This window comes from Thermotoga sp. RQ7 (assembly GCF_000832145.1).
Classification (GTDB): domain Bacteria; phylum Thermotogota; class Thermotogae; order Thermotogales; family Thermotogaceae; genus Thermotoga; species Thermotoga neapolitana.
In genome coordinates, this window is the sequence record NZ_CP007633.1 from 1,544,656 (window position 1) to 1,602,326 (window position 57,671).

Consider the following 57,671-nt stretch of genomic DNA (forward strand, 5'->3'; position numbering starts at 1 on the left):
GACCAGGTGAAGAGGGGAAAACCAGATCCAGAAATCTATCTGGTCACCCTGGAAAAGCTGAACGTGGATCCGAAAGAGGTGATCGTTTTTGAAGACTCAAAGAGCGGTGTAGAGGCCGCTCTCGGAGCGGGAATAGAGAAAGTCTACGGAGTGGTTCACTCTCTGAACGATGCTCAGGCGCTTCTTGAAGCGGGTGCGATACAACTGGTGAAACCGGAAGATATCCTGAGGGTTCTCAGAGAGGTTCTCTGAACCTGTTCGTTATGGGCATCCTCCAGTCCTTCCCGAAGGCCCTGGTTGAGATCTTCGTTCCGATGGCGGCCTGCTTTCTTTTGTACTCGTTCTTTCGTACCATCTCGGTCACTTCCACCACCATCTTCTTGTCGAATCCCTTGAGGGCGATCTCTTCAGGATCCAACCCCTCTTCTATGTAAAGTTTCAGTATCTCGTCAAGGATTTCGTAAGGTGGAAGTTTCTCCTGATCCGTCTGTCCTGGCCTGAGTTCGGCGGAAGGGGGCTTCACGAAGACGTTCTCCGGGATTATTTCCCTTCCCTTCCACTCGTTGTACCATCGCCCTATCCTGTACACGTCCGTCTTGTAAACGTCCTTTATGACTGCAAAACCGCCTGCCATATCTCCGTAGAGTGTGGCGTACCCTGTTGCCATCTCACTCTTGTTTCCTGTGGTGAGAACGAGCCAGCCGAACTTGTTCGAGAGTGCCATCAGGTAGTTTCCTCTTATTCTTGCCTGGATGTTCTCCTCCGTTATATCCGGCTCTTTGCCGGCAAAAACTTCCTTCAGGGCATCGAGGTACGACCTGAAAACATCGGTGATGGGTATGATGAACGTCTCTATTCCGAGGTTCTCTGCGAGTTTTTGAGCGTCCTCAAGGCTCGATTTTGAGGTGTACATGGACGGCATGAGAACACCTTTCACGTTCTCTTTTCCCAGGGCTTCCGTTGCTATGACCGCAACAAGAGAAGAGTCCATCCCTCCGCTGAGACCGATCACGACCTTTTCGAATCCGTTTTTCCTGACATAATCCCTCACACCTGTGACCAGTGCTCTGAACATCTCCTCTTCTCTCTTCGGTATCGGATGGATCAGTGGATCGAAGTGTGAAGACTTTCTGCGAAGTCCTCCCACATCGACGATCTTCACAGGGTAGTTCTGGGACCTCATGTACCTTCTTCTTGGGTCGAGAAGGGAAACTCTCAGATTTTCATCGAGATCAAGGTCCACCGTGATGATTTCCTCTTCGAAAAGTTTTCCGTAACTGATCACCTCTCCGGACGCGTCGACGACGATGCTTCCTCCGTCGAAAACGAGTTCATCCTGCCCTCCCACCATGTTGCAGTAGGCTATCGCCGTGTGGTAGTCGTACGCCTTCATCGAGAGATATTCTTTTCTCAAGCGTGGTTTTCCCACGTGGTAAGGCGAGGCAGAGAGGTTCGCCACGAGATGTACCCCTTCTCCGAGGGACAGGGATGCACTCGGCTCTACCGGATTCCAGATGTCTTCACAGATGGTGACGCCAATCTTGACGTCGTCCATCTTCAAAACAAGGAGTCCTTCTCCTGGCTTGAAGTACCTTCTTTCGTCGAAAACACCGTAGTTTGGAAGGAACATCTTTCTGTAGACTCCAAGTACCTCTCCCCTCTTCAGGACGGCCGCGGCGTTGTACGCGTCTTCGTCGCTATCGATGAATCCCACAAGAACGGTCACTTCACAGCTTTTCGTGTGCGAGGCAAGTTCCAGAAGGTACCGCCTGTTTTCCCTCAGGAAAGAGAGCCTCAGCATGAGATCCTCCGGAGGATATCCGGGCAGGAAGAGTTCCGGAAAGATGAGAAGGTCACTGCCCCTTTCTTCCGCTGTTTTGAGGGCCTCTATCGCCTTTTTCAAATTTCCCTCAAAATCACCGAGAGTCGGATTGAGCTGAGCCAGTGTTACCCTGAGCTGTTTCATCTTTCATCCCCTCCAGAGAGTGAAAGAGGGCGTAGACAAACACCGTTCTCAGAAAGTTCGATGCGATGGAACCAGCAAAGGGTATGAACCACACGACGAACACGACTGCTGCTGCAAGGAACACTTCCACCGTTTTCTGGCTTTTGAAAACCAGCCTGTAACTTTTTGTCAGAACGGCTGAGGCGGAATCAACTCTTGCAGAAAGAATCGGGACGAAGAACAGAAACATGAAAACTACAAAGGCCGGAAGAACAAAGAGAGAAAAGCCGATTCCCATCGCCATTCCGTAGAACGCGCTGAACACGAGGAGACTGAGAAAGCTCTCTTTCTTTCGCTGTACGAGGATACTTCCAATCAGAACGGCCAGTATTGTTTCTTCGAAGAGCTTTATGGCGAAGAAGTCAAGATCCAGGAAATCGTACTTTCCAGCGAAAAGGTAGAGAACCTCTGCGACGAACCCCAGAACGAGCGCCAGCACGCTCACCACAGCAAGTTTCGTGTCCCTGATCAATTCCTGAAAACCCCTTACGATGTCCTCAAACACACCTATCCCCCCCACCTCCGTACTCTATCCTCCAGTCGGTATCGACCCTGCCAGCCACAACACCGTTCACTTTGCCGAGAACGTACTCTACGTTTTCCTTCTCCACGATCAAAAACATGCCGATTCCCATGTTGAAGGTGTTGATGGCTTCTTCGAATTCAACGTACTTCAGGATCCAGTCGATGAAATCCCTTCCCGGAAGAGAAACGTGTGCCCCAAGGTTTCCAAGCACTCTCTTCAGGGCTCTGATGATACCTCCACCGGTTACGTGCGCGATCCCCTTGACCCGATCGAACACATCGACGACCTCTCTGTATATTCGCGTTCCTTTCAGAAGGTCGAAATCCAGGCTTTCAGGCTCTATCTTTTCCTCTTTCAGTATCCTCCTTATGAGTGACCAGCCGTTCGAGTGAAAACCAGAAGAGGGAATTCCGACGATGATGTCTCCTTCCCTTATCGTATCAACCGGGATCTTCCTTTCCAGAACACCAACGGCGAATCCCACGGCGTCCCAGTCTCCACGATAGACGTCTGGCATCTCCGCGGTTTCTCCACCGACCAGTTTGACACCCACGTTTTCAAGAACGTCCACGAGTTCTGTTATAAACTGCTCGTGTTCTTCGGATATCCTTTCCACACCGAGGTAGTCGAGGAAGGCAACGGGTCTTGCCCCAACACAGACCAGATCGTTGTAGTTCATTCCGACGAGATCTTCGGCGGCGTATCGCCAGGTTCCATACCTTCTGTGAAGGATGAGCTTTGTTCCGATGCCGTCTGCCGTGACAGCGATCGGAGGTTCTGCGATTTTCAGCACAGCAGCGTACCCCGTTGGTTCCTTCATCAACCACTCTGGCAGTTTCACCACACTCTTTATCTTTCTGGAAAAGTTCTCTCCTCTTTCGACGTCAACTCCGGCATCCCGGTAAGTGTACTTCACGAGGCGATATCCCTCCTGTACATCTTTCCTTCGAATTGTACCCTTTCAGCGAGTTCATAGGCTTTTTTTCTTGCCTCCTCTCTGGTTGCACCAGATCCCATGCAGTGAAGCACCCTTCCACCTGCTGTTACCAGTTTCCCGTCTTTCTCCGCAACTCCAGCAAAGAAGATGAGACCGTCTTCTGGAAGTGTGATTTCCTTTCCTTTTTCAGGGTTGTCCGGGTAGCCCTTCGATGCCAGAACCACGTCCACGGCGAATCCGTTTGGTCTGATCGCTTCCATTCTACCACCTCTGTAGCCTTCCAGAACGGCGTTAACGAAAGCTTCAGGATTCAGAACCACGATCACTTCTGTTTCAGGATCTCCCAGTCTTACGTTGTATTCAAGGATGTAGGGATCACCGTCGTGCAACATCAGGCCGAGATACAGAAAACCCCGGTAGGTATAACCTTCTTTTTCCACTCCCCAGAGCGTCTTATCGAAGAGTTCCTCTATCTTCGAGACCGTCTCCTGCGATACGCTCACGGGACCCCATGACCCCATACCACCCGTGTTGGGTCCTCTGTCGTTGTCCAGCAGCCGCTTGTAATCTCTGACGAAGGGAAGTATCACGAAATCTCTTCCGTTGACGATCGCCATGGCGGAAAGTTCGTCTCCCTCCAGGTATTCATCGATCACCACGGGTCCTTTGACACCTTTTATGAGCTCTCCCGTGATGAGTTTTGATCCCTTCTCGATTGCCTCTTCTTCCGAGTCAAGGATCAGGACACCCTTACCGCGTGCCAGACCGTCTGCCTTTATCACGTACGGAGGGGAAAATTTCTTTATCTTTTCCTTCAATTCCTCCGGGGTTTCTGCCACTTCGAAGCGAGCGGTTCTTATACCGTACTTTTTCATGAAACGCTTGGCGAAGACCTTGGAACCCTCAAGCCTTGCAACTTCCTTTATTGGACCGAAAACGTTCGATTTCCAGTTCGCAACACCTTCTACAAGGTATTCTTCAGAGCCCGGTATGATGACGTCTTCATCTGATATTCCCTTTATCGTCTTTTCTCCTTCGTAGGGGTGGTTTGTTCCATCTCTTTTTGTTCCGGCGTTTCCCGGATAAAAGTGAACCTCATAACCCTGCTGGGAGAATGCCCATCCTATGGCGTGTTCTCTTCCACCTGATCCAAGGATGTGTACCCTCATACGTCTCACCTCTCAGTGTCTGAAGACCCTGCTGGGGGCTTTGTAGAAGGTGAGCCCGAGTTCTTTGGCCTTTGAGAGAACTTCTTCGTCCCTTATGGATCCGAGGGGCGCGACAACGGCCTTCACCCCAGCCTGAGCGAGTATCTCCAGCGAGTCGGGGAATGGGAAGAAGGCATCGGAAGCCGCTATTGCTCCTTTTGCTTTCTCTTTTGCCATCACCGTGGCGATCCAGGCGGCTCTCTTCCTGGAAGGCTGCCCGCTTCCTATTCCTACAGTCACACCGTCTTTGACTATGAGAACGGCGTTCGATTTTACTCCTTCCACTACCCTGTAGGCGAAATCCAGGTCTTCGAGTTCCTTCTCAGAAAGGGGTTCTCCCACGACGAGTTCGAAATCTCCATCCGGATATTTTCTTTCACTCAGAACGAGGGCACCGAAGGCCATCTTTCCGGCCGTAGGGGTGTAATCTTCGGGTTTGAGAAGTCTCACCTTTTTCTTCGACAGTATCTCGACGGCCTCTTTCGTGAAGGATGGGGCAACGATCACCTCGAGGTACTTCTTCAGGGATGATGCCACCTCGTCGTCCATCTCGAAGTTCACAGCGAGGATACCACCAAAGCTCGACTCGTCGTCTGCTTCTATGGCTTTCTTCACAACCTCCACCCTGTCTTCACCGATCGCAGCTCCACAGGGGGACTGGTGTTTCACAACGACTGCCCCCGTTTTTGGCAGATTTTTTGCCACGAACCATGCATTCTCCGCGTCCAGGATGTTGTTGAACGAGATGGTCTTTCCTTCGTGGAGAATTTCAAAGGCAGGCTTTCCGTACACGAAGGCCCTTTCATGCGGATTTTCTCCATATCTCAACTGAAGATCTTCTCTTCTGAAAGAAAGGGACACTCCTTCGATGAACTGGTTTGCCCTCACGGAATCGTATGCGCTGGTGAACGCGAAGGTCATTCCGGCAAGATACTTCCTTGTTTCCTCATCGTCCTTTTCGATGGCAAGTTTCAGGGTTTCCATGTCAAAAGCGGGTTTTACCTTCCTCCAGTTTTTTGCCGCCGCACGAAGAAGAGCCACACCGCCTATGTCGATATCAGGAGGTGGATAGAGGTCCACGAAGACCACATCCCACCTTGGCTCTGGTCCCAGGATCCCCGCGAATATTTCCGGATGCAGCGTTTTCACCAGCCCGCCGAGGAGGTTTTCAAAGCCCGTGATGGTGCTCACGTCGTTTGCCTCTACGCCGTTTTCTTTCAAAAACTTCGCCGTCCCAGAACTTGCCCAGATCTCCCATCCTTCCTCATGGAGTTTCTTCAACACGTCCAGGTACTTTTCTTTCTCGTACAGACTAACCAATATCCTCTTCAAGGATAACCCTCCTTCCTTCTATCCTCCACTTTCCTTCGAGAACTTTCTGTACAACGATCGGGTAATAGCGATGTTCTATCCTGTGTATCTCTTCCTCGAGTTTCTCCAGTGACCAGTCCTTTTTTATCTCCAGGGCTTTCTGGAAGATGATGGGGCCGGTGTCCACACCCTCGTCGACGAAGTGGATGGTGATTCCCGTGACCTTCACACCGTATTCGTAGGCCTTCTCTATGGCATGCGTTCCAGGAAAGGCAGGAAGAAGCGATGGGTGGATGTTCAGTATCTTCCACTGCCACCTCTTCACTATCTCTGGTGGAAGAATTCTCATAAAGCCGGCAAGAACGATCAGATCCGGCTTGAGTTCTTCGAGTCTTTCACTCAAAGACTCCTGCCAGGGTTTTTCCAGTTTTTTCCAGCGTACTTTCAGTTTCCTTGCCCGCTCGATGGCAAAGCACTCTCTGTCCACCAGAAGTTCCTGAATTTCTGCTTTCAGGACTCCGTCTCGTGAGGCTTTCACGATCGCTTCGAAGTTGCTTCCGTTTCCCGATGCAAGCACCACTAGTCGTGGAAGTACTCCCCGCTGAAGCACGCCACACACAGTTCATTCCTCCCGATGGCTCTCTTCAAACCTTCGAGTGACAGGTAGAAAAGAGAATCTGCGTTGACGATCTTCTTGACTTCCTCCACATCCCGCTCTCCTGCGACGAGTTCCTTCTTGCGGGCCGTATCGATGCCGTAGTAACACGGGAAACGAACGGGCGGGGAATGGATCCCCACGTGAACCTCCCTTGCCCCGGCCTCCCTCAGTATCTTCACGATGATTCCCATCGTGGTTCCCCTGACGATCGAGTCGTCTATGACCACAACCCTCTTTCCGCGCACCACGTCTTCTATTGGAACCAATTTTTTCTTCACTATCTTTTCTCTGTCCACGGGCATTATGAAACTTCTTCCCACGTATCGATTCCTCATCAGTCCGATGTCCAGAGGAATGCCGGAAGCGGAAGAAAATCCCATGGCTCCGGAGAGTCCAGAATCGAGCACAGGAACAACAACATCGGCCTCTATCGGGTTTTCTCTGAAGAGTTCTTCACCCATTCTGTAACGTGCAATATGAACACTCTGACCGAGGAAGTGACTGTCTGGTCTTGCAAAGTAGATGAACTCGAACGAGCAGAATCTCCCTTCTTTACTGTTGAATTTCACTCTTTCTTCACCTTCGTTTGTGAAGAACACAGCGGTTCCAGGAGGGATCTCCTCCACATCCTCCACTCCTATGGCCTTCAGCGCAGCATCCTCAGATGCCACCACCACACCTTCTCCGTATCTTCCATAGAACAGAGGACGGATGCCGTAAGGATCCCTTGCTGCTGCGAGGAATTCTTCGTGGAGGATCAAAAGGGAGTACGCAAGAGGAATCTTTTTCAGTGCCTTGACGATGGAAGTTTTTATATCACCCTCACTCATCGATATGAGATGAAGGAAGATTTCAGTATCAAGGGTGCTCTGGAAAACGGCACCTTTTTCCTGAAGCATATCTATCCATTTTTCTCCGTTCGGTATATTCCCGTTGTGGGCAACCGCGATCCTTCCCTTTCGTGTGAAAGCAACGATGGGTTGGATGTCTTCAAGAGAGCCAGCCGTCGAATATCTCACGTGTCCTATTCCTTTTTCCGCATCTTCCCATCTGTCCTCTGTGAGAACGGTGTCCACAAGGCCTTTTCCCTTTATCGTTTTGAAACCGTCGACGACCACACCTGCACTTTCCTGCCCTCTGTGTTGAAGACCAAGGAGGACATCGTGAAGCACTGAGAAGGCGTCTTTCACGTTCCAGACCCCTGCGATTCCGCACATTTCAGGTCACCTCGAAACGGTACCTATCTCCCTCACAGGAACACTCACAGCGGGAGTTTTTTCGGAGAACACCAGGATCATCTGATGTGCAGGTTCTACCTTTAGAAGTTTCAAATCGATCTTCAGTCCGAACTCTTTGAAACTTTCCACGTGCGTTTTCGTCAGAAGGTGAGATGAGGCAAGGATGAAAGATCCCTCGTCTGCGAGTTTCTTTATGACCTTCCAGAGTTCTTTCTCCCTTTCCAGTTCGAAATCCGGCCAGCCAACTGCGAAAACTCTTGAGGGCCCTGGTTTTACCACCTTCTGTGGATCCACCCTTCCGAGCATTCCCACAACTAGTGTGGGGGGTATGGGTTTTCCCCTGTACGTGTTGTAGAGTGAGGCGTTTCCAGAGGCCACGGGCACACCGGAAAATTCACAGGCATCTTTCAGAGCCGTCATCATCGCAGAGAGCCCAGCTGGATCGACATCGGGATCTCCGTAGTTCACACAGTTCGTTATGGCAAGGGGAGTGGCACCAACTGCAAGAGTCTTTCTCACGCTCTCCAGAACGGCTATGAAGGTACCCCAGTAGGTGTCCTGAATGGCCAGGTCTGCCCTGCTGTGTGTGACGAGGGAGTATCCACTGTTTCCCTTTATTCTCATGACCGCAGCTCCAAATCCTGGAGGAAGAACGGTGTCTGTTCCCACCATGTGATCGTACTGTTCGAAGACCTCTCTGGCGTTCACTTCCTCGAATTTCAGCGTATCGAACTTTGGGATCTCTCCAGGTTTGTACTCTACGATCTCCTCTTCCGGTGCGTTCGCAAGAAGTTGAACGGGTACCTCCATCACTAACTGATCCTTGTAGAGTACCCTGTAAATGGGATCTTTGATCACTTCAGCGACGACACCGCCGAAGAGAAGGTGTTCTTTTGCGATCTCCAGTATGCGAACTGCCTTTTCAGGAGAGGTGACCACCGCCATTCTCTCCTGACTTTCGCTTATGAGGATCTCCCAGGGTTCCATATCGGGTTCCCTCAGCGGTACACGGTCAAGGTGTACGATCGCTCCAAGACCGCCCTTTGCCACGAGTTCGGACGTGGCAGACAGCACACCACCTGCTCCAAGGTCCTGTGCTCCCTCTACGAGGCCCTCTTCCACCATCTTTAAAAATGCTTCTATGAGCATCTTTTCAGCGAATGGGTCTCCAACCTGTATCGAAAGCTTCGTTGCTTTTTCTCCCGTGAGGTCTTCCGAGGCAAAAGACGCCCCGTGTATTCCGTCTCTTCCCGTTGCCCCACCGAAAACGACGATGACCTGTCCCGGTCTGGTTGCTTTTGAATCGACCAGCATATCGTTTCTCACGACACCCGCTGCGAGCACGTTGACGAGTGGATTGTGTTCGTACAGAGATGATATCCTGAGTTCTCCTCCGACCGTTGGGACCCCTATTGAATTTCCGTAGTCGGCTATTCCCTCGATGATACCGTCTATGATCCGTGCCATGTGCAGTGAGTCGAAGATCGCTGTGGGACGTGCACCCATTGCGAGCACATCCCTGATGATGCCCCCAACACCCGTTGCCGCTCCGTTGTAAGGTTCGATCGCACTCGGGTGGTTGTGGCTCTCTATTTTGAAGGCGATCGAATAGTAGTCGTCGAGATTCACAACACCCGCATTTCCTTCAAAGCCCGTTTTTGGAAGCTTTTTTATGTACTTCTTCGTGTGGGAGTATCCGCAGTGTTCACTCCACATGACAGAGAACGCCTGAAGCTCGACGAAGGTAGGTTCCCTTCCAAGCTCCCTCTTCAGGATGTCCAGATATCTCAACTTCATCACCTCTTCAAGTAGTTGAGGATGGACTGAAAAACCTTTCTGCCGTCTTCGCCACCGAGGAGGTTCTCGACGGCCCTTTCGGGATGGGGCATGAGTCCGAAGATGTTTTTCTCTTCGTTGAAGATTCCTGCGATTCTCTCATCGGATCCGTTCACGTTTTCAACGTATCTCAGAGCCACGTTCACCTCGTCTATCTTCACGTACCTTCCAAACCCGTGGGCAATTGGAATCCTGATTCTTTCGCCAGGAGTGAAGGCGTTTGTGAAGGGAGAGTTCGTGTCTTCAACGGTGAGATCAACCCACTTGCAGATGAACTTTCCCGAGGAGTTTTGAAGAAGCGCCCCCTTGAGAAGTCCCATCTCTATGAGGATCTGAAAACCGTTGCAGATTCCCATTATCAGTTTTCCTTTTTCTGCCGCTTTCCTGATTTCGGAGGCGATCTTTTCTCTTGCAGCCACAGCACCGGGACGCAGGTAGTCTCCATAGGAAAAGCCTCCGGGAAGAATGATCAATTCGTAATCGTCGAGCCTGTCATCCAGTCCCACGAACCTGGGTTCGAATCCGTTTATCTCGAGGGCATAGTGAGCGTCTCTGTCGCAGTTGGATCCCGGGTAAACCACCACACACGCTTTCGGTTTCACAGCTCCCTCACCTCATACTCTTCCACTACGGGGTTTACCAGGAGTTCTTCGCAGGCTCTCTTCACGATTTCGTACGCCTTTTCTCTGTCTTCTGCCTCCACTTCCAGGTGGATGGATTTTCCAAGTCTCAGCCTCTTCACGGGCAGGTTTTTCTCTTCTCTCAACACGCGCTCGATCGTCTCTCCACGTGGATCCCTGATGTTGCTTCTGTACTGAACGTCTACTGCAAACTTAAAGATCGGCAAAGTTCAAGCACCTCCCTGTACTTTTTCATGGGATCACCAAGGTCTCTTCTGTACACATCTTTATCGAAGATCTCACCCTTTTTTCTCAGCCTGAAGGTATCGGGAGAGATCTCGTCCCCCAGAACGACTTCACCGTTTTTGTCGAGCCCGAACTCGTACTTTATGTCCCAGAGTTCAAAGCCACCTTTCTCGAAGAACTCCTTCAGGGCGAGTGTGGCCTTCACGGCCGTTTCTTTCATCTTTTCTGCCTGATCTTTCGTTGCAATTTTCAGTATCTCCAGATGATCTACACACACCATCGGGTCGTGTCTTTCGTCGTCTTTTATGAAGAATTCCACAAGAGGAAACGGCAGGTCTTCACCTTCAACTCCTCCATACCTTCTCACAAAAGAGCCTGCCTTCTTCAGCCTCACAACAACTTCTAGCGGAAACATTTTGAGGAGAACGGCTTTGAGGGTTCGTGGAGGGACGTACTCGATGAGGTGGGTTCTGATACCTTTCTTGGAGAGATAATCCATGAGGATCGCTGTCGTTTCTGCACAGATGGAGCCCTTGTTGGTCATCACATCGTGTTTCAGTCCATCACCGGCCGTTATATCGTCTTTGAACTCGATGAGGGCGTGGTTTTCAACGATCTTAACAATTTTCGTCTTGCCCTCGTAGTACACACGCTCGCCTCCCCGCCCTTTTTGAAGATTCTATACTCGCATCATGAATGGAAATTACATGGCAGGTAAACTCTTTGAAAAAAACAGAAAAACGGGAGCAAGGCTCCCGTTTCTGGTCGGGGAGGCGGGACTTGAACCCGCGACCTCCAGATCCCGATTCTGGCGCTCTGGCCGTCTGAGCTACTCCCCGCTTCCTCTGGTATTATAGCATAGGGTATCAAACTGGACAATCGTTTAACAACCATTCCCCTTGACTTTTAATACTCCTACTGTATAATTCGAAGAGCGTAAAAAAATTTTCGCAGGGGAGTGAAGATCGTGGATTTCAGGTACATCTTGAGGGTGCACATCGATGAGGCGTCTGCACAGGAGATTCTCAACAGTAGCAGGATCCAAAAGCGCGCTAAAGAGGTGAACAACAACCTCTACTACGATGATGCCCTTGTGATCGAGTCAGAGCCCGGTTACGATGTGGATGATGATCTCGTCATGATGGTGATCACCTCCTATGGGAAACCCGCCAAGGCAGAAGGGTACATTATCGTCAACGGCAAAGAGAGAAAGGTGTTCGATGGTATGCTCGATCCAAGAAAGCCTCTTTCCATCCATCAGACAGGTACTGAGCAGAAAGTGGAGGAAGAATACGAAGAGGAATTTGAAGAAGAGGAAGAAGAGGAATTCGACCTTTTCAACGAAGAAGACTTCTATGAGGAGGAAGATGAGGACTTTTACGATGAGGAAGAGGAATACTGAGGTGATAACTTGGAGAGGGTGGGAATAGTAGGCCTTCCGAACGCTGGAAAATCCTCTTTCTTCAACTTTCTGACCGATAACGATGTACCTGCGGAGAGTTTCCCGTTCTGTACGATAGAGCCAAACGTGGGAGTTCTCGTTGTGCCAGATGAGAGGGTGAAGATTCTTGCAAAAAACGAAGGATCAAAAAAAGTGGTCCACCCGTTCGTGGAGATCGTGGACATAGCGGGCCTTGTGAAAGGGGCAAGTAAAGGTGAAGGGCTTGGAAACCAGTTTCTCGATCACATAAGCAAGGTGGATGTCATAGCACATGTGGTGCGGGTGTTCGAAAGCAAAACAGCCTCCCACCCCTATCAGAGTGTGGACCCAAAAAGAGACATAGAGATAGTTGAGACCGAACTCATACTGAAGGATCTTGAGACCATCCAGAAGCGCCTGGAAAAAAGAGTAAAGGTTGCACGAACAGGTGACAGAGATGCAAAAAGAGAAGTGGAACTCCTGGAGGCTCTCCAGGAGTTTCTCTCTCAGGGAAACAGGGCATCGAAGTTTCCAAGACGTGACGAGTTCGAAGAAAACGTGATACGTTCCCTTTTTCTTCTCACCGACAAGCCCCAGATCTTCGTCTTCAACGTCGATGAACTGGACGAAGAGAAGAAAAAGTTAATAGAAGATGCAATTAAGGATAGAGAAGAAGAATACATTATAATAAATGTAAAGCTCGAGGAAGAACTCAAGTCACTCCCGGAGGATGAGGCAGAACTTTTCAGGGCAGAGTACAACCTTCCGGGTAACAAGAAGAAAGAGTTTTTCGAGAAAATCCTGAAACTGCTCGATCTTGTGAGGTTTCTCACCGCAACACAGAACGAGGCAAGAAGCTGGACCATAAAGAGAGGAGCCACCGCTTACGAAGCTGCCGGACTCATTCACTCAGACATACAGAAGGGGTTCATAAAGGCAGAAGTCATCCCCTTCGAGAGATACCTCGAATACGGCTCTTTCAAAAAAGCGCGTGAAGCCGGTGCTGTGGAAGCCCACGGAAAAGATTACGTTGTAAGAGAGGGGGATGTGATCCATTTCCTATTCCGTGCTTGATGTCTGGAAGATATTTCGAAGCACGCCGTTCACAACGGCAGTTGTTTCATTCCTGGTGGCACAGTTCATAAAGTTTCTGATCAAAAGAGACGTTAAGATGCTGAAAAGTTACGGAGGCATGCCCAGTGGACATGTTGCCACCGTGTCCGGACTTGCGTGGTCGCTCGCTCGAAGCACGGGGTTCGACTCCCCCTACACGTCGATCGCTTCCATATTCCTTGTGATCATATTCATGGATGCCATCGTTTTGAGACCTGCGGTGAAGAAGGATCTTGGGCACAGTTTCCTTGAAGCGCTCGCTGGTTTTGGTCTTGGTATGCTCATAGCCCATCTTTTTCCGGCCCGGCTCCATCTCTGGTGAGGTGAAGTGATGAAAGAGTACAGGATAAAACCGAAGAAGACGGACCTTTCATTCCTGGAAGATCTCGATGAAGAACAGAGAAGAGCGGTTGTTGAATCAGAAGGAAGGTGTATTGTAATAGCGGGACCGGGATCTGGAAAAACCCGTGTCATCACCTACAAGATAGCCTACCTTCTTGCTAACGGTGTGGATCCCTCCAGAATCCTTCTTGTCACGTTCACAAGAGCCGCCGCAAGAGAGATGGTGGAGAGGGCAAAGATGGTGACGGGAAGAGAGCTTTCAGAAATGCTCGCCGGAACGTTTCATCACGTGTGCAATTACTTCTTGAGAAAGTACGCACCGTACGTTGGACTGGACAGGAACTATTCCATCCTGGACAGAGAAGACTCAGAAAGCCTGATGAGACACGCAAGAAGCAAATTTCTGGAAAGAAAGGGAAGGGAAGAAAGAAAAAACTTTCCTCAGCCTTCTGTTTTGATGTCCATATACTCCTACATGAGAAACACGCTCAAATCTCTGAGAGAAAGCATCATTGTGAAAAACCCAAAATTTCTGGATTTCAAGGAAGAGATCGCTGAGATCTTTGACCTCTACGAACAGGAAAAACGCTCTCAAAACGTGGTGGATTACGAGGATCTTCTTTTTTTCGTTTACAGACTCTTCGAAGAGCACAGAGAGATACGGGACAGAGAAGCAGAGAGGTTTCTGTGGGTTCTGGTGGATGAGTTTCAGGATACAAACTACGTCCAGTACAGGATGATCGAGCACCTGTCTTCCAGACACGGAAACGTTCTGGCGGTGGGGGATGATGCGCAGAGCATCTACTCTTTCCGTGGAGCAAGATACGAAAACGTGGAAGACTTCATAAAGGTTCCGGGCACAAAGATCTTCAAGATCCAGACGAATTACAGAAGTACAGAAAGCATCGTGAAGTTCATAAATGCGATGCTTCCAACCAGGGCCGTTCCGAAGGTTCTGAAGCCTGTGAGAAAAGACGGTATGAAACCCGTTGTGGTCAAGACCTGGGACAGATACGAAGAGGCACGTTTTGTGTCTCAGCGAATCCTGGAGCTCTTCGAAGAGGGATTCAAACCCGAAGAAATAGCGGTTCTCTACAGATCACACTCACATTCTCTGGAACTTCAGATGGAACTGGCAAGAAGCAGGATAGACTTCAGGGTTCTTTCGGGGCCGAGGTTCACCGAAAGCGCACACGTGAAGGACGTTCTCTCCTTCTTGAGGATAGTTCAGAATCCCAGGGACAAATCCGCCTGGTTGAGGGCTGCAAAGCTCTTTTACGGTATCGGAGACAGGACAGCATCCAAGATCGCAGACCTTGCGAGTGTGTACGTGGAGGAGGGACTCGATCCCTTCGAAGAACTGAAAAAGGTGAACTTCTCCGGTGAATACGCGAGATTCATGGAAATTCTTGATCATCTCAAAAAGATGGAACTTCCGGGAGAGATGATAGAATACGTTCTCACTTCCTTCTACTCCGAATACCTTGAAGCGCGGTATCCTGACTTCCGTGAAAGAGAGATGGACATAGAGAGACTGGTCGAAATAGCCTCCCGTTACACAGATCTGGAAAATTTCCTGACGGACCTTGCCGTGACGGAGGACGTTGAGATACAGAGAGAAGCCTTTCAGAAGGAGGGAAAGGTTACCCTCACCACGGTCCATCAGGCAAAGGGTCTCGAGTGGAGAGTAGTCTTTGTCATATCCGTGAATCCGGGAGACTTTCCAAACTATTTTGCGATCTCGGAGGGAAACCTTGACGAGGAAGAGAGGATCTTCTACGTGGCCATAACGAGAGCCAAAGAGCAACTTTACATCTCCTACCAGGTCACGGGTGCTTCGTATCCCTATCGCGGAAACAGATTCATCATGAGAAGTGGAGAGAACTTCATCGACAGGATTCCTCCTGATCTTGTGGAGATGTGGGAAGTTAGATGAAAAGATCAACTCAACAGCCAGACGTTCTCTACGAACACCCTTTTCAAGCCTTTTTCAATGGCCTTCTGCTTTACCCTCTCCATATGCTGTTTCCTGGTGGTGGAAAGGTCACTCATCAGATGCTGAGGTGCAAAAGCCAGAAGCACGAAGGGAATATCTGGATCCACCGATGAAACATATTCTGCGATTCCCTCTATTTCTTCTTCATCGATGTAGTGCGGTATCACAAGGACGCTGACGACAAGAAGGGGCATCTCTCTTCCTTTGCCCATGGATGCGACCAGACGAACGTTCTCCTTTATTCTCGAAACAGCCTTTCTGCCATCAACTCCTGTCAGTGCCTCATAAACTGTGGGTGAAAAGGCCTTCCAGTCTATCTTCACTGTGCCTCCTGTTTCAAGGCTGATTTTTGCCATGTTCTCCATGATCCTGGGATGAGCAAGTCCGTTTGTTTCCCAGCAGATTCTTCTCTTTTTCTTCAACTTTCTTGCGAATTCCAGTGCAAAAATGCTCCACGGTGTGGGATCTCCTCCAAAAAAGCACACACAGGACACGCGGGGATTCATGGCAACTTCTATCAGTTCATCGAGGTCCACTACTTTTCCTTCGGAGATTCTCCCATCTTTCACCATGTACTTGTGATCTATGTTTTGGCAGAAGAGACAGTCCAGGTTGCACCCTGCAAAGAAAACGGCAAGATTGTAGAAGCCTCTGTGATCCTTTTCCGGGCACACAGGCAAGGCGACGCAGTTTGTGGGATGAGGATCGTAGTACCAGTGAAGGAGAGCCTTTCTGTGAGAGCCGGTGATGTAGATGAGTCTGTTTCCTTCGTTTCTGAGAACTCCGCAGAATCCCACCTCACCTTCTGGTATGGCACATGCATTAACACAGAGAGGACACTTCAGGCCCTTTTCATGTTCTGCAGCATCGGATGGAAGACCTATCTCCTCTCTCCATTTTCTGTGTGAGTTTCTTGCAAATTCCAGATTTCCCTTTCTCAAGCAATTTACGCAGACTCCTATAGATTCACAGATCTCTTCAAAAGTTTGTCCACACACTCTGCAAACTCTCATGATCCCACCCCATCGAATCTCACCACGTTGTTAATGTTACCACCACTTGACAGAGGAGGTAATTTTTTGTTATCATCCATATGTAGAAAATTTTCTTTTTAGTTATGATATACGAAAAACTTTTTCAAGGGGGTGTTCATGGTGAGAAAGTGGTTGCTTTTCATGGTGATTCTGGCAGTTGTCGGTGTCGTTTTTGGTAAGGTGAACTTCGCTTCCACACAGATGACACCGGCGGCAGAGAGGGAGTTCATGCTGAACAAACTGGCAGAATTTTCGAAGTCATCGGGCATCGACGTGGAATTTCTCAACTTCGAATATCCACAGCTTTTCAGCAGACTCCAGGCAGAAATCAGGGCAGGAAGGACCACGTTGAATCTTGTAGCAGATCTTCAGGGAAATCTCTACATAATGGCATCTGAAGGACTTCTGAGTGATCTCAAAGACCTCAAATTCGAAGGGAAGACCTTCATTGAAACCCTCGAAAAGTTCGCTTACGTCAACGGCGAAAAGATCTTCGTTCCCTGGCTTCAGGCAACGTACGTTATGGCTATCAACAAGAAGGCGTTTGACTATCTGCCTCGCGGACTGTCCAGAGATGATGTGATCAAAGGAACGGAAAAATGGACCTATGAAGCTCTGCTTGAGTGGGCAAAGAACATCTACGAGAAAACGGGTCAACCTCTTCTTGGTTTCCCGATCGGACCGAAGGGTCTCTGGCACAGATTCCTCCATGGTTACATCTATCCTTCCTTCACGGGAGCCCAGGCTCTGAAATTCGACAGTGTGAGAGCCGTTGAGATGTGGAACTACCTGAAAGAACTCTTCAAATACGTTCACCCTGCAAGTTCCACCTGGGACGGTATGGCAGATCCTCTTTTGAGAGAAGAGGTGTGGATCGCCTGGGACCACACGGCAAGACTCAAGCCTGCCATCGTTGAAAAACCAGACGCTTTCGTTGTCGTTCCCGTTCCCAGGGGACCGATGGGAAGAGGATACATCATCGTTCTTGTGGGACTTGCCATTCCAAAGGGAGCAGATTTCGAAGAACCGGCGAAGGTGATAGACTACCTCACCTCTCCGGAAATGCAGGTTGAGATCCTCAAGAACGTGGGGTTCTTCCCCGTCGTCCAGGAAGCGGTTGGTGCCGTGCCGGAAGGCGCTCTCAAGGTCCTGGCTGAAGGTGTGATAAACCAGTCTGCCACGAAGGATTCTGTGGTGTCCTTCATACCGAGTCTGGGACCAAAGAGCGGAGAGTTCACCGAAACTTACAGAATGGCGTTCACGCGAATCGTCTTCCAGGGTGAAGATCCAGCGAAGGTAGTGAAAGAACTCGGTGAGCGAATCAGGCAGATGTTCAAAGAAACCGGAGCGGAACTTCCGGAACCGGACGCAAGTCTCTTCTGAGAACCCGGGGTGGGTCCCCCCACCCCTTTTCTGGGGGTGTGTTATGAGAGGAAAATGGATTCCCTTTCTTCTGATACTCCCTGCAGTTCTTTACCTTGTTGTTTTGATGGGATATCCTCTCTTTGAAACGTTCAGACTCGCTTTTACAAGCAACGAGGGGTTTTTCGGAAACTTCAAGCGTCTCATGGAGAGTGGAGAGTTCTGGAACGCCATGAAGAACACACTACTTCTCACAGCGGTGATCGTTCCAGCCCAGCTCATTCTTGCCCTGGGACTTGCTCTCTTTGTGAACTGGAAGTTCAGAGGTTACACGATGATCCTGTACTTCATAGCGATTCCACTTGCCCTGAGTGACGTCACAGCGGCCCTCATGAGTTACACGATATTTTCACCCAACGGATATTTGAACAAGATCCTCATGAGTCTGAACCTGATAGAAAGGCCTCTTTATTTCTTTGGGTACATGTTCAAGGCCAGAGAATTCTGGGTGATAGCCCTCACAGAAATCTGGAGAGCAACACCGCTTGTTTTCATCATCATCCTTGCTGGTCTTCAGTCGATAAACAGGGAATACCTGGAAGCTGCCGATCTGTTCGGTTTTTCCAGATGGAAGAAGTTCACAAAGATCATACTTCCGCTTTTGAAGCCATCCATCATGTCGGCACTTCTTCTGAGGACCCTCTTTGCGTTTCAGATATTCGGTGTCGTGTGGCTTCTTGCGGGAAGGGACATCCCGGTTCTGGCTGGTGAAACCTACTACTGGTACACCTTCATGAACGACCCGAAGATGGCCAGCGCTTATGCACTGGTGATCGCCCTCGTTACGATCATCGTCAGCTGGTTCTACATAACGTTCCTCAGGGCAAAACATCTGGAGGGGGCGCGATGATGAGAAGATTTTTCATCGTCTTTCTATCTGTGATCGTATCTCTGTGGTTTTTGACTCCGGTGTTCTTCATCGTCCTTGCATCACTCACACCTTCGTCGGATTACTACGATCCGCACAGGATATTCCCGAGCAGTCTCACCCTTGATCATCTCTACAAACTCTTCGTCACACTGGGAGGTGGTAAGGCAACGCTGACCAGTATCCAGGTGGCCCTCGTTTCGATAGGAATTTCGTTTCTTCTTGGGCTTCCCGCTGGATACGCCCTCACAAGGTATGTCTTTCCGGGAAAGAATGCCATCAGGCTCTCCATGCTCATGACAAGATCGATTCCCCTCATCGTGGTCGCAGTTCCTCTTGTGGTTCTTTACATGAGACTGAATCTTGCAGACACCACACTCGGTGTGGCACTGGCACACGCTTCGATGATACTGCCCTTTGTTGTTCTCATCACCTCCAGTGTGTTTTCCGGGATCTCTGTTGAATACGAGGAGGCGGGGATGGTCTTCGGATTGAGCAGGTTCCAGGCTTTTTTGAGAATCACACTTCCCCTTGCACTTCCTGGGCTCGCCGCTTCTGCCATATTTGCCTTTATCATGTCTTGGAACGAAGTCTTTGCCTCTTCGATTCTGACACTGACGAACAGAACGCTTCCCGCACACATCCTCAACACCGCCATGGCATCACCCGATTACTTCAAGTTCGCTGCGGGAACGATCATGGCGATCCCTGCAATGGTGTTCATATTCTTCATTCGAAAGTACCTCGTGAGCATGTGGGGTATCACCTTAAAGTGAGAGGTGATAGAAATTGGCTCAGGTGAGAATAGAAGGAGTGAAAAAGTACTTCGGGAACGTGAAGGCACTCGATGGTATCGACCTCACCGTGAACGAAGGAGAATTCCTCGTTCTGCTGGGGCCTTCAGGATGTGGAAAAACCACCCTCTTGAGATGCATAGCGGGCCTTGAGCAGGTAACAGAGGGAAGAATCTTCTTCAACGACCGTGAGGTGACGAACCTTGCACCGAAAGACAGGAACATCTCAATGGTTTTCCAGAGTTACGCAGTCTGGCCCCACATGAAGGTGAGAGACAACATAGGGTATCCCCTCAAACTCAAGAAGGTTCCAAAGGAAGAGATCGAAAGGAGGGTGAACTGGGCGGCAGATCTTCTTCACATATCAGAACTTCTCGACAGATACCCCGCACAGCTTTCGGGAGGTCAGAGACAGAGGGTTGCCGTTGCCCGCGCGATCGTTCATGAACCAGAAGTGCTCCTGATGGATGAACCCCTTTCGAATCTCGATGCTCTCCTTCGTGTGAAAATGAGAAGCGAATTGAAAAAACTCCAGGAAAGAATCGGTGTTACAACAATCTACGTGACCCACGATCAAACGGAAGCGATGACAATGGGAGATAGAATCGCCGTGATGAATCAGGGAAAACTCCAGCAGGTGGGAACACCCTCTGAGATATACCATCATCCTGTGAACATCTTCGTTGCAGGATTTGTGGGATCACCGCAGATGAACTTTCTGGAGATGGAAGTGAAATCTCGGGGAACCAGTATCTTCCTTGAGAAAGATGCCATATCGATTCCCCTGAAGACCGATCCAAAGATTTCAAGGGTTGTCCTCGGTATTCGTCCCGAAAACGTCTACCTGGAAGAGAGACCAAACACCGTCAGACTGGAAGGAGAGGTCTATTTTGCCGAAAAACTCATGTCGGACACGATACTCCACCTGAACGTTGGGACTGAGAAAATCGTTGCGAAGATCCCCGGTGATGTTGATTTCAAAAGTGGAGAAAAAGTTGAATTCTTCATAGATCCTGAGAAGATACACCTTTTCCATCCGGAAACAGGAGAGAGGCTTTCATGAAGGAAAAGGTGATCGTCCACAATCACTGGGACAGGGAGTGGTTCACCACATCCGAGGTGACCTCCCGCTGGCTGGGAGAGTTTTTTTTCAGAGTGAAGGACCTTTCTGAGAGAAATCCAGACTTTGTCTACGTGATGGACGGCCAGACGGCCGTGATCGAAGACCTTCTCACGGAAAACCCGCAGGTGGAGGAAGACCTCAAAAAACTGGTTGAAGAAGGGAAGTTGCTGATAGGACCCTATTACACGCAGATAGACTGGAGGATACCAAAAGAGCCGTCCATACTGAAAAATCTGGAGATAGGGTTGAAGGATTCTGAAAGATTCGGAAAGTGCATGAAGGTGGGATGGCTTCTTGACAACTTCGGTCACATATCTCAGGGCCCACAGTTGCACGGACTGTTCGGTATAGAGAAGGTCTTTCTCTGGCGGGGTGTTTCTTTCGAGAACGACGAGATCTCCCAGGAGTTTCTCTGGAAAGGAAGCGATGGCACAGCGGTTCAGGCCATATTTCTTGTGGGAGGCTACAGAAACCTGTACAACCTGAAAGAGACGAAAGAGATGGCAGAGAAAAGACTGAAGCACGAAAAGAAAAAACTGGAAAGGTTCTCAAGATCTGGTGAGGTGCTACTTCTCGATGGATACGATATAGACCTCTCTCCAGAAGATCCCCAGGAGTATCTGAGGATTAAGATCGTCTCGCCAGAAGATTTCCCTGAAAGGTTTCCCGGGGACGTACCTGTTCTTTCTGGAGAACTCCTTTCTGGAAGATACGCCTGCACCTTTCCGGGAACACTTTCCACCAGGGTGTATCTGAAACTGGAAAGCGACCTCATCGAAGATCTTCTGAAACTGGAGGATATCCTTTCTGCCCTGAACGGTGAAAAGCCTCAGGAAATCCTGTGGAGGGAGTACCTGAAGACCCTTGCGCACGACAACATCTGTGGAGTGTGTGTGGATCCTGTCCATGAAAAGATGGGGAGAACATACAGGAAGATGTACTTTCTTTTAAAAAGATCCGTGGAAGAAAAGTTGAAAGAACTTTCCGGGAAAGCAAGACTGAAAAGTGGTCTTTATGTTTTTTCTCTTTCTCCGTTTCCTTACAATCACTGGTACTGCGACGGTGAGAGAACAGTTCGGCTAAGAACAGACGGTGCGGGATTTTTCAGAGCCGAAACCGCCAGTCAGAAGAGAGAGTCGAACAAGGCCCTGTCGTGGAAGAACGACTACTACGAGGCACACTTTGAAAAAGACGGCTCTCTTCTCCTGAACGGAAAAAGGGCAGGTGTTTTGAATCTGTTCGAAGAAAAGGGTGATACCTACTCCACCTTCGTTGAAAAAACGGATTTCTCCGTGATTCTGAGAAGACTTGAGATCGTCTCCAGAACGGAACATTCCATGGTTGTTGAGATGGAAAGATCTGTTCAGTCACACCTGTGCCGTGTTGAAACGAAAGAAAGAATCGTCTTCGATGAAACACCACTTGTGAAATGGAATCTGGTTCTGAACACGAAGGGGAAGAACTACAAACTTTCGATGAGTTACGAGACAGGAACAGGAGAGATCTTTGCAAAGATGCCCTTCGATGTGGTGAAAAGAAAGGAAAAAGACGATTACCTACTACCAGAATCACTCCCTGAGAGTTTGAAAGGGATTCTTCTTGCAGCAAGAGAGACGGGTGTGGTGAGGGAATTTCCATTCCAGGGTTTTGTCTCCATATATGACGGGAAAATGTCGAAAACCTTCCTTGCAAAAGGTCTGAGAGAGTACTGGATGGAGAACAAAAGGGTGCACGTAACACTTGTGAGGTCGATCGAGTGGATAGCAAAGGATGTAAAGGGCAGAGTGGGGGACGCAGGTCCCATGATGTACGTTCCCGGAGCAAAGTGTGAGGGAAGCTTTTCGATGAAGCTTTCCTTTATGGAACTTGAGAGCCACCCAAGAAGCGAGGAGTTCTTCAGGTGGTACACCCTCTTTGACTGTCCTCCACTGTTTCTAGAGATCGAATCCGATGGAGAAGAAAGCGAACGTGTCCTTTTCAAATCAAAACTCCCGTGGGTTGGTGTGAAGGACTCTTCCCTCTGGGTCTTCAACCCATATCTGGGAGAAGTGGAAGGTTTAAAACCTCTTCAGATAGGAACAAGACGGATCGAACCGCTCTCTGGTGCGGTGCGACTTTCTGAACTGTCCATCTTGAACTTTCCGGAGTTTCCCGTTCTGCGTCTTGAGAGTTCACCAGAAGACGAAGCGGTGGACCTTTTGAAAAAGACCATTTCTGAACTCGACGCGGAAGCCTCCAGGCTCTCTGGAAAAGATGACGTGAAGTCAAAACACAGGTACTTTTCTCTTCTCAGAACGAAGAAAGAAATGGAACTTTCACTTTTTCACCTTCAGAGCGAGGAAAAACTGGCAAGGGAGTTGAACGAACTTCGAATGAAGAGAAGAACCTACGATTACCTGCTGGAACTCTTTGAAAGCGAGGAGAAAGCATGAAGATAGCCCTCCTTCACTACCGCGGTGGTCTCATGGACGGTGTTTCTCTCGAAATGGAGAAGTGGAAGAAGGTCCTGACGAGGATGGGACATGAGGTTCACATCGTGGCAGGAAACAGAAAAGAAGGAGTCGACGTGGTCGTGGAGGAGATCGGGTTTGAAAATCCAGACTTCGCTATGATGAACAGGAACTTCTTCGGAGGTGTGACGGATTTCTCCAATGAAGAGGATTTTCTGAGTTTTATGAAAAAGAAAGAGGAAGAACTCTTCCATACTTTAAGTGAGGTTTTGGAAGATTACGATCTTGTTGTTCCGAACAACATCTGGTCCCTGGGACTCTTTCCACCACTCGGCCTTGCCCTTTCGAAACTGAAAAAGAAATTCATCGCACACCACCACGATTTCTGGTGGGAGCGAAAGCACCTGATTCCAAAAAGCGAAAGGTTGAGAGAGATACTGGAAAGACACTTCCCACCGGATCTTCCAAATGTGAAGCACGTGGTCATAAACTCGATCGCAAAGAAAGAACTTCAGAAAAGAAAGGGCATAGATCCAGTTGTGGTGCCGAACGTTATGGATTTTGAAAGGCCACTTACCTCCGAAGATATGTATCACAGGATGAGAGAAGAACTCGGTATAGATCCGGGAACGATCGTTGCCCTTCAGGCAACAAGGATAGACAGAAGAAAAGCGATCGAACTTTCAATAGACGTTGTGGCTTTATTGAAAAGGACCCTGAAGAGAAAAACTCCTCTATACAACGGTAGTGTATTCAGCGGCGAGATTGTCCTCGTGTTTTCCGGTCTCTGTGAAGACACATCTTACCTTGAAGAGTTGAAAGAGTACGCTTCCCTGAAAAGTGTTCCACTTTTGATCTTCAGCGAGAGGGTGAAAGAAGACACCTCATTTTTCTGGAAACTCTACAACGTTGCCGATTTTGTCACGTATCCCACCATCCTTGAGGGGTGGGGAAACCAACTCCTTGAAGCGATAGCGGCGAAAAAACCGGTTGTTCTTTTCGAGTACGAGGTGTTCAGGTCCGACATAAAACCGGTGGGGTTGAAGTACGTCAGTCTGGGAGACCGTTACTTCAGAAGAGAAAACCTTGTGAAGGTTGAAGAGAGTGTTCTGCAGAAAGCGGTGGAGGAACTGTCAAGACTTTTGTGTGATCCTTCTCTTTACAGAGAAACGGTGGAGCACAACTTCGAAGTGGGGAAGAAGCACTTCAGTCTGGAAAGACTGAAAGAGATACTGAGCAGGGAGGTATTGGTATGAAGGTTGTCGTTGGGATACCCAGTTTCAACAACGCAGAGACGATTTCCCACGTTGCAAAAGTGGCGGCGAAGGGTATCATGGAGTTCTTCGATGGAGACGGCATGATCGTGAACTCAGATGGTGGGTCGTCCGATGGTACAAGAGAAAGATTTATGGAGACGGACACCTTCGGCATACCAAAGGAGAGTTTCATCTACGAGGGGATTCCGGGAAAAGGAAGTGCCATGAAGGCTATTATGGAGTTTTCTCTTGAACAGGGAGCACAGGCGGTGGTGTTTCTCGACTCCGACCTGAGAAGTGTGAAGCCTTGGTGGGTGGAAAGACTCGCAGGACCCATACTGAGAGGAGAAGCAGACTACGTCACACCGTTTTATCTGAGACACAGATTCGATGGCACGATCACAAACAACGTCTGTTTTCCCATGACGTCCGCCCTTTACGGAAAGAAGGTGAGACAGCCCATCGGGGGAGACTTCGGTGTTGGAAAAAAACTCCTTGAGATTTACTTAGAAAAACCGGAAGAGACGTGGAAAACGGACGTTGCAAGATTCGGTATCGATATCTGGATGACCACAACCGCCATAAACGAATCTGGAAGGATCCTTCAGGCGGCCCTCGGTACCAAGATCCACGATGTCAAGGATCCCGGAAAACACCTCAAGGGAATGTTCCTTCAGGTGGTGGGAACACTCTTTGAGTTGATGGTCACCTATCAGAACAGATGGATGAGTGTGTGGAACATTGAAGATGTGCCCATTTACGGTGAAACACCAGAAGAAGAAATTCCACCGATGACCATAGATGTGGACAATCTAAAAAAACTCGCAAAAGAAACACTGGTTGTACCAGAATACGTGAACGAGAGTGCCGTAAGAGAAGTGAAAGAAGATGGCACACTCAGCCTCAATTCCTGGGTTGATCTTCTCTACAGAAGTGCCGTTCAATACAGAAAGACGAGGGACAAAACGGTGGTGGAGAACCTTCTGCCGTTTTACTTTGCAAGAACCGCCAGGTTCGCAGAAGAGGTAAAATCTCTATCGGACGAAGAGGCCGAAAGGTACGTTTACGAGCAACTCGGGGTATTTCTGGAAAGGAAACGCCTGTTGAAGGAGGAGTGGGAGGTTGAAGATAAAGGATAGGATACTGAACATATACACACAGTTCAGCCCCGCCGAGCGGAGGGTGGCTGATTACATCCTGGAAAAACCGGATGATGTCATACACTACTCGATCACGGAGTTTGCAAAGATCGTGGGTGTGAGTGAAACCACGATTCACAGGGTGATCAAAAAACTCGATTTCGACGGCTATCAGGCCTTCAAGATCACCCTGGCAAGAGAGTTGAGCGGTATAGAAGAGGAGATAGAAAGACACGATTTCATAGATGAGGAAATAGAGATACTGAAACGTCTGAAGAACACACTGAACATGAAGGATGTAGAGCAGGCGGTGGAGTGGATCCTCTCAGCCCGGCGGGTGCTCTTTTTTGGAGTCGGACTTTCTGGGGTGGTATCAGAGTATGCGAGTTTGAAGTTTTCGCTCCTTGGTTTCCACACGTTCTTTTCCAACGACCCACACGTTCAGGTGATAGAGGCGGTGAACCTCACAGAGGAGGATCTGGTGATTTCGATCAGCCACACCGGAAACATAAGGGACACGGTGAAATCCACCCAGGTGGCAAAGGACATGGGAGCGAAAACGATTGCCATCACAACGAACAAAGACTCTGAACTGGCAAAGGTGGCCCACCTCGTTCTTCAGAGCCCTCCTGTGAAGTACGATACCTACGAGTTTTTGAGGGAAAACATCGGTGAAATCGCCGTTGTGGACGTTCTCTTCAAAGAGACCTTCCAGAGGATCTATCAGGAGAGAAAAAAGCACTTTGAAAACCTGGAGGATGTGTTCAAACCGAAGAGATTTTGAGATTTCGTCTTCCAATCCAGAATAATCTCGGATAGTTGGCTTTAAAAACCGAAAATCAAGAAAAATGACACTTGACTTTACAGAAGGGAAGATGATACATTTTTTCTGAAGGAGTTATAAATAAGTACAGATTACTAATTAACGGAGGGGATTCATATGAGAAAACTTGTGTTCTCATTTTTGATTGTGACATTGCCCATCGTCCTCTTTGCAAACAGTGATTTCGTGAAAGTGGAAAACGGCAGGTTCATACTGAACGGAGAAGAGTTCAGATTCGTTGGAAGCAACAACTACTACATGCACTACAAGAGCAATCGAATGATAGACAGTGTCCTTGAAAGTGCAAAAGCCATGGGGGTGAAGGTGCTCAGAATCTGGGGATTCCTCGATGGTGAGAGTTACTGCCGTGACAAGAACACCTACATGCACCCCGCACCGGGAGTATTTGGATTACCAGAGGGTATGAACGCTCAGAACGCTTTTGAAAGACTCGACTACACGGTAGCGAAAGCAAAAGAACTGGGCATAAAGCTCATAATCGTTCTTGTGAACAACTGGGACGACTTCGGAGGAATGAATCAATACGTGAGATGGTTTGGGGGCATCCATCACGATGACTTCTACAGGAACGAGAAGATCAAAGAAGAATACAAAAAGTACGTGTCTTTCCTCATAAACAGGGTGAACACCTACACGGGTGTTCCTTACAGGGAAGAGCCCACCATCATGGCATGGGAACTGGCGAACGAGCCCAGGTGTGAAACGGACAAGTCTGGTAACACACTCGTTGAATGGGTAGAGGAGATGAGTGCTTACATAAAGAGTCTGGATCCAAACCACCTGGTTGCCGTGGGTGACGAGGGATTCTTCAACAACTACGAAGGCTTCAGACCTTACGGTGGAGAGGCCGAGTGGGCCTACAACGGATGGTCCGGTGTTGACTGGAAGAGACTCTTGGAGATAGAGACGGTGAATTTTGGAACGTTCCATCTCTACCCCTCCCACTGGGGTGTGAGCCCTGAAAACTACGCACAGTGGGGGGCAAAGTGGATAGAAGATCACATAAAGATCGCAAAAGAGGTTGGAAAACCCGTCGTTCTGGAAGAGTACGGTATTCCCAAAAGTGCCCCGGTCAACAGGGTTGCCATTTACAAACTGTGGAACGATCTGGTTTACAACCTCGGTGGAAACGGTGCCATGTTCTGGATGCTCGCAGGGATCGGTGAAGGATGGGACAGAGACGAAAAGGGTTACTACCCCGATTACGGCGGCTTCAGAATAGTGAACGATGAAAGTGAAGAGGCAAAGTTGATCAGAGAGTACGCGAAACTGTTCAGCACGGGTGAGGATACGAGGGAAGATACCTGCATGTTCATCACACCAAAGGATGGTCAGGAGATCAAAAAGACTGTGAAGGTGAGGATGGGTGTTTTCGACTACAGCAACACATTCGAGGGAATATCCGTTGGGGTTGAAAATCTGCTCTTTGAAGATGAGATAAAACATCTCGGATATGGAGTTTACGGATTCGAATTTGACACAACGCGGATTTCAGACGGAGAACACGAGATGTTCCTTGAGGCACATTTCAGAGAAGAAGCGGTGAGAGACACAATCAGGGTGAAAGTTGTGAACAGAGCGCAGTATGTACTCGCAGAAGAAGTGGATTTTTCCATACCCGAAGAAGTCAAGAACTGGTGGAACAGCGGAACATGGCAGGCAGAGTTCAAAACACCCGATATCGAGTGGAACGGTGAAGTGGGAAACGGTGCTCTCCAGATGAATGTGGTACTTCCTGGAAAGAGTGACTGGGAAGAGGTGAGGGTGGTCAGGAAATTCGATCAACTCTCTGAGTGTGAGATCCTCGAATACGATATCTACATACCGGACGTTGAAGGACTCACAGGAAGATTGAGACCGTACGCGGTGCTGAACCCCGGCTGGGTGAAGATAGGGCTCGACATGAACAACACCTCGATTGACAGCGGAGAACTTGTCAGTTTCGATGGCAAAAAGTACAGAAAGTTCCATGTGAGGATCGAGTTCGACAAGACACCTGGAGTGAACGAGCTCCACATAGGTGTAGTTGGAGACCACCTGGAGTACGATGGACCGATTTTCATCGATAATGTGAGGCTCTATAAAAAATCTTCTTGAGGAGGCTGAATGATGTTGAGGGTTTTCAGTGAAAAGATCCCAAACATTCCCTGGGAGGAAAGGCCAGAGGGTCACACAGGACCTCTGTGGAGGTACAGTAAAAACCCCATAATCGGAAGAAATCCCGTTCCGAAGGGTGCGAGGGTGTTCAACTCTGCCGTTGTGCCGTACAACGGAGAATTCGTGGGAGTTTTCAGGATCGATCACAAAAACACCAGACCTTTTCTTCACTTCGGGAGGAGCAAAGACGGAATTCACTGGGAAATAGAACCAGAGGAGATCCAGTGGGTGGATCTGAACGGTAATCCTTTCCAGCCCAGTTATGCTTATGATCCAAGAGTGGTGAAGATAGAGGACACATACTATATAACCTTCTGCACAGATGATCACGGTCCCACGATTGGAGTGGGAATGACAAAGGATTTCAAAACCTTCGTGCGTCTTCCGAATGCCTACGTTCCATTCAACAGGAACGGAGTGCTCTTTCCAAGGAAGATAAACGGAAAGTATGTGATGTTAAACAGGCCGAGTGACAACGGTCATACTCCGTTTGGAGACATCTTCCTCAGTGAAAGCCCGGACATGATTCACTGGGGAAACCACAGATTCGTGATGGGAACAAGCAGTTACAACTGGTGGGAAAATCTCAAGATAGGAGCGGGCCCATATCCAATAGAAACGAGCGAGGGATGGCTCCTTATCTACCATGGTGTGACTCTCACCTGCAATGGATACGTTTACAGTTTTGGAGCCGCTCTTCTCGATCTGAACGATCCCAGTAAGGTTCTTTACAGGTCGAAGTACTATCTTTTAACACCGGAGGAGGATTACGAAACGATAGGATTCGTTCCAAACGTGGTTTTCCCCTGCGCTGCGCTCTGCGATTCTGAAACAGGAAGGGTAGCGATATACTACGGTGCGGCAGATACCCACGTTGCTGTCGCGTTTGGATACATAGACGAGATTGTAGAATTTGTGAAGAGAAACTCCATGTGAGGAGGATGACAGTTTGCTGAGGTCCATAAGAAAAGACAACACGTCGAAAATCCTGAAACGAATAATGAAATCTCCCGTGTCTCGTGTTGAGATCGCAGAAGAACTCGGTCTCACGAAGACCACTGTGGGAGAGATCGTAAAAATTCTTCTGGAAAAGGGCATTGTCACTGAGGAAAAGGACTCTCCCAGAGGTGTGGGAAGACCCACCATTTCTTTGAAAATAGTACCGGATTGCGCTCATGTCCTGGGTCTCGAGGTAACAAGAGACGAGATAGCGATCTGCCTCATGAACGCCAGCATGAGCATTCTCATATACGAAACGTATCCTCTACCTTTCCAGCGTGACAGGGAAGGCACTCTGAAGATCGTCTACAGAGGGATAGATCGTGCAAAGAACATGCTGGAGAAACTGGGCAGGAAACTTTCGGCTCTGACTGTGGCAGCACCGGGCCCAGTCGATGTTGAAAAGGGTATCATTATAAATCCAAGGAATTTTCCTCTGTCTCAGATTCCCCTTGCCGATCTTCTGAAAGATAAATACGGTGCTGAGGTCTGGGTGGAAAACGATGCTGACATGGGGGCAGTTGGAGAAAAGTGGTACACAGGGCGGGACGATTCCTTCGTCTGGATTTTGACGGGAAAAGGAATAGGATCCGGGATCATCATCAACGGGGAACTCTATCGGGGCGAGAATGGCTATGCGGGAGAGATCGGATACACCAGAGTCTTCGACGGAGAAAGATACGTTTTCCTGGAAGATGTGTGTGGAGAAGACACCGTCCTGAAGCATGTTCGTTCCATGGGCTTTGAGTCTCTCGCAGAGGCCATAGAATCTGAAGACGATCGTGTAAGAGAGTATCTGGACAGCATTGCCGAATTTTTCAGTACAGGCCTTTTGAACCTGATACACCTCTTTGGCATCTCAAAGGTCGTCATAGGAGGATTCTTCAAGGAGTTTGGAAACGATTTTCTGAAAAACCTGAAGATGAAGGTGGAAAGATACCTTCTCTACAAACACGAAGTGGACATCAGCTTCTCTACAGTTCAGGAGCCGGTGATCGCATTCGGAGCGGCAGTGCACGCACTGGAAAATTATCTGGAGAGAGTAGCAACGAGTTAAAGAAACGTTTTTGAAAATATTCGGAAATAAATCGGGATAATCGAGGAATATCGGATTTTGGATGTAAACATTTTCACTGTATCTTTACACATGGATAAAACCATTTCACATCTCTTTAAGGGGGTGTTCCTATGAAAAGGTTTTTAGTTGTTCTTGTTCTGGTCCTGGCACTGGTTTCTGTTTTCGGTCAAACTTTTGAGAGAAACAAAACGCTTTACTGGGGTGGAGCTCTCTGGTCTCCTCCATCCAACTGGAACCCGTTCACACCCTGGAACGCTGTGGCAGGAACCATCGGTCTTGTCTATGAACCCCTGTTTCTCTACGATCCTCTGAACGACAAATTCGAACCATGGCTTGCAGAGAGCGGACAGTGGGTCAGCGACAACGAATATGTGCTCAAACTCAGAAAGGGTCTCAGATGGCAAGACGGAGTACCTCTCACGGTGGACGATGTGATCTTCACCTTTGAAATCGCAAAGAAGTACACCGGCATCAGCTACAGTCCTGTATGGAACTGGCTCGACAGAATCGAAAAGGTTGATTCCTTCACATTGAAGTTCGTCTTCTCCGATCCAAGATACCAGGAATGGAAACAAATGCTCATCAACACACCGATTGTTCCAAAGCACATCTGGGAAGGAAAGACAGAGGAAGAAGTGCTTCAGAGCGCCAACGAAAATCCAGTTGGATCCGGTCCTTACTACGTTGAAAGCTGGGCTGACGACAGGTGTGTCTTCAAGAAAAACGAAAACTGGTGGGGCATCAGGGAACTCGGCTACGATCCCAAACCCGAAAGGATCGTTGAACTGAGAGTGCTCAGCAACAACGTAGCGGTTGGAATGCTCATGAAAGGAGAACTCGACTGGAGTAACTTCTTCCTCCCGGGTATTCCTGTGTTGAAGAGAGCCTATGGAATCGTTACCTGGTACGAAAACGCTCCTTACATGCTTCCGGCCAACACAGCAGGAATCTTTGTAAACGTGAACAAGTATCCTCTCAGCATTCCTGAGTTCAGAAGAGCGATGGCGTTCGCTATCAACCCGGAAAAGATCGTGACCAGAGCCTACGAGAACATGGTCACCGCTGCCAATCCTGCAGGAATACTGCCGCTTCCTGGTTACATGAAGTACTATCCCGAAGAAGTTGTTGAAAAGTACGGTTTCAGGTATGATCCAGAGACAGCAAAGAAGATACTCGATGAACTCGGATTCGAGGATGTGAACGGGGACGGATTCAGGGAAGATCCCAATGGAAAACCGTTCAAACTCACCATCGAGTGTCCTTACGGCTGGACTGACTGGATGGTCTCCATACAGTCCATCGCAGAAGATCTTGTGAAGGTCGGAATCAACGTGGAACCCAAGTACCCTGATTACTCCAAGTACGCAGACGACCTCTACGGTGGAAAATTCGACCTGATTCTCAACAACTTCGTAACCGGTGTCTCTGCAACCATATGGTCCTACTTCAACGGTGTGTTCTATCCAGATGCAGCAGAATCCGAGTACTCTTACTCTGGAAACTTCGGAAAGTACGCCAACCCCGAAGTTGAAACACTCCTTGATGAACTCAACAGAAGCAGAGACGATGCTAGAATTAAAGAGATAGTAGCCAAACTGTCGGAGATTCTGCTCAAAGATCTGCCATTCATACCGCTCTGGTACAACGGTGCGTGGTTCCAGGCTTCTGAAGCCGTCTGGACCAACTGGCCAACAGAAAAGAATCCGTACGCTGTGCCGATAGGTTGGAACGGCTGGTGGCAGCTCACAGGAATCAAGACACTGTTTGGTATCGAAGCAAAATAATACGGTGCCCCGCCCTCCGGGGCGGGGCTTTAAAAAAAGAAGGAGGTAGGAGTCTTGAGAAAATATCTCACAAAGAAGATCCTGGTCTACATCCTGACCTTCTTTTTTGCTGTTACCATCGACTGGGCGATTCCTCGATTCATGCCGGGAAATCCCATCAACTTTCTGATCTCCAGATTCGCGGGGCTTCCGGAGTCCGTCAAGGTCCTTCAGAGTTACTTCACACAGGCTTTTGGTCTTGACAAACCCCTCTGGGAACAGTACATCAACTTCTGGAAGGCTCTCTTCAAGGGAGATCTCGGCATAAGCATCTACATGTATCCTCAGCCGGTTGCAAAGATAATAGCAAGGTCCCTTCCGTACTCTCTGATTGTCCTTCTGCCTGCTGTTCTTTTGAGCTTTGCGATAGGAAACAGGTTCGGAGCCTTCGTTGCAAGGAAGAGAAGACTCGATAACTTCGCTCTGCCGATCTTTTATACCCTGACCGCATCTCCGTACTTCTGGTTCGGTATCCTCCTTGCCTGGATATTCGGTGTGGTGATACCCCTGTTTCCCCTCGCAGGCGCCTACAGTTTTGGAACGACACCATCCCTGTCCTGGCAGTTCGTTCTTGACTTTCTTCACCACTGGGTACTGCCATTTGGGTCTCTGTTTCTTGTGATGCTCGGTGGCTGGGCGATCGGAATGAGAAACATGATCATCTACGAACTGGAAGCGAACTACTCCAGATACCTCGAGGCACTCGGTTCTTCCCAGAAACTCATCAGGCGATACGCTTACAGGAACGCCATACTTCCTCAGATCACCGGTCTTGCCATCCAGCTTGGAACGGTGGTCGCAGGCGCCCTGACAACGGAGATCGTCTTTTCGTATCCTGGAATAGGATACCTTCTCATGCAGGGAATTCTGAACCAGGACTACTTTTTAATCCAGGGGTGTTTCCTCTTCATCATCCTTGGTGTTTTGATTGCCAACTTCCTGGTTGACATCTTCTACGTGATCATAGATCCCAGAATAAGAAAATCCTACTCAGGAGAGGTTTGATAGCCATGACGAGAAAAGAATTCGTCCACTTCTTTTTGAAGAATAAAAAGGTCATCTTTGCTATATGTGTGTACGCTGGTCTGATCTTCCTTGCTCTTGTAGGGCCCTACCTCACTCCTTACAAGGATCCTCTTGCCTTTGTAGGACCTGGATATCAGCCTCCAAGCAAGGAACACTGGCTTGGTACGAACACGTTCGGCCAGGACATCTTCACCCAGCTCGTCTACGGTCTCAGGAGTTCTCTGTTCGTTGGACTTCTTGGCGGAACCCTGGCAACGGTGATAGGTCTTCTCATCGGTTTCGTTGCCGGGTACAGAGGTGGCTGGTTTGACGAGCTTCTCATGATGTTCACGAACATCCTCATGGTGATACCAACGCTTGCACTACTCATCATCATCGCAGCGTACCTTCCTTACAGGGGAGTGTTCATCGAGAGTGTGATCATAGGATTCACTGCCTGGCCTTGGACTGCAAGAGCAGTTAGAGCACAGACGCTCTCTCTGAAGACAAGGGAGTTCGTCGATCTTGCGAGGATCACCGCCAGAAGTTCCATGAAGATCATCTTTGGTGAGATCATGCCCAACATGATGTCTTACGTTTTCATGGTTTTTATCCTCCAGTTCGGAGGAGCCATCCTCGCCGCCACAGGGCTTGACTTCATAGGCCTTGGTCCAACGAGAGGCATCTCGCTGGGGATAATGATGCAGCAGGCCACACTGTGGAACGCCATACAGCTCGGTATGTGGTGGTGGGCTGTTACTCCGGGAGCTGTGATCACGCTCATGGTAGCGACCCTCTACGTCATGAACGCGGGTCTTGACGAAGTCTTCAATCCTAAACTCAGGGAGATGTGATAGGCGTGGCGGAAGTGGTACTGAATGTCAAAGATCTGAAAATCTACTACAGAACCCTCTACGGCTATGTGAAGGCCGTCGATGGGGTGAGTTTCGATATAAAGAGAGGAGAGATTCTCGGAATAGCGGGTGAATCCGGTTGTGGAAAGTCCACCCTTGGAAACGGTTTGATCCTGCTGAAACCTCCCATGAAGTACATGGGTGGTGAGGCGATCCTTGACGGAAAGAACATCATGACACTCTCACCGAGAGAGCTGAGAAAAATTCGCTACGAAAAGATCTCCATAATTCCTCAGTACGCAATGGATGCGATGAATCCCACAAAGAAGATAAAACAGATCATCGACGACCTTCTCCACGAACACGGTGAAAGTTTTGAACGAAAGAGGGATCTCATCGAAGAAAGACTTGAGATCGTCAATCTCGGAAAAAAGGTTCTCAACATGTATCCGATCGAACTCTCCGGAGGCATGAAACAGAGGATGGTGATGGTGATCTCCACCTTGATGAACCCCGACGTTCTCATAGCAGACGAGATCACTTCGGCTCTGGACGTGAGTTCCCAGAGGTCCGTAATACAGATGCTCTACGAAATGAGGGAAAGAAAAATCATGGGTTCCCTTGCCTTCATAACGCATGATCTTTCCGTGCTCTATCAGATCGCAGACAAGGTGATGGTGCTTTACGCAGGAAGGGTTGCGGAGATCTCACCCATGGAGAACATCGTAAAAGAACCCCTTCACCCGTACACAAAGATGCTCCTTTCTTCTCTTCCAAAGATAGGTGTCAGGTACTCTCAGACAAAACTCAAAGGAATACCCGGCTATCCACCGAGTCTTCTGAACATAGGACCTGGCTGCAGGTTCAGAGACAGGTGTCCCTACGCATTCGAAAAGTGCGAGCAGGATCCCCCTGTGTTCGATGTGGACGGAAGAAAAGTCTCATGCTGGCTCTTCGAAAGAGGTGATGCAAATTGAGTCTTCTGAAAGTTCAGAACCTGACAAAGGAGTTTCCTCTTGGTTTCTTTGGAAGAGAAAAGTTGAAGGCAGTCGATGACGTGTCGTTTGAGATAGACCGCTCCAGGATTGTGTCGCTCATAGGAGAGAGTGGAAGTGGAAAGACCACAGTGGGAAAACTCATTTTGAAACTCATAAAACCAACGTCGGGTCAGATCCTGTTCGATGGAAAAGATATTTCCCAGATCAAAGGAAAGGATCTGAAGGAGTACTACAGGAAGGTCCAGGGGGTTTTTCAGGATCCGTTCTCGTCCTTCAATCCCATATACAAAATAGACAGGGTACTGAACATGGTGTTCGAAGAGTTCTTCCCGGACACACCGGCTTCTGAGAGGCGCTCCAGAATGGAGGAGGTTATCGCCTCTGTTGGAATGAACCCGCGGGAGATACTCGGGAAATACCCCCACCAGCTGAGTGGTGGACAGCTTCAGAGAATCCTCATTGCAAGAACACTGCTTCTCAACGTGGAACTTCTAATCGCAGACGAGATCATCAGCATGCTCGATGCCTCAACGAGGGTGGATATCCTGAACCTTCTCGGCGATCTTCGAGAACGTGGGATGTCAGTAATCTTCATAACGCACGATCTCTCTCTCGGTTACTACATCAGCGACGAGACCTTCATAATGTACAGAGGGAACATCGTTGAGATGGGAGACACAGAAAAGGTGTTTCACAACCCGATTCATCCCTACACGAAGATGCTCCTTGAATCCGTGCCGGAAATAGACAGAAAGTGGGATCTCAGCAAAAGATTCATACCGGAACTCGTTTCATCTTCGAACGCTCCGTGTAAGTACTACGACAGATGTCCCATAAAGGACAAGGAATGCCTTTTTGAGAAACCTGAACTTGTGGAAGTTGAAGAAAACCACAAAGTTCTCTGTTTAAAGGCGGGGAGGTAGTATGGCCTCCATCAGAGATGTGGCCAGGCTCGCAGGAGTTTCCATAGCGACCGTGTCTCGGGTGATAAACGGTTACAACAACGTCTCTGAAGAGACGAGAAAGAAGGTCATCGACGCCATCAGAAAACTGAACTACCATCCCATATATGCTGTGAAGAACGCTGTTTTGAAAAGAACCATCGGTGTTCTTGTCCCGGACTTCGGGGGTTTTCACTACAACGAGATCCTGACCGGAATAGAAAAAGAGGCGATAAAAAGAGACTTCACCCTAATGATCTCCACCACTCTTCACAGAACTTCTGTGGAACTGGAAAGGCTCGAAGTTTTCTTTGCAAAGAGAGTGGATGGAATCATCGTTTGTTCGTCGAAGAAGGACGAGGAACAACTGGAAAGACTGATCAAAAGTGCCATACCGGTTGTCGTGGTTGACAGGGAAGAGCCAGAGATCAGGCTCGACAACGTGGGAATCGACAACTACGCTGCCGGCAGAATGTGTGCAAAGTACCTTCTGAGCAAGGGTCACAAAAAGGTCCTGCTTTTGAAGGGAAGGAAGGATATCTACTCTTTCTCCGACAGAGAAAGAGGGTTCATCGACTACAGCACAAGACACGGAATAGATGTGAAGATCACACCGTGTGGTTATTTACCTGAACACGGCTACCACGCGGTGGAAAGGTATCTGAGGAAACAAGGGATAGATTTCACCGCTATCTTCGCCATAAACGATCTGTCAGCTGTTGGAGCGCTCAAAGCACTTCACGATCTTGGGGTGGCAGTTCCAGACGAGATTTCAATAATGGGATTCGATGACGATCCCATATCGAACTATACCATCCCTGCTCTCACCACCGTGAGGCAACCAAGGGAAGAGATGGGAAGAGTGGCCTTCGAGATACTCCATGAGAGGCTTTTGGGAAAAAAAGGAGTCGCAAGAAGAGTCATTCTTCCCGTTGAAATCATCGAAAGAGAGTCCGTAAAACAACTGTGAAAGCCCCTCCAATTGGAGGGGCCTTTTCATTCTGCTTTCCTCAGGTACATATCGATTCCTCTGGCAGCTGCGTACCCATCTGCAACACCGTGTATGATATCGGGCCCGTGGACGATGTCTCCTCCTGCGAACAACCACTCTATGGATGTCTGACCGTACTCGTTGGTTCTGATCCTTCCTCTTACGAATTCGAGTTTTTCTTTTATCTCCTGGGGCAAATAGGAGTAGTCAGGTGCCTGCCCTATCGCCTCGACCACCATGTCCGCTTCCACAAAGATCTGGATGCTTTCATCGAACTGAGGATTGAACCTCCCTTCATCGTCGAACACCTTCACACACTTTTTGAACCTCACACCTTTCACTCGATCGTTTTCTATCACGACCTCCACCGGTCCCCATCCGGGTTTTATGACCACACCTTCTTCGAGCGCCTCGTCGATCTCTTCCATGTCGGCTGGCATGTCCTCAAAGCAACCTTCCAGTGAGAGCACCTGAACGTTCACAGTTCCATACTCCATGACCTGAAGCCTTGCCATCGATCTGGAGATATCCATGGCAACGTTTCCACCACCGATGACGACGAGTTTCTCCGGAATCGGTGGTTTTGGACCGTCTCCCCTGAGATAGTTTCTGATCATCTTCAACATGGGAAGTGCCTGCTTGACATCTGGATGGTCCGTTCCGGGTACTCCCGTTGATCTTCCAAGACCAAATCCTGTGGCAAGAAAGATGGCATCGTGTTTCTTTCTAAGTTCTTCAAAGGGAATATCCTGACCAACCCTTGTGTTGAGGACGAATTTCACACCGAGAGCCTCTATGAACGCTATGTCTTTGTCGAGTGCTTCGTCCGGGAGTCTGTATTTCGGTATACCGTATCTCATGACACCACCTGGTCTCGATTCCGCTTCGTACACCGTGACGTCATACCCCATTGTAGCAAGAAAGTATGCAGCCGAGAGTCCCGCTGGGCCAGAACCTATTATTCCTATGCTCTTTCCCTTCTTTTCCGGTTTCATGTCCAGTATCCTGCTGTACTCCTCGAGTGGGACACTGTCCACTATGTACCTCTTCAACCACTGAATCGCAACTGGTTCTCCCCTCACACCAATGGAACAGGCGGTTTCACATCTGTGTGTACAGACTCTACCACAGACCATGGAAAGCGGGTTCGTTCTGTAAAGCCATCTTAGTCCTTCTTCCAGGTCGCCCTCATAGATGGACTTTATGTACTGAGGTATATCCATGTGCTCGGGACATGTGTAGGTACATACACCACATTCTACACACCTTGCGGCTTCCTGCATTGCCTGTTTTCTGCTGTACCCCTTCACGATCTCTATGAAGGATCTAACCCTCGTTTCCGGTGGTTCTTTAGTCATCTCTACCCTTTCAAGGTCAAGAAGTTCGGAGTCTTTGTCCCTTGTCCATCCAAGTGGAGCTTTTCCCGGTTCGTAAAGACCTCTTTTTGCGTTCAGTCCTTTGTCTGTTGGCATGAAGACGAAATCTTCTGGATCCTCCGAGATGTGAATGTATTCCCTTGTCATCTGGAGAGAGCCAGTCGTGCATATGTCGACACAGAGGGCGCAGAAAGAGCATCGGCCGTAGTCTATCACAGGTCTTTGTGGAAGCTTTCCGTCTTCCTGGGTGAGATCTGGAACCTCCACCATGGTTATGGCATCCGTGGGACATATTTTCGAGCATGTACCGCATCCAATACATTTTCCCCAGTCGTTCACGTGGAAACCCCTGTATCTTTCTGAGGCTTCCCTTTTGGTCTTGTTCGGAACCTCAATTGTAACGGGCTTTCTGGCAAGGAACTTCCAGGCTTTCAAAGGAGCGAAGAAATCCTTCTTCGGCAGTTCCTGGATGGCCATCTCTCTCACCCCTCATCTGTCTATCTCCGGTGCACAGACATCCATCGTTGCAAGCCAGATGGGAACGTCCTCGATTCTTGTCCCGGGAAGATACTTTTCTATACCGTAAAGGCCCTGTGGGTAAGATGCACCCCTCACTGCAACCCTGTAAGGTTTGTTCTTTCCATCTGATACAACGAAGAACCCGTATTCACCGCGCGTGGACTCCACGTGTGCGTAAGCCATCCCTTTTGGAATAGCCCTTCTCAGTCCACTTCCTTTGCCAGCAGGTACGTTCACTCTGTCGTTTTGTGGCATCTTCTCCAGAGCCTGCCTGATGATCTTTATGCTCTGGGGAATCTCCTTGAACTTCAAATACACCCTGCTGAAGGCGTCTCCTTCTGTTGCCGTTGGAACTTCGAACTCCACCCTGTCGTAGAACAGGTAGGGATCGACTTTTCTGATATCGTACTCCACGCCCGTTGCCCTCAAACCCACACCTGTGACTCCCATCTCCATCGCCTGTTCTCTGGTCAAAATGAGTCTTCCCCTGAGTCTCGAGTGAACGATTCTGTTCTTGAAGATGAGATTTTCGTAATCGGGCAACCTGGACTCTATGTAATCCAGTGTCTTCCAGATCATGTCTTCTACCTTAGGTGTCATGTTCTTCCTCACGCCACCGATGATTATGTACATGTGGTATATCCTGGCTCCGGTGAGGGCTTCGAAGATGTCGAGAATTCTGTCTCTGTCCGCAACACCCCAGTAAGAGGCCGTGTAGAGTCCAAGAGGTCCTCCTATACCACCCACTGTCCAGATGTGGTTCGCTATTCTTGCAAGTTCCAGAACAATCATCCGTATCCACTGGGCACGCTCTGGGACTTCTATTTTTGCGATCTTTTCAACGGCCATGGCGTAACAGATCTCGTTGATGTCCGGTTCTGGAACACATATCCTCGGTATGAGCGAGATGTTGGAGTACCAGTAGCGTCTTTCCATGAGTTTTTCAAAACCTCTGTGAAGAAAACCGGGTACCGGTCTTGCCTTCTTCACGATGTCTCCCTCAACGTACATGTGAACGGAGAAGTTTCCGTGCATTCCGGGATGGTTCGGCCCGAAAAAGAGTTTTGTTTCACCCATTTACCTCACCTCTGAACATCCTTTTTGCCTCCGCAACGACGTCCTTTTTGTACTCTCTTCCAGGAAACTTTCTCTTCGAGTACTCGAGAGGATCGAAATCTTTTCTGAGTGGTGGTTTGTCATCCCAGAGTTCGAGAAAGAGAGGTTTCATATCGTCGTTTCCAAGGAACTCCACACCGAAGAATTCATGGATTTCCCTTTCGTAGAACCTGGCTACGGGCCAGATTTCTTTCACCGTAACGAACACTGGATTGTTCCTGTCTATCCTGGTTGATACGATGAACTTTCCACCGTCTCTCCAGGAAAAGAGGATGTACACGAGTTCGAACTGACTGTCCTCGATCCAGTCCACGCAGGTCATCAAAGAAAGGTGGGAATAACCAAGAGATTTCAGGGTTTCCAGCACAGAGATGACCCTGTCCGGTGCCACAGAGATCTTTGCCTCTCTTTCATCTATCTCTTCCACTTCCGGTTGGAAGACCTTCAACTTCTCCAGTGCTTCATTCATGGAATTCGTCATGTACGTACACCTCCCCAAGGGAGCGGATCTGATTCTGCTTGTACCACTCGTAGTTTTCCCTGTACCTCTTCCAGCCGTCCGCTTCTCCTTTTCTGATCTTCTCCATCAGATAGTTGAAGGCTTCGAGAATTGCCTCGGGCCTCGGCATGCAACCGGCGATGTACACGTCAACAGGGATGTAGTAGTCGAGTCTGTTCACCGTCGCGTACGAGTCGAAGTATATTCCTCCGTTTATGGTACAGCTTCCAAAGCCCACGACGTACTTGGGATCTGGCATCTGCTCGTAGGTGTAGATCACCCTTCGCAGTGTCTTGGTGTTCAGATATCCCGTGATGAGCAGTATGTCTGCCTGTCTCGGTGTTGCCATGGGGGCTATTCCGAATCTTTCCATGTCGAACCTGGACGTCATGGACGGTGGAAGTTCCACAGCACCACAGCCGGTGCAGTAGTGAAGCATCCATATGGATCTCGACCTGAGGGCGTCTGCGATTCTTTCCCAAACTGTTCTTTCTTTCATCGGATCACCTCCTCAAAGGGTCAAACCGAAGAGCACGAAGAGTGCGTTCAAAAAGGCAAGTCCCAGGGGAACTCCCCAGTAGAACTTCAACATCTGTTCTATCCTGAACCTCGGAAGAACGGCGGAGATCAAAACGGCCAGTACCCACACGACCACGAACTTGATGAGAAACCAGCCAAGACTACCTCCTCCAAGGAAGACGTTCACAAAGAGTGAGATCTCCACAAAGAGTGAGAAATCGTGCATGATTTGAAGGAGTCCAAGGTATTTTCCGGAGAGTTCCACCATCGGTCCCGAGGCGATCTCCGCCGGTGCGATCGCTATGTCGAAGGGCTTTTTTCCCATCATTCCTATGAGGGATATGAAGGCCACGACGGCACCGAGTGGCATGACGAAGAGGTTCCATTTTCCACTTTGCAGTGCCACGAGTTGATGAATTGAAGCAGTCTTGTAATTGAAAATGACGGATGTCATGACCACGAGAAACGGAAGTTCGTAGCCAAGCATCTGGGTGAGAGCCCTGCTGATACCGATCGATGCCCAGGGATTCCCGCTTCCTACCATGCCCATGGCCATTCCGAGTGCACCGACGGTGAACAGGTACACGATGACGAAGAAGTTGTCTGTGTTGGGGAATGGGGTCCATTTGAGGGAGCCGAGTGGCATGAGCATGGCCGTGGCTATTGCTCCTCCGAGTGCCATGATGACACCGAAATCGAAGATCCATCCGTTGCTGAAGGGATGTTTGGACAACGCCTTGAAGACGTCTATGAAGTTCTGATACCACGGAGGCCCTATTCTTCTCTGAACCCTTGCGACTATCTTTCGTGCTATTCCTTCGAGAGAAAGAACAAGAAAGAAGGCAAGAACCAGGTTGAACATTGCCTTGAGCATTCTCTCACCACCTCACCCAGAATATGAGAAGTAAGGTTGCAACAACCCAGAAGGTGTAAACGGAAGCAGAGGACGCAAAGAACCATCTGTGAAACCATTCCCCGATGTCGTGGAAGAGTTTTCCGATCGCACTGGTGATGCCTTCCCAGGATGGATGATTTCTGTACATCCTTTCAAAGCCGGCGTAGAAGTTCGTGTTGTAGTGGTAGAGATCCGGGCTGTATATGAATTCGCCTCCCGTGTAGACGTTGAGAGGAGTTCCTTCTTCTCTGTGAGGTGCCATGAGGTCGACCTTTCTGGCTCTTGGGAAGAGGGAGTACAGGATGTACGCCACAACGAACCCGGTGAGAAACAGCGAGAACACAAGAACCGTGTTCCAGCTTCCAGCAAAACCTCTTATGAGCCAGTTTTCCCGATCCACTATTTTGAACGAGGTGGCTACACCCAGATCCATTCTGATGTTTTCGATTGTCTGGAGCACCGGAAACGGCCACACACCGAGAAAGAAACTGACGAGAACAAGAAGTGCCATCGGAACAAGCATCACAACAGGTGCTTCTCTGACCTCTCTGTATTTTTTTGGAAGTTGACCGAGGAATACCCCTGCAAGTGGCCTGAAGACGTACAGGAAGGATCCTATCGATCCAAAGAACGCCACGAAGGCGGTTATGAACATTCCCTTTCTGACCAGTGCCTGGTAGATCATCCACTTAGAGATGAAGCCACTCATCGGCGGAATTCCAGCAAGGGAAATTATGGAGAAAAGATACGCAAGAAAAGTGATAGGCATCTTATGGATCAATCCACCCATTTCGCTTATTTTCGAGGTTTTTGTTCTGTAGATGACGCCAGCGAAGGCCATGAATATAACCGCAGAGGCAACGGCGTGGTTGAAGATGTGAAACATTCCACCCTCAAATCCCAGCGGATCCATCGTGCCAAGACCTACCAGTATGTAACCACCGTTTGCAACCGAAGAAAAAGCCATGAGCATCTTCATGTCATCCTGCTTTATCGCCATGAGAGTTCCGATGACGATGGAGATGTTTCCTAAGGTGATGAGAAGGTAGTTTGGTAGAGGAACATTCGAGTAAACGATCAGGTCTGAGAAGACCTTCAAAGAGGGCACGACAGCGATGACGAGGGTGAAGATGTAGTTACCCAGTTTTGAAAGCTGTCCAGAGAGGATAGAAGAGAACGCATCAGGGGAAAGAGCATAAGTCTTCCTTATCCACGTATGCAACGGGAATATTCCACTCTTTGCGATGCCAGCCAGAGACAGTAGCAAAAACACGGCCAGTTTGAAACCAGTTGATGTGTCATTCACCATACTCTGAACCACGGATGATATCCTGAACGTCCCGTATCTCTGGTATATGAGGAACGCCCCGTAAAGAAAAGCGTACGTTCCCACAGCACTCATGACGGCGTAAACAACCGCTGCTCTTTTTGCTTCTTCTTTTCCCATGGGAACAACGAGCAAAGAGGACAGAACCGCTATTTCCCAGAAGATGTAGAGTGTGATCAGATCGGCTGCCATGAACACACCAAGCGATCCTGCCGTTACCATGAGCACGAACATGTTGAAGGCCGCGCGGTATCTTTGAGTCTCAAGCCATCTGATCGAAAAGAACATGATGGCAACTATCACCATGAGACTGACCATCGAGAAGTAAAAAGAAACGTCTGTCCACTCAAAGTACAGCTTTTGACCGAACAGTACGATCGTCTCTGAAAATCCAATTTTCAAAGTGAAGACGTAGAACATCGAAAAAAGACCGACAAGGAAGTTCACGATGGTTCCTAACTTCCAGTTCATTTTTGAGATGAAGTACACCACAACGGACAGTACCATCAGGGTGATGAGGCTCGCTGTCACGTCACATCCCTCCCCTGGTTGAGAAGAGAACGCCCTTGATGTAACCTTCTGTGTCGATGAGGGCTTCTGCCATCTTTTGTGTTCCGGAAAGCGCAACTTCAGGCTTTACAAAAACAAAGACAAGAAAAGCGGCAAGTATCATTGCAAAAAGTCCCACGGTAAAAGGTGCGGGTGTTTTGTCCTCCTGTGTTTCCTCACCGAACCACAGTTTCACGTTCCATCTGATCACATAACCAACCTCGATTGCCGTGGCCAAAAGTAAAACGGCGGGCAAGAGAAGATCGTTTGATGAAAACGTCTCCATGATGATCCTGATTTTGCTCTGAAAGCCCGCAAACAGTGGAAATCCTACCAGAGAGAAGGTTGCCATGCTGAAAGAGACACCCAGCACCCTGTGTTTTTTGAAGATACCGTTCAGATCTTCGTAGTTGTAGACAAGAAAGCCCGCAACGAGGAAGATGACAAACTTTGCTACCACATCGTTCGTCAGATGGAAATAGGCGAGATTCATGGAAGTTTCCGTTCCCTTCGATATCATCGCTATCACAATTCCTGCTTGGGCAACACTGGAGTAGGCGAAGGTCTTCAAAAGACTGGTCTGCCTGAGTGCGGCGAATTCTCCAGCCAGAATCGTGATCAGAGACAGCGTGTACAGAACCTCCGCTCCGCTACCCTGAAACACCGTGCCGAAGAGTCTTCCAACCATGTACAGTGCTGCAAAGGAAACGGAGGTTCCAAGAACCACCGGTGCAAGTTCGTTTCCACCGTAAACACCAGAAACCCAGCCGTTCAACGGAAAGAGTTTTGCCTCCACGCCGAGTCCGATCGTGTAGAGTGTGGTCACAGCCACAAGAGATCCACTTGAAAGGCCCACCATGGCAACGTGTGCCATGTTCAAACTCCCGGCAGTGCCGTAAACGAAGATCGTTGCGAGAAGATAGAGTGAACCCGCAACACCACCGAGGATCAGGTATTTGTAGGCGTTGTAGAAATTTTCTCTCTTCGAGGCTATCGTGACAGCTGTTATGGTGATTATTTCCATGAAAACAAACGAGTTGAAGAGATCCCCTGTCAGCACAAATCCGTTTGTGGCTGCCATGAGCAACATGAGGGAAGTTTCATAGTTTTTCTTTGTCGTCTCAGGTAACAGAGAAACAAGAAAAAAGATCAGGTTTATTATCAGCACCGCGTAGAAACTCGCGTTGTCCAGAACAAGGTTTATACCGAAGGGAGGTTTCCAGTTTCCCATGGGATGTATACTTACAGCGTTCGGGAAGCGCTCCATGAAGATAATCGTCAGGTTGACAAGGGCCGACAGAAAGAAAAGAACTCCGGATATCTTCTTCAAAAAGAGTGAAAGGAACGCGGCGAGGAGTGGGATGGCCACGAGCAGGCTGATCATTCTTTCACTCCTTTCATGTCCTCTATGTCGATTGAAGAGTGTTTCTCTTTGATTCGAACAAGAAGGGATGCTCCAAGGGCGAGGACCCCTACACCTATGACGATGGCTGTGAGAACGAGTGCCTGTGGCAGTGGGTCAACGAAATTGAAAGAAAAGTAGGAAAATTTCTCTGTGTATATGGGTGCTTCCCCACCGGTGTAACCCAGTGCGATGATGAAGATGTTCACGGCTGTGTCGATGATCGTGAGGGACACAAGGTGTTTGAATAGATTTTTCTGAGTGAGAAGGCCATAGACTCCCACACCCATCAGGATAATGGATATCATGTACACCATTTCGAATCACTCTCCTTCTCGATGTATCTCCGAGATGACACCGGAGAGTTCCGATCCGACCTTGAGACCTATGACGATGTAGACGATGGGAACAACACCGGCACTGAAGAGATCTCCTACTCTCCCGTTCGAGAGAAAGTTGTAAAGAAACGCCCCACCGGTGACCAGGCCAGCAAGGCCCAATATCACGTAGAGACTTCCCATGGATCCCTCAAGAAATTTGGCTACTTTTTCTTTCAGGGAGAATTCCTCGTTTGAAAGGTAAAGAAGAAGAACACCTGCTGCAAGGATAGTTCCTCCGGGGAATCCTCCGCCCGGTGAGAGATGTCCGTGTATGAACACATAGGTTCCAAACATCAGTATCAGGGGAAGAAGTATTCCGGTGCTCACCCTGAGAATGAAGTTGGGATTTCTTCCGTATTTCATTCTCTTCGTTCCGCGAAGGACAAGCCCTATACCGATGGCTGCGGCAAGAAGAACGGTTACTTCGCCGAGGGTATCGAAGGATCTGTAATTGACAACGATCGATGTTACAACGTTGGCACTGCCGTCTTCCAGATTGCTTTCACCGTAAATTTTCCTTTCGGATGGTACCTGAACTTTCCCTTCGATCCATTCTGCAGGCTCGACCTCGTTTACATCTTTTGCCAGATAGTGAACTGAAACCCTCCTGGAGAGATCTACCTTTCCGTAAGGCTCGAGCACGGCGAGGAAAGATACCATCATGTAGAACAGAAGTATCGATATCAGTGCGGCAAAAACTCTTCTCATTCTTCATCATCTCCCCTCATTTTGAAGAGCGTTATGAGAAGTACTGCTGTGGTGAGCCCAGCACCAACGGATGCTTCCGTTATTGCAACGTCAGGGGCCCTCATGACAATGAAGAGGAACACAGACAGGAGGCTGAGAGACGACAGCGCTATAACACTGTCCAGCAACTTTTTTGCTTCCACCGCAAAAAATGCTGCTATCAGCATCATCCCTCCGGCCAGCAAAATCAACAGGTTCATTCACCATCACCACCCCTGTATTCGTCGACAACCGTGCAGTCACATGGCTTTACACCAGACAGATAGGAAGCCCGTGCCAGGACAGAACTTCCCACCGGGTTTGTGAGTGCTATGAAAAAAACGATGACAACAGCCTTCAACAGAAACTCCGGTTTTGCAATACCAACTCCAAGCACGGTGGAAAAGGTTCCCAGTGTGGTGGCTTTTGTTCCTGCCTGGAGTCTGTTGTACACGTCCGGCATCCTGAGAACACCAAGTCCTCCAAGAAAATAGAAAAAGGCACCGATTAATATCAGTATTTCTCCGATTATCCCGTTCATTTTCTCCCCTCCAGATACCGGGACACTATGATCGTTTCAAGAAAAGAAAGAAGCGCATACACAAGGGCTATATCCAGATAGATACCTCTATCGAAACTGTACGCGAGAACGACTATGAGACCGGTGAGCATCACGTTCATCGTGTCGAGTGCCGCTACCCTGTCGGAAGAGGTGGGACCTGCGATGATTCTGATGAAAGAGAGAACCACTCCCGCACTCACCAGGACGAAGAAGATCAGGGTCATTCGAACACCTCCCTGAGGGGTTTTTCGAACTTCTGCGATACGTATTTTTCTTTTTCTTTGAGATCCTTAACGTCGATCCAGTGGACGAAGATCTCATCACCCTTAAGGTCAAGGCTCAGCGTTCCCGGAGTGAGGGTTATGCTGTTTGCCAGAAACAGACGGGATGCATCCTTCTTCAGATTCGTTCTCACCGAAACAAAACCTGGTTTGAGTGGAAGGCGGGGATTCAGGACCCTGAAGGCAACATCGATATTCGCCTTCACCATCTCAACGACAAACACGGGAAGAAACATCACAAGATATCGGATGATCCTCAAGGGAAGTTTGAGATCGAATCTGATACCGTGAAACCTGCGAAAAACCAGTGATACTATCAGTGAAACAGCGATTCCGACGATCAGCTCCGAGTAAGAAAATCCGGTGATCACAAACCACAGAATCAAACTCGTGAGGAAAACGCTCACACTTCACACCTCCTCGATCGAAAAGAGAAAGTTTTCACAAGAACAATACAGATGTAATTTTAAAACTTCGAAGCATGTAATGTCAACCTAATTAGTAGAAATAAAAACTGCATAGAGAGACATTTCGAATCTATTTTTGGACAAATTTTGTCAAAATTGATTTTGTATCAAACGTGGAAATGAACGATTATCACCAAATAAGAACTTCCTCGCCTGATTATCTGGAAATAATCTGAAAAATCTCCTTGAAATAGGACTTGACATTGCGACAACTTTCACGGTAACGTTTACGTATGGTATCATTCCTGTGGATAACCCACTCAGGGAGGTGAAGGTGGTATGAAAAAGTTTCTGGTGATCGCTTTACTTGTTGTTTCTCTTGTTGTCCTCGCCCAGCCAAAACTCACCATATGGTGCTCCGAAAAACAGGTTGACATCCTTCAGAAACTCGGAGAAGAGTTCAAGGCAAAGTACGGTGTAGAAGTTGAGGTTCAGTACGTGAACTTCCAGGACATCAAGTCCAAGTTCCTCACGGCCGCACCGGAAGGACAGGGAGCCGACATCATCGTTGGTGCACACGACTGGGTTGGAGAACTCGCAGTGAACGGTTTGATAGAACCCATACCGAATTTTGCTGATCTGAAAAACTTCTACGAAACAGCCCTCAATGCCTTCTCCTACGGTGGAAAACTCTACGGTGTTCCCTACGCCATGGAAGCGATTGCGCTCATCTACAACAAAGACTACGTTCCCGAGCCTCCAAAAACCATGGACGAACTCATAGAGATCGCAAAGCAGATCGATGAAGAATTTGGAGGAGAAGTGCGTGGTTTCATCACATCCGCGGCTGAGTTCTACTACATCGCTCCGTTCATATTCGGTTACGGTGGCTATGTCTTCAAACAGACCGAAAAAGGTCTCGACGTCAATGATATTGGACTTGCCAATGAGGGAGCCATAAAGGGAGTGAAGCTCCTGAAGAGAATGGTCGACGAGGGAATACTCGATCCCAGCGATAACTACCAGATCATGGACTCCATGTTCAGAGAAGGCCAGGCAGCCATGATCATCAACGGTCCCTGGGCTGTGAAGGCTTACAAAGATGCAGGAATAGACTACGGTGTTTCTCCAATTCCCGATCTGGAACCTGGTGTTCCCGCAAGACCCTTCGTTGGAGTACAGGGCTTCATGGTGAACGCAAAATCTCCGAACAAACTCCTCGCCATCGAGTTCCTGACGAGTTTCATTGCCAGAAAAGAAACCATGTACAGAATTTACCTCGCTGACCCCAGGCTTCCTGCAAGGAAAGACGTCCTTGAACTCGTAAAAGACAATCCCGACGTGGTTGGATTCACACAGAGCGCCGCCAACGGAATTCCTATGCCCAACGTGCCACAGATGGCCGCTGTGTGGGCTGCCATGAACGACGCTCTCAACCTTGTTGTGAATGGAAAGGCAACGGTTGAAGAAGCTTTGAAGAACGCTGTCGAGAGAATCAAGGCCCAGATACAGTAACGGTGGATTTTCAGGGGCTGGGTTCTCCCAGCCCCTTTCACATACTCAGGGAGGGAAAAAGGTGAAGAACATAATCAAACTGCTTCTGTGGTTTCTTCTTGCACTCTTGAACGTGGCCTTCTTCTGGGCAGGAGTGTTTCTCTTTCAGAACGAATACTATGAACTTTCCATCGTGCTTTTTTCCCTGCTGTTTCTGATAGATTTCTTCATAATCAATCCGAAAGGGTACCCTTACAGATACGTTATTCCCGCTCTTGCTTTGCTCTTCGTTCTTGTTCTCTATCCCATATACTTCACCTTCAAGGTGGCCTTCACCAATTACGGAACTGGTCATTTTATGTCAAGACAGGAGGCCATCGAAAGGCTCCTTTACGATCCGAACTTTTCCTACGTGGTGGATTCAACGCCTGTGTCCTATAAGGTCTTTGTGGTCTACGATGGACTCTCTCCGACAGAGGATTTCGTCATACTGTTCAGGATAAGCGATACCATCTATCTCGGTGAAAAACCCAGACCCGTTGTCGCACGAGGCCAGGAGGTGCTCCTGAGTCAGTTCAATCTGATTCCTGTTACCGATGAGACAGTTTCACTGAACGGTGACACCTTCAGAATCGTTCCCTGGCCGGCTGACCTTTCGGAGATAAACCTTGTGGTTCGAAACGACACGACTTACAAGAGTTTCTACTCCCCAGACGACGAGATACTGAGACTGAACGCTCCCTACTTCAAAAGCAGAATAGCACAGAATCACCTGGTGAACGCAGAGTATGTGCTTCCAGATGGAAAAAAACTGGCCCTGAGAATTGCTCCCGATGGTGAATGGAGATTCATGCATGTGGAGAGGCTTTACAGGCTGGCTTACAAAGAGGTCTATGATGGCGGAAAGATGAAGATAAAGACCACCGTGGTGAACAATCTCACAGGAAGAGAAGTGATCGAGAAAGAAGGAGCCTTCTACGATGTGGACGAAAATGGGAACGAAACGTTCCTGGTTGGATTCATAGATTTCGTGGGATGGAAGAATTTTTTGAGGATCGTGAAAGATCCGAAAGTGTCAGGACCCTTCTTCAGGATCTTCCTGTGGACCTTCGTGTGGGCCGTTCTGAGTGTGGTACTGTCGCTTGCCGTTGGTCTTCCGTTTGCTCTCGTTCTGAACAACCCGAGGCTCAGAGGAAGGAATCTCTACAGAACGCTTCTGATCATACCATGGGCCATACCGGTTTTCATTTCGGCTCTAGTCTGGAGAAACGGACTTTTGAACGAAACCTACGGTGTGATCAACAAGTTCCTGTTACCTCTGCTCGGACTCGATCCGGTGAAGTGGTTCAACGATCCCTTCTGGGCCCGTGTGGGAGTGCTTCTCGTCAATGTCTGGCTCACGTTCCCCTACATGATGACCATATCACTCGGTGCCCTTCAGAGTATTCCACCTGAACTCTACGAAGTGGCGGCGATAGACGGTGCAGGAAGGTTCAGAAGGTTCGTTCATATCACCTTTCCACTTCTCATGACCATCATCGCACCACTTCTTGTCAGCAGTTTTGCTTTCAGTTTTAACAACTTCACGATCATCTATCTGATCACAGGAGGAGGCCCTCCGATCCCGAACTCGACCACTCCTACAGGATACACTGACATCTTGATCTCTTACGTTTACAAACTGGCGTTCGAGGGTGGCCAGGGACAGGATTTTGGTTTTGCGAGTGCGATCTCTATACTCATCTTCTTCCTCGTTGGTGGGATCAGTTTCGTGAACTTCAAACTGTCCGGAGCTTTCGAAGAGGTGAGTAGATGATGGTGCAGAAAAGGGGAAACGTGCTCACTCACATCTTTCTCATCATCATAGTGGCGGTGATTCTCTTCCCAGTCGTCTGGGTTGTGACCACATCCCTCAGAAGGGACGAGGCGGCGTTCTCTTCGAAACTGTTCTCGTCCAGACTGACGCTTCAACACTACAGAGACCTTGTGGCACCCGAGAAGAATCTTCCCTTCCTGATCCAGGATCTTCAGGCGATGGTCTCCAGGGTAAAACCCTACGATACATGGTCCGAGGATGAACTGAAAGACGCGGTGAAACGGTCCATCGAGAAAGTAGCTTCATATCTGACAGAAACAGAAAACAGACTGAAGAGTGCCGAAGACTCTTTCAAGAGGATTGAAGCGTTCCTGAACGATCATTCGGATGAGATCAAAAACAGTGTGATAGAAAACCTTCAGGAACTTGTTTCATCGATCCAGACACCAGAACTGGACGATTCAGATGAGAGTAAAGCGGCCCTTTACCTTGTTCTATCGAAAGAGAGGTTCAACTCGAAAGTCCACAGAGCACTCGAAGAGGATCTGAAGAAGACAACAGGTGTGGATGCCAGTACAAGAGAAGGCTACGAACAGGCGCTCGAGATCCTCAGGACAAGTTACGAAAAACTGGCAGATGGATACGACGAACTTCTCGAAAAAACACAGAAAGAATTGAACGCAGTCAGAGAGGAGATACTTTCACTTCAGCAGCAGTATCAGAATCTCCAGGACGACATAATGGAGGCCAACCTCATCATAGAAAAGGACATTACACCGGAACTGGAGAGAATAAAGGCATCTCTTTCCGATCTCAACGAACTGAAAGAGAGAATAAAACAGACAACTGCCAGTAGCCTGTTCCCTGTGGACGACAGCAGTTTCTTACAGAACGTTTCTAATATGACTCTCACGATCGACAACCTCTTGAGCGAGATGGATTCTCTTGTTGAATACGAGAATCTGAGAAGATCACTTGCGACTTTGAAAGGAGAACTCGAAAAACTATCTGAAGGAAACGAAGAGCTGAAAAGTCGTCTTCTCTACTCCGATCTGATCAAGATCTACGAAGAAATCCAACCAAGACTCGTCAGGATCCTGAAGGAAACCTCTGAAACCCTTACCAGCATAAAGGACAAAATAGTGATTCTGAACGTCCTCAACAAACGTCTGGAGGATCTGAGACTCCAGGAAAAAAGTCTCTCTGAAAAACTCTCCGAATACCAGCAAAGCATATCAGAAATTCATAAAAGACTTCTTGAACCCCAAAGAATCCTCAGTCTGAAAGTGTTCAAATACGACCTTCAACGCTCTATTTCCACTCTTGAGAGGGTGAAATCTTTCGGAAAGACAGATCTTCTCAGATACTCCTCTGTTTTGAAGACACTTCGAGATTTCATGAACTCTTACTGGGAAAAGGACGAACTCTACAGCAGAATATCAAAAGTTGTCAGAGGGATGAGATGGATAGAAGAATACAGAGATTTCGCCAGCAAGTTCGACACCTTCCCCGAAAACCTCAAATCGATCCTTGAAGAGATGAGACTCTCACTGAGTGATCTTGAGAGATCCTATGAAGACCTTCTGTCTCTTTCGGCCCAGGGAGTGTACGTGTCTTCTGGCATACTGAACAGAATGTACGATATCGTGAAGATGGACTTTGTCAGCAAGGTCAGGGCGAACATGTCTGTTGCCTCAAGACGTGCGGGTATCTTAATGGATCTGGTCCCGTTTTCCGATTTGAAGGGCGATCTGAGAAACATCGACAAAGAGCTTTTCAGAATAGACCAGATATGGAAACAGAAGACAAAACACTATTTCTGGCTCTGGGTGCTCAACTCCGTGATCGTATCTCTGATCGTTGCTTTCATCACAACGACCGTGTGTGCGATAGCGGCCTATCCCTTCAGCAGGATGAGATTCCTTGGAAGGCGTTACGGAATCATGGCACTCCTTCTGATACAGATGTTCCCCGGTGTGATCTTCATGATCGCCATATACGATCTTTTGAACTTCATGGGAAAGTACATTCCCTTCATCGGAATCGATACGCTCGGTGGTCTGATCTTCGCGTACCTCACCAACATCGCCTACAACATGTACTTGATAAAGGGATTCTATGACACGATACCCACCTCGCTTGAAGAAGCGGCGATCGTCGATGGAGCAACGCGCTTTCAGAGTTTCTACAGGATCATCATTCCGCTTGCAAGACCGATCCTCACGGTCGTGTTTCTCCTGGTCTTCATTGGAACGTTCAACGAGTACGTGGTGGCAAGGATCATTCTTCAAAACGTGCGTCACTACACCTATGCTCTCGGGCTTCAGGCGTTTGCAACAGGGCCCTACGAGACGGAGTGGGGACTCTTCACTGCGGCCGCGCTCCTTGGAATGACTCCGATGGTGATACTCTTCCTCTCACTCCAGAGGTATCTGGTGAGTGGTCTCACGAGGGGAGCGGTGAAAGAATGAAGGAGGCTGGTATGGTGAAAGGAGTGCTTTTGATGGTCATGTTCTCCTCCCTGGCGTTCGGATTGATGATCAATCCGGTGAAGGATCTTCGTGAGGATTTCATATTCGGGATGGACGTTTCCATGCTCTACGAGATAGAGCGGCTCGGTGGGAAGTTCTTCGATGGTGGTGTGGAGAAAGATCTTTTCCAGATACTGAAGGATCACGGGATAAACTGGATCAGACTGAGGGTGTGGAACGATCCAAGGGATGAAAACGGAAACCCGCTCGGTGGAGGGAACTGCGACTATCTGAAGATGACAGAGATCGCAAAGAGGGCCAAAAAGTACGGAATGAAGGTTCTTCTTGACTTTCACTACAGCGACTGGTGGGCAGATCCCGGCAAGCAGTACAAACCAAAAGAGTGGGATCACCTTCATGAAGAACTTCTGGAAAGGGCGGTGTATTCCTACACGAAACTCGTGCTGAATCATATGAGAAGAAACGGTGCACTGCCGGACATGGTCCAGGTGGGAAACGAGGTGAACAACGGCTTTCTCTGGCCAGACGGAATGATCGCCGGAAAGGATGCAGGAGGATTCGATGGCTTCACAAAACTTTTGAAGGCGGCCATCAGGGCTGTCAGAGAAGTCGATCCCGATATCAAGGTAGTAATACATCTGGCTGAAGGTGGAAACAACTCACTCTTCAGGTGGTTCTTCGATGAGATCACAAGAAGAGGTGTGGATTTCGATGTGATCGGTGTATCGTACTATCCGTACTGGCATGGCACGCTGGAGGACCTGAAGAACAACCTGTACGATATAGCTAAAAGATATGATAAAGACGTGCTTGTCGTTGAAACGGCGTACGCCTGGACACTCGAAGACGGAGACGGTTATCCCAACATCTTCAGTGGTGAAGAGATGGAACTCACAGGTGGTTACAGAGCGACGGTTCAGGGTCAGGCAACGTTTTTGAGGGATCTCATAGAAGTGGTGAACAGTGTTCCCAACGGCCATGGGCTTGGGATCTTTTACTGGGAAGGAGACTGGATTCCTGTGAAAGGAGCAGGCTGGAAAACCGGTGAAGGAAATCCGTGGGAGAATCAGGCCATGTTCGATTTCAATGGAAACGCCCTTCCATCTTTGGATGTCTTCAGACTGGTGAAGACGGCCACCCCTGTGAAGATCGAAATCAGGGACATCTTCCCCGTGGAGATCTCAACCAACCTGGGAGAAGTCCCGAAGTTCCCGGATGCTGTGAAAGTGCTGTTCAGCGATGATTCTATCAGATCCCTGAAAGTTACATGGGATTTTGATCCTTCTCTTGTTGAAACACCCGGTGTCTACAGAGTGGAAGGATACGTGGAAGGTATAGACCAGAAGATCTTCGCAACTTTGACCGTGAAGGGAAGCAGAAACTACCTGAAAAACTCTGGATTCGAAACGGGTGAGTTTTCTCCCTGGGAGGTATCCGGCAACAGAAAAGCGGTAAAGGTGGTGAAGGCCGATCCTCCAAGTAACGCACACCAGGGAGAGTACGCGGTGAACTTCTGGCTCGACGAGGCCTTTGAATTCGAGTTGTCACAGGAAGTGGAACTTCCAGATGGTGTGTACAGGGTGGGATTCTGGACCCAGGGTGGAAGCGGCGTGAAAATTGTCCTGAAGGTGAGTGATTTCGGAGAGGGTGAAAAAACAACGACGGTTGAAACGACCGGATGGCTTGAGTGGAAAAATCCTGAGATAAGGAACATAAAGGTCGAAACGGGGAAAATAAAAGTCACCGTTTCTGTCAAAGGAAAAGCGGGTGATTGGGGATTCATAGATGATTTCTATCTGTTCAGGGAGGAGTGAATGGGAGGAAATAGCATGAAGAAAAAGTATGTAACGATCAGAGACATAGCAGAAAAGGCGGGAGTTTCGATAAACACAGTTTCAAGAGCGCTCAACAACAAACCGGACATAAGCGAAGAGACCAAAAAGAGAATACTGGAGATAGCCAGAGAACTTGGATACGTGAAAAACGCAACTGCTTCGTCTTTGAGAAGCAAACGCACGAACATTGTGGGGGTCATCATAGCAGACAGCGCCAATCCCTTCTATGCAGAGGTGCTCAAGGGAATCGAAGTTGCTTCCAGGAAATATGGCTATCAGATCATCCTCATGAACACAGAGAGAATCTACGAAAACGAAGAAAAAGCGATCGATGTTCTCCTTCAGCGAAGAGTCGACGGCCTTCTCATAACACCAGTTCAGGACAGATCGGACGATATAGAGTTTTTGATAGAAAGAAAAGTTCCCTTCGTCGTGGTAGGAAGGCACTTTGAAGGGCTGGAAGTGGATGAGATCCACAGTGATGAGGTGAAAGGAGGATATCTGGCAACAAAACACCTCATCGATCGTGGAAGAAGAAACATACTGATGATCAGTGGATACCTTTTTAAGTCCGCTGCTTACATGCGACTTGAAGGGTACAAGAAGGCGTTGAAGGAACATGGTATTCCATTCAAAGAAGAGATGGTGATCGTGACGGACATCGACATAGAAAGCGGTTATCAGGCGATGAACGAAGCGATCGAAAAGGGGCTTCATTTCGATGCGGTTTTCTGCTATAACGATCTTCTTGCCTTCGGTGCTATGAAGGCGCTGAAAGAGCACGGATACAGGATTCCAGAAGACGTTGCTGTGGTTGGCTACGATGATATCGTCTATTCCTCCTTTGTGTGTCCTCCTCTGACGACGGTAAGGATAAAGAAGTTCGAGATGGGCTTTGAGGCGTTCAGGATGCTTCTTCAGAGGATGAAGGGAAGAAGAAAGAAGAGAAAGCGTGTGATACTCGACGTGGAACTCGTTGTGAGAGAGAGTAGTTGATATTGTTGATTTCTGGTCGTTAGAGACAAATATATTCATTTATGAGCGTTTAGAATCAAAATTCTCGGTTTTTCTTTCCTTGATCCTCTGTGAACGTTCACGGTATCATTTACATGGTAATACCAATCTTTTGTTGGGGAGGGTGGTACTATGAAATTCCGATTTTGGATGGTTCTGGTACTTGTTATCCTGAGCGTTTTCGCTGTTGCCAAAGAAAAGATTGTCGTGAACTCCTACATTTCTGATCCAGCACCAAGGATCGTTTTTGCGGAGTTAGTGAAGATGTTTGAGGAAAAATACCCGGAATATGACGTAGTAGTGAACACGTTCCCACACGAAGATTTCAAAACTCTTCTCAGAACCTGGTTGAATTCTGATGAGGCTCCCGATGTCGTTACGTGGTTCGCTGGTGAAAGAATGAGGTATTTTGCTAGCAAAGGACTTCTCGAACCTGTGGATGATATCTTTGCTCCCAAAAATTTTGAAGATTATTTCCCGACTTCTTTCAGAAGTGCCTGTGAGTATGATGGAAGGATCTATTTTGTTCCTCAGAGTTGGTACTGGTGGGGTGTTTATTATAGGAAGTCTGTCTTCGAAAAGTACGGTATAACTCCTCCAAAAACTTGGGAAGAGTTCATAAAGGTTTGTGAGACCCTGAAGGAAAATGGAATAACTCCAATAACCATCGGAACCAAATACCTCTGGCCAGCAGCGGGATGGTTTGACTATCTCGATCTCAGGGTAAATGGGCTGGACTTCCATATGAAGCTTACCGCTGGGGAAATTCCATATACTGATCCAAGAGTCAAAGAAGTTTTCCAATACTGGAAGGAATTGGTCGAAAAAGGTTTCTTCCTTGAGAACCATTCCTCCTATACCTGGCAGGAAGCAGCCGCATTCCTCTTCAGAGGAGAAGCAGGAATGTATCTTATAGGACAGTTCATAAAAGATGTTGCTCCTGAATCTGTAAAAGATGATCTGGACTTCTTCAGATTCCCCATAATAAAGCCGGAGATAGGCCTTTACGAAGAAACACCAATAGATGGATTCATGATACCAGCAAGAGCTAAGAACAAGGAAGGTGCCAAAGTGTTCCTCAAGTTCATTGCTGAAAAGGAAGTTCAGGAATACTTTGCTAAAAAACTCGGGAGACTTGCAGCAAACAAGAATGTAGAACCAGCAGACGAACATGCAGCAAAGGGATTGAAGATGATACTCGAATCTGATGGCGTCGCCCAGTTCTACGAC

At 48.6% G+C, this 57,671-nt stretch carries 53 protein-coding genes and 1 tRNA gene (2 of these 54 only partly in view); 28 read left to right on the forward strand and 26 right to left on the reverse strand.

Features of this window, described 5'->3' with window-relative positions; all coding sequences use genetic code 11:
* Nucleotides 1-252 carry the 3' end of an HAD family phosphatase gene (locus TRQ7_RS07950; RefSeq protein ID WP_038067763.1) on the forward strand. Its footprint begins 399 nt before the window's first position, so the window shows 252 of its 651 coding nt (coding positions 400-651); its start codon lies off the left edge, out of view; it ends in the stop codon at nucleotides 250-252.
* On the opposite strand, the gene TRQ7_RS07955 is transcribed toward TRQ7_RS07950, so the two are convergent.
* The 12 genes from TRQ7_RS07955 to TRQ7_RS08010 all read right to left on the reverse strand — a co-directional run bounded on the left by TRQ7_RS07955 (nucleotide 236) and on the right by TRQ7_RS08010 (nucleotide 11,424).
* Nucleotides 236-1,966 (reverse strand): NAD+ synthase, encoded by a 1,731-nt coding sequence (locus TRQ7_RS07955; protein ID WP_041844387.1) that lies wholly within the window; start codon nucleotides 1,964-1,966, stop codon nucleotides 236-238. The genes TRQ7_RS07950 and TRQ7_RS07955 overlap by 17 nt on opposite strands.
* Nucleotides 1,917-2,510 (reverse strand): hypothetical protein, encoded by a 594-nt coding sequence (locus TRQ7_RS07960; protein WP_041844388.1) that lies wholly within the window; start codon nucleotides 2,508-2,510, stop codon nucleotides 1,917-1,919. The genes TRQ7_RS07955 and TRQ7_RS07960 overlap by 50 nt, the downstream gene beginning before the upstream one ends.
* Complete coding sequence (gene purM, locus TRQ7_RS07965; RefSeq protein ID WP_041844389.1) at nucleotides 2,503-3,447, reverse strand: phosphoribosylformylglycinamidine cyclo-ligase; 945 nt, start codon at nucleotides 3,445-3,447, stop codon at nucleotides 2,503-2,505. Before purM ends, TRQ7_RS07960 begins: the two co-directional genes overlap by 8 nt.
* Entirely contained in the window at nucleotides 3,444-4,637 is a 1,194-nt protein-coding gene (purD, locus tag TRQ7_RS07970; protein WP_041844390.1) for a phosphoribosylamine--glycine ligase, read from the reverse strand. The genes purM and purD overlap by 4 nt, the downstream gene beginning before the upstream one ends.
* Before the next feature lie 12 nt (nucleotides 4,638-4,649).
* Nucleotides 4,650-6,008, reverse strand: a complete 1,359-nt coding sequence (locus tag TRQ7_RS07975) for a bifunctional phosphoribosylaminoimidazolecarboxamide formyltransferase/inosine monophosphate cyclohydrolase (protein ID WP_041844391.1) — start codon at nucleotides 6,006-6,008, stop codon at nucleotides 4,650-4,652.
* The gene (purN, locus tag TRQ7_RS07980) at nucleotides 5,989-6,606 is read right to left on the reverse strand and encodes a phosphoribosylglycinamide formyltransferase (protein WP_041844392.1); all 618 of its coding nucleotides are present in this window, start codon (nucleotides 6,604-6,606) and stop codon (nucleotides 5,989-5,991) included. Before purN ends, TRQ7_RS07975 begins: the two co-directional genes overlap by 20 nt.
* Complete coding sequence (gene purF, locus TRQ7_RS07985; RefSeq protein ID WP_041844393.1) at nucleotides 6,567-7,862, reverse strand: amidophosphoribosyltransferase; 1,296 nt, start codon at nucleotides 7,860-7,862, stop codon at nucleotides 6,567-6,569. The genes purN and purF overlap by 40 nt, the downstream gene beginning before the upstream one ends.
* A 6-nt stretch (nucleotides 7,863-7,868) precedes the next feature.
* A complete protein-coding gene (gene purL, locus TRQ7_RS07990; protein WP_144399129.1) occupies nucleotides 7,869-9,680 on the reverse strand; it encodes a phosphoribosylformylglycinamidine synthase subunit PurL in 1,812 nt (603 codons plus the stop codon).
* Nucleotides 9,680-10,321, reverse strand: a complete 642-nt coding sequence (purQ, locus tag TRQ7_RS07995; protein ID WP_041844395.1) for a phosphoribosylformylglycinamidine synthase subunit PurQ — start codon at nucleotides 10,319-10,321, stop codon at nucleotides 9,680-9,682. The genes purL and purQ overlap by 1 nt, the downstream gene beginning before the upstream one ends.
* Complete coding sequence (purS, locus tag TRQ7_RS08000; protein WP_015919800.1) at nucleotides 10,318-10,566, reverse strand: phosphoribosylformylglycinamidine synthase subunit PurS; 249 nt, start codon at nucleotides 10,564-10,566, stop codon at nucleotides 10,318-10,320. The genes purQ and purS overlap by 4 nt, the downstream gene beginning before the upstream one ends.
* Entirely contained in the window at nucleotides 10,542-11,234 is a 693-nt protein-coding gene (locus TRQ7_RS08005; protein WP_041844396.1) for a phosphoribosylaminoimidazolesuccinocarboxamide synthase, read from the reverse strand. The genes purS and TRQ7_RS08005 overlap by 25 nt, the downstream gene beginning before the upstream one ends.
* Nucleotides 11,235-11,347: 113 nt before the next feature.
* Nucleotides 11,348-11,424, reverse strand: a tRNA-Pro gene (locus TRQ7_RS08010).
* 128 nt (nucleotides 11,425-11,552) lie between these two features.
* Between TRQ7_RS08010 and TRQ7_RS08015 the strand changes: the two genes are divergently transcribed.
* From TRQ7_RS08015 to TRQ7_RS08030, 4 genes are read left to right on the forward strand one after another with little or no spacing between them, the layout of a single operon-like run.
* Nucleotides 11,553-11,987 (forward strand): hypothetical protein, encoded by a 435-nt coding sequence (locus TRQ7_RS08015; protein ID WP_041844397.1) that lies wholly within the window; start codon nucleotides 11,553-11,555, stop codon nucleotides 11,985-11,987.
* 9 nt (nucleotides 11,988-11,996) lie between these two features.
* On the forward strand, nucleotides 11,997-13,079 hold the full coding sequence (ychF, locus tag TRQ7_RS08020) for a redox-regulated ATPase YchF (protein WP_041844398.1): 1,083 nt from the start codon (nucleotides 11,997-11,999) through the stop codon (nucleotides 13,077-13,079).
* The gene (locus tag TRQ7_RS08025; RefSeq protein ID WP_015919804.1) at nucleotides 13,072-13,440 is read left to right on the forward strand and encodes a divergent PAP2 family protein; all 369 of its coding nucleotides are present in this window, start codon (nucleotides 13,072-13,074) and stop codon (nucleotides 13,438-13,440) included. Before ychF ends, TRQ7_RS08025 begins: the two co-directional genes overlap by 8 nt.
* A gap of 9 nt (nucleotides 13,441-13,449) precedes the next feature.
* The gene (locus TRQ7_RS08030; protein WP_041844399.1) at nucleotides 13,450-15,396 is read left to right on the forward strand and encodes an ATP-dependent helicase; all 1,947 of its coding nucleotides are present in this window, start codon (nucleotides 13,450-13,452) and stop codon (nucleotides 15,394-15,396) included.
* Nucleotides 15,397-15,401: 5 nt separating this feature from the next.
* Here TRQ7_RS08030 and TRQ7_RS08035 read toward each other — a convergent pair whose 3' ends face one another.
* Nucleotides 15,402-16,469 (reverse strand): radical SAM protein, encoded by a 1,068-nt coding sequence (locus tag TRQ7_RS08035; RefSeq protein WP_041844400.1) that lies wholly within the window; start codon nucleotides 16,467-16,469, stop codon nucleotides 15,402-15,404.
* Between the two features lie 141 nt (nucleotides 16,470-16,610).
* Here TRQ7_RS08035 and TRQ7_RS08040 point away from each other — a divergent pair, with 141 nt between their 5' ends.
* The 17 genes from TRQ7_RS08040 to TRQ7_RS08120 all read left to right on the forward strand — a co-directional run bounded on the left by TRQ7_RS08040 (nucleotide 16,611) and on the right by TRQ7_RS08120 (nucleotide 37,211).
* On the forward strand, nucleotides 16,611-17,873 hold the full coding sequence (locus tag TRQ7_RS08040) for an ABC transporter substrate-binding protein (protein ID WP_038067779.1): 1,263 nt from the start codon (nucleotides 16,611-16,613) through the stop codon (nucleotides 17,871-17,873).
* A gap of 43 nt (nucleotides 17,874-17,916) precedes the next feature.
* Nucleotides 17,917-18,762, forward strand: a complete 846-nt coding sequence (locus TRQ7_RS08045; RefSeq protein ID WP_015919808.1) for a sugar ABC transporter permease — start codon at nucleotides 17,917-17,919, stop codon at nucleotides 18,760-18,762.
* A complete protein-coding gene (locus TRQ7_RS08050; protein WP_015919809.1) occupies nucleotides 18,759-19,556 on the forward strand; it encodes a carbohydrate ABC transporter permease in 798 nt (265 codons plus the stop codon). Before TRQ7_RS08045 ends, TRQ7_RS08050 begins: the two co-directional genes overlap by 4 nt.
* A gap of 13 nt (nucleotides 19,557-19,569) precedes the next feature.
* The gene (locus TRQ7_RS08055) at nucleotides 19,570-20,637 is read left to right on the forward strand and encodes an ABC transporter ATP-binding protein (protein WP_041844401.1); all 1,068 of its coding nucleotides are present in this window, start codon (nucleotides 19,570-19,572) and stop codon (nucleotides 20,635-20,637) included.
* Nucleotides 20,634-23,129 (forward strand): alpha-mannosidase, encoded by a 2,496-nt coding sequence (locus tag TRQ7_RS08060; protein ID WP_041844402.1) that lies wholly within the window; start codon nucleotides 20,634-20,636, stop codon nucleotides 23,127-23,129. The genes TRQ7_RS08055 and TRQ7_RS08060 overlap by 4 nt, the downstream gene beginning before the upstream one ends.
* On the forward strand, nucleotides 23,126-24,403 hold the full coding sequence (gene mggS, locus TRQ7_RS08065; RefSeq protein WP_041844403.1) for a mannosylglucosylglycerate synthase: 1,278 nt from the start codon (nucleotides 23,126-23,128) through the stop codon (nucleotides 24,401-24,403). The genes TRQ7_RS08060 and mggS overlap by 4 nt, the downstream gene beginning before the upstream one ends.
* The gene (locus tag TRQ7_RS08070; protein WP_041844404.1) at nucleotides 24,400-25,542 is read left to right on the forward strand and encodes a glycosyl transferase; all 1,143 of its coding nucleotides are present in this window, start codon (nucleotides 24,400-24,402) and stop codon (nucleotides 25,540-25,542) included. The genes mggS and TRQ7_RS08070 overlap by 4 nt, the downstream gene beginning before the upstream one ends.
* Complete coding sequence (locus TRQ7_RS08075; protein WP_015919814.1) at nucleotides 25,526-26,326, forward strand: MurR/RpiR family transcriptional regulator; 801 nt, start codon at nucleotides 25,526-25,528, stop codon at nucleotides 26,324-26,326. Before TRQ7_RS08070 ends, TRQ7_RS08075 begins: the two co-directional genes overlap by 17 nt.
* Nucleotides 26,327-26,482: 156 nt before the next feature.
* Complete coding sequence (locus tag TRQ7_RS08080; RefSeq protein ID WP_041844405.1) at nucleotides 26,483-28,483, forward strand: cellulase family glycosylhydrolase; 2,001 nt, start codon at nucleotides 26,483-26,485, stop codon at nucleotides 28,481-28,483.
* Between the two features lie 15 nt (nucleotides 28,484-28,498).
* Entirely contained in the window at nucleotides 28,499-29,479 is a 981-nt protein-coding gene (locus TRQ7_RS08085; RefSeq protein WP_038067940.1) for a glycoside hydrolase family 130 protein, read from the forward strand.
* Between the two features lie 13 nt (nucleotides 29,480-29,492).
* The gene (locus TRQ7_RS08090) at nucleotides 29,493-30,599 is read left to right on the forward strand and encodes an ROK family transcriptional regulator (RefSeq protein ID WP_041844406.1); all 1,107 of its coding nucleotides are present in this window, start codon (nucleotides 29,493-29,495) and stop codon (nucleotides 30,597-30,599) included.
* Nucleotides 30,600-30,730: 131 nt separating this feature from the next.
* Complete coding sequence (locus TRQ7_RS08095) at nucleotides 30,731-32,404, forward strand: ABC transporter substrate-binding protein (RefSeq protein WP_041844407.1); 1,674 nt, start codon at nucleotides 30,731-30,733, stop codon at nucleotides 32,402-32,404.
* A gap of 54 nt (nucleotides 32,405-32,458) precedes the next feature.
* Nucleotides 32,459-33,448 (forward strand): ABC transporter permease, encoded by a 990-nt coding sequence (locus tag TRQ7_RS08100; protein WP_015919819.1) that lies wholly within the window; start codon nucleotides 32,459-32,461, stop codon nucleotides 33,446-33,448.
* Nucleotides 33,449-33,453: 5 nt separating this feature from the next.
* Nucleotides 33,454-34,302, forward strand: coding sequence for an ABC transporter permease (locus tag TRQ7_RS08105; RefSeq protein WP_038067783.1), 849 nt, complete (start codon nucleotides 33,454-33,456; stop codon nucleotides 34,300-34,302).
* Nucleotides 34,299-35,279, forward strand: a complete 981-nt coding sequence (locus tag TRQ7_RS08110; protein WP_015919821.1) for an ABC transporter ATP-binding protein — start codon at nucleotides 34,299-34,301, stop codon at nucleotides 35,277-35,279. The genes TRQ7_RS08105 and TRQ7_RS08110 overlap by 4 nt, the downstream gene beginning before the upstream one ends.
* Entirely contained in the window at nucleotides 35,276-36,223 is a 948-nt protein-coding gene (locus tag TRQ7_RS08115) for an ABC transporter ATP-binding protein (RefSeq protein ID WP_015919822.1), read from the forward strand. The genes TRQ7_RS08110 and TRQ7_RS08115 overlap by 4 nt, the downstream gene beginning before the upstream one ends.
* A 1-nt stretch (nucleotide 36,224) precedes the next feature.
* Nucleotides 36,225-37,211 carry a LacI family DNA-binding transcriptional regulator gene (locus TRQ7_RS08120; RefSeq protein ID WP_015919823.1) on the forward strand — a complete coding sequence of 329 codons (987 nt, stop codon included), beginning with the start codon at nucleotides 36,225-36,227 and terminating at the stop codon, nucleotides 37,209-37,211.
* 26 nt (nucleotides 37,212-37,237) lie between these two features.
* On the opposite strand, the gene TRQ7_RS08125 is transcribed toward TRQ7_RS08120, so the two are convergent.
* Genes TRQ7_RS08125 through TRQ7_RS08185 form a run of 13 tightly spaced genes read right to left on the reverse strand, consistent with a single transcriptional unit; the run spans nucleotide 37,238 to nucleotide 47,790 of the window.
* Complete coding sequence (locus TRQ7_RS08125; RefSeq protein ID WP_041844408.1) at nucleotides 37,238-39,085, reverse strand: FAD-dependent oxidoreductase; 1,848 nt, start codon at nucleotides 39,083-39,085, stop codon at nucleotides 37,238-37,240.
* A 12-nt stretch (nucleotides 39,086-39,097) separates the two neighbouring features.
* On the reverse strand, nucleotides 39,098-40,204 hold the full coding sequence (locus TRQ7_RS08130) for an NADH-quinone oxidoreductase subunit D (protein ID WP_041844409.1): 1,107 nt from the start codon (nucleotides 40,202-40,204) through the stop codon (nucleotides 39,098-39,100).
* Nucleotides 40,197-40,724 (reverse strand): NADH-quinone oxidoreductase subunit C, encoded by a 528-nt coding sequence (locus TRQ7_RS08135; RefSeq protein WP_029683042.1) that lies wholly within the window; start codon nucleotides 40,722-40,724, stop codon nucleotides 40,197-40,199. Before TRQ7_RS08135 ends, TRQ7_RS08130 begins: the two co-directional genes overlap by 8 nt.
* Nucleotides 40,705-41,241 carry an NADH-quinone oxidoreductase subunit B gene (locus tag TRQ7_RS08140; protein WP_015919827.1) on the reverse strand — a complete coding sequence of 179 codons (537 nt, stop codon included), beginning with the start codon at nucleotides 41,239-41,241 and terminating at the stop codon, nucleotides 40,705-40,707. Before TRQ7_RS08140 ends, TRQ7_RS08135 begins: the two co-directional genes overlap by 20 nt.
* Before the next feature lie 12 nt (nucleotides 41,242-41,253).
* Complete coding sequence (locus TRQ7_RS08145) at nucleotides 41,254-42,135, reverse strand: respiratory chain complex I subunit 1 family protein (RefSeq protein WP_041844410.1); 882 nt, start codon at nucleotides 42,133-42,135, stop codon at nucleotides 41,254-41,256.
* Between the two features lie 4 nt (nucleotides 42,136-42,139).
* Nucleotides 42,140-44,014, reverse strand: a complete 1,875-nt coding sequence (locus TRQ7_RS08150; RefSeq protein WP_083941443.1) for a proton-conducting transporter membrane subunit — start codon at nucleotides 44,012-44,014, stop codon at nucleotides 42,140-42,142.
* 1 nt (nucleotide 44,015) lies between these two features.
* Complete coding sequence (locus TRQ7_RS08155) at nucleotides 44,016-45,416, reverse strand: proton-conducting transporter membrane subunit (RefSeq protein ID WP_015919830.1); 1,401 nt, start codon at nucleotides 45,414-45,416, stop codon at nucleotides 44,016-44,018.
* Nucleotides 45,413-45,751, reverse strand: coding sequence for a sodium:proton antiporter (locus TRQ7_RS08160; protein WP_015919831.1), 339 nt, complete (start codon nucleotides 45,749-45,751; stop codon nucleotides 45,413-45,415). Before TRQ7_RS08160 ends, TRQ7_RS08155 begins: the two co-directional genes overlap by 4 nt.
* Nucleotides 45,752-45,757: 6 nt before the next feature.
* On the reverse strand, nucleotides 45,758-46,522 hold the full coding sequence (locus tag TRQ7_RS08165) for a Na(+)/H(+) antiporter subunit B (RefSeq protein ID WP_041844411.1): 765 nt from the start codon (nucleotides 46,520-46,522) through the stop codon (nucleotides 45,758-45,760).
* A complete protein-coding gene (locus tag TRQ7_RS08170) occupies nucleotides 46,519-46,761 on the reverse strand; it encodes a hydrogenase subunit MbhD domain-containing protein (protein ID WP_015919833.1) in 243 nt (80 codons plus the stop codon). The genes TRQ7_RS08165 and TRQ7_RS08170 overlap by 4 nt, the downstream gene beginning before the upstream one ends.
* Complete coding sequence (gene mnhG / locus TRQ7_RS08175; RefSeq protein ID WP_015919834.1) at nucleotides 46,758-47,081, reverse strand: monovalent cation/H(+) antiporter subunit G; 324 nt, start codon at nucleotides 47,079-47,081, stop codon at nucleotides 46,758-46,760. Before mnhG ends, TRQ7_RS08170 begins: the two co-directional genes overlap by 4 nt.
* Entirely contained in the window at nucleotides 47,078-47,326 is a 249-nt protein-coding gene (locus tag TRQ7_RS08180) for a cation:proton antiporter (RefSeq protein WP_015919835.1), read from the reverse strand. The genes mnhG and TRQ7_RS08180 overlap by 4 nt, the downstream gene beginning before the upstream one ends.
* The gene (locus tag TRQ7_RS08185) at nucleotides 47,323-47,790 is read right to left on the reverse strand and encodes a Na+/H+ antiporter subunit E (RefSeq protein ID WP_041844412.1); all 468 of its coding nucleotides are present in this window, start codon (nucleotides 47,788-47,790) and stop codon (nucleotides 47,323-47,325) included. The genes TRQ7_RS08180 and TRQ7_RS08185 overlap by 4 nt, the downstream gene beginning before the upstream one ends.
* A 339-nt stretch (nucleotides 47,791-48,129) precedes the next feature.
* On the opposite strand from TRQ7_RS08185, the gene malE reads away from it, so the two are divergent.
* The 6 genes from malE to TRQ7_RS08215 form a co-directional block, all read left to right on the forward strand.
* Nucleotides 48,130-49,305, forward strand: a complete 1,176-nt coding sequence (gene malE, locus TRQ7_RS08190) for a maltose/maltodextrin ABC transporter substrate-binding protein MalE (RefSeq protein ID WP_015919837.1) — start codon at nucleotides 48,130-48,132, stop codon at nucleotides 49,303-49,305.
* A 61-nt stretch (nucleotides 49,306-49,366) separates the two neighbouring features.
* Nucleotides 49,367-51,100 carry a DUF4896 domain-containing protein gene (locus TRQ7_RS08195; protein ID WP_015919838.1) on the forward strand — a complete coding sequence of 578 codons (1,734 nt, stop codon included), beginning with the start codon at nucleotides 49,367-49,369 and terminating at the stop codon, nucleotides 51,098-51,100.
* Complete coding sequence (locus TRQ7_RS08200; RefSeq protein WP_015919839.1) at nucleotides 51,097-53,571, forward strand: sugar ABC transporter permease; 2,475 nt, start codon at nucleotides 51,097-51,099, stop codon at nucleotides 53,569-53,571. The genes TRQ7_RS08195 and TRQ7_RS08200 overlap by 4 nt, the downstream gene beginning before the upstream one ends.
* A complete protein-coding gene (locus TRQ7_RS08205) occupies nucleotides 53,568-55,406 on the forward strand; it encodes a glycosyl hydrolase 53 family protein (RefSeq protein ID WP_015919840.1) in 1,839 nt (612 codons plus the stop codon). Before TRQ7_RS08200 ends, TRQ7_RS08205 begins: the two co-directional genes overlap by 4 nt.
* Before the next feature lie 15 nt (nucleotides 55,407-55,421).
* The gene (locus tag TRQ7_RS08210) at nucleotides 55,422-56,423 is read left to right on the forward strand and encodes a LacI family DNA-binding transcriptional regulator (RefSeq protein ID WP_038067791.1); all 1,002 of its coding nucleotides are present in this window, start codon (nucleotides 55,422-55,424) and stop codon (nucleotides 56,421-56,423) included.
* Nucleotides 56,424-56,591: 168 nt separating this feature from the next.
* On the forward strand, nucleotides 56,592-57,671 hold the 5' portion of the coding sequence (locus TRQ7_RS08215) for an ABC transporter substrate-binding protein (protein WP_255347891.1). 129 nt of this gene lie beyond the right edge of the window; only the first 1,080 of its 1,209 coding nucleotides appear in the window; the start codon lies at nucleotides 56,592-56,594; the stop codon falls past the right edge of the window.

Coding starts and splice junctions, on each gene's coding strand:
- TRQ7_RS07955 (WP_041844387.1), bottom strand. CDS start 1,966: ATGAAACAGCTCAGGGTAACACTGGCTCAGCTCAATCCGACTCTCGGT.
- purD (WP_041844390.1), bottom strand. CDS start 4,637: ATGAGGGTACACATCCTTGGATCAGGTGGAAGAGAACACGCCATAGGA.
- purF (WP_041844393.1), bottom strand. CDS start 7,862: ATGTGCGGAATCGCAGGGGTCTGGAACGTGAAAGACGCCTTCTCAGTG.
- purL (WP_144399129.1), bottom strand. CDS start 9,680: ATGAAGTTGAGATATCTGGACATCCTGAAGAGGGAGCTTGGAAGGGAA.
- TRQ7_RS08030 (WP_041844399.1), top strand. CDS start 13,450: ATGAAAGAGTACAGGATAAAACCGAAGAAGACGGACCTTTCATTCCTG.
- TRQ7_RS08035 (WP_041844400.1), bottom strand. CDS start 16,469: ATGAGAGTTTGCAGAGTGTGTGGACAAACTTTTGAAGAGATCTGTGAA.
- TRQ7_RS08045 (WP_015919808.1), top strand. CDS start 17,917: ATGAGAGGAAAATGGATTCCCTTTCTTCTGATACTCCCTGCAGTTCTT.
- TRQ7_RS08050 (WP_015919809.1), top strand. CDS start 18,759: ATGATGAGAAGATTTTTCATCGTCTTTCTATCTGTGATCGTATCTCTG.
- TRQ7_RS08060 (WP_041844402.1), top strand. CDS start 20,634: ATGAAGGAAAAGGTGATCGTCCACAATCACTGGGACAGGGAGTGGTTC.
- mggS (WP_041844403.1), top strand. CDS start 23,126: ATGAAGATAGCCCTCCTTCACTACCGCGGTGGTCTCATGGACGGTGTT.
- TRQ7_RS08070 (WP_041844404.1), top strand. CDS start 24,400: ATGAAGGTTGTCGTTGGGATACCCAGTTTCAACAACGCAGAGACGATT.
- TRQ7_RS08080 (WP_041844405.1), top strand. CDS start 26,483: ATGAGAAAACTTGTGTTCTCATTTTTGATTGTGACATTGCCCATCGTC.
- TRQ7_RS08095 (WP_041844407.1), top strand. CDS start 30,731: ATGAAAAGGTTTTTAGTTGTTCTTGTTCTGGTCCTGGCACTGGTTTCT.
- TRQ7_RS08105 (WP_038067783.1), top strand. CDS start 33,454: ATGACGAGAAAAGAATTCGTCCACTTCTTTTTGAAGAATAAAAAGGTC.
- TRQ7_RS08120 (WP_015919823.1), top strand. CDS start 36,225: ATGGCCTCCATCAGAGATGTGGCCAGGCTCGCAGGAGTTTCCATAGCG.
- TRQ7_RS08125 (WP_041844408.1), bottom strand. CDS start 39,085: ATGGCCATCCAGGAACTGCCGAAGAAGGATTTCTTCGCTCCTTTGAAA.
- TRQ7_RS08130 (WP_041844409.1), bottom strand. CDS start 40,204: ATGGGTGAAACAAAACTCTTTTTCGGGCCGAACCATCCCGGAATGCAC.
- TRQ7_RS08135 (WP_029683042.1), bottom strand. CDS start 40,724: ATGACGAATTCCATGAATGAAGCACTGGAGAAGTTGAAGGTCTTCCAA.
- TRQ7_RS08140 (WP_015919827.1), bottom strand. CDS start 41,241: ATGAAAGAAAGAACAGTTTGGGAAAGAATCGCAGACGCCCTCAGGTCG.
- TRQ7_RS08145 (WP_041844410.1), bottom strand. CDS start 42,135: ATGCTCAAGGCAATGTTCAACCTGGTTCTTGCCTTCTTTCTTGTTCTT.
- TRQ7_RS08155 (WP_015919830.1), bottom strand. CDS start 45,416: ATGATCAGCCTGCTCGTGGCCATCCCACTCCTCGCCGCGTTCCTTTCA.
- TRQ7_RS08160 (WP_015919831.1), bottom strand. CDS start 45,751: ATGGTGTACATGATATCCATTATCCTGATGGGTGTGGGAGTCTATGGC.
- TRQ7_RS08165 (WP_041844411.1), bottom strand. CDS start 46,522: ATGAGAAGAGTTTTTGCCGCACTGATATCGATACTTCTGTTCTACATG.
- TRQ7_RS08170 (WP_015919833.1), bottom strand. CDS start 46,761: ATGAACCTGTTGATTTTGCTGGCCGGAGGGATGATGCTGATAGCAGCA.
- mnhG (WP_015919834.1), bottom strand. CDS start 47,081: ATGAACGGGATAATCGGAGAAATACTGATATTAATCGGTGCCTTTTTC.
- TRQ7_RS08180 (WP_015919835.1), bottom strand. CDS start 47,326: ATGACCCTGATCTTCTTCGTCCTGGTGAGTGCGGGAGTGGTTCTCTCT.
- malE (WP_015919837.1), top strand. CDS start 48,130: ATGAAAAAGTTTCTGGTGATCGCTTTACTTGTTGTTTCTCTTGTTGTC.
- TRQ7_RS08200 (WP_015919839.1), top strand. CDS start 51,097: ATGATGGTGCAGAAAAGGGGAAACGTGCTCACTCACATCTTTCTCATC.
- TRQ7_RS08205 (WP_015919840.1), top strand. CDS start 53,568: ATGAAGGAGGCTGGTATGGTGAAAGGAGTGCTTTTGATGGTCATGTTC.
- TRQ7_RS08210 (WP_038067791.1), top strand. CDS start 55,422: ATGAAGAAAAAGTATGTAACGATCAGAGACATAGCAGAAAAGGCGGGA.